The following is a 56,534-nucleotide window of genomic DNA, read 5'->3' as shown; positions in this document are numbered from 1 at the left end:
CGTTCTGTCCCAATGAATCAGTGAGGCTTCCGGTAAACTTATTCCCGCCCGCGTTGGCATAATTGATTGATCCCGTAACCTTGATGATCAAGGCGCAGGTCGCTTTGTATTGCCAGCTTCCGGTCAGGGTCACAGCCGGTGCTGTCGGTGTTCGGGCAGAGGCCACGGCTTTGCAAACCGTTCCGCTTTTTGCGTCAAGCTCCTCTAGCGCGTGTTTCGTGCCCAGATCATCAGCGCCCAGTTCCGAGCCACTGGCGGACAGATAGTTGGCAAAAGCGCGTCGGGTTCTGGGGCCTGCGATTCCGTCCGCTCTACCGGCGCTACATCCAAGCCTGTTCAATGCAGCTTGTGTTTCGCGCATGACCTTAATGTCATCGGAAACAACTGGTAGCTCATTGTCGAAGGGAACAGTGTCATCGGTCTGCGTTAAGGTATCTGAGCTGACCAAAACCTCTCGGAGTTGCAGTGCAACTTGATAGGAATAGTCATCAGATTGATCCGAGTAGTTTTCAAGAAACGTGTCGAAAGCGGCAATCGTGCCGACGGACCGCGCAATGCTCAGATCGGCGCGAATATCCGTTGCGGGTGCCGCTGCGACTTCCGTGGTTTCCAGAGCGGCGGGTGTGAAATAGAAATCACCCAGCAATTCGTCATAATACGCAGGGACTTGGTTATGCTGAACGGTTTGGGAAAGGTCGCGCACTTCGGTGCGCAGATCGGCGACCATACTGCGCAATTCCAGCCCGGGTTCTGACAGGCGCGGCAGCAGGGCGCGGGTGAACACCGAGTTTTGCGCCGCGTCCTCATCGCTCAGCCGGTCCAGGGCCATTTGACCAGCGCCAGCCGAGAAAATCACGAACATCCCTTGCGGCGTGTTGATCCGACCAAGACCACGTGTTCCGCCGATGCTGCGCCCATTCGTCGTTTCAAAAGGGTTGTCGCGGCATGCATCGATGATCGCAATAGAGGTCCGCGCACCAGTGGCACGCACACGATCCAACAGGCTCGACAGGGCTATGGACTCGGCTTTTACAAAGCCGGTCTCGCCGGACGTGGGGGTTACAATGTCGGTCGGCAGCAGATAATTCTCTCCGTCGATTTCGACGCCATGTCCTGCGAAGAAAACAAACGCGGTATCGCCCGCATCCAGTCGAGATGTGAATTCTGAAATGCGCTGATTCATGCCGCGACGATCAAGGTTGAGGCCGGTGATCGTCTGAAAGCCTAAACCTTGCAGTTTTTCCGACACTGCCTCGGCATCGGCTACGGCCTTTTGCAAATCGACCACTGTATCGTAGCTGTCATTTCCGATGACGAGGGCCAGACGCTCTTGCGCGAACAAGGGCATGCCAATGACCGCAAACCAAACGATCCAAAACCATTTCATCCGGGCTACCTTTCATAAGTCGACCTGCGGAAAACATAGCGTGTAGCAGTGAAAAGGTCAGTGACTTCGATTACATTGCCTTGTCAGGCATGGATCGTAGATTTTGAAGCGTGTTTGCTTATGATCTGTTTTAAAGAGTGACCGTTCGAGGAGGAGCAGATGAACAGGTTAAGTTTCGTGATCGCAGTCGCGACCATGTTGGGCAGTCCGGTTTTGGCGGACGGCATAATGGGAAACCTGAAAAAAGGGGCCGAGAAGGTCGGGCAAACTGTCGGCAAAGGTGTCGATGCGGTCGGTGATACCGTAGATTCGACCACTGAACTTTTGTCAAACGAGGCCACACCGGAAGAAACGCGTGCCAAGTTGGACGCTATGGCCAGCCAGATCTTGAACCAGCTCATGGTCGAAAACCCACAGGCTCAGGCGCTATATGACGTAAGCGCAGGGTATGCTGTGTTTGATTCCCGTAAAATCACTGTATTCCCGGTTGCCGCAGGTTACGGGCGTGGGGTGGCCGTTTCGAAAGAAACGGGCGAGCACACCTACATGAACATGGGCACGGGCGGTGTAGGGGCTGCGCTTGGCATTGGCGGATTTGAAACGAAATATGTGATCCTGTTCGAAACTCAGGCAGATTTGGACAAGTTTATCGACCAAGGATACGATGCAACTGCAGAAGCCGAAGCCATGCACGGCTACGAAAAAGAGGGCGATACCCTGCGTTTTACCGATGGGCGGTCATTCTTTGTGCTCAGTAAAAAAGGCTGGCGCGTGTCCGCAGGGGCTTCGGGAACTAAATACTGGAAGTCTCCTGAACTGAACTAGCCTGAACAGCTCGCACCACCCAACACGCAAAACTTGGCGCAATGAGGATGGTTCAGATGCACGTCCGCTTCGGCTTCGGCCAGAGTGGACCCCATTTCGAACTCGGGCTCATACGCCAACAAGGTGCAGGCCAGAACCGCGGGCTTTTCCGCGCCTTTGCGTTTCACGACCATCCGCGCATTTGAACACATGACGGCTTCGGGGGATTTGTCCAGAATGGCCCAACAAGCTGTTGTGATCTCGGGTACTTCGATGGTTTCATCCATTTCGGGGAACAGAACGGTTTGAGCCGGGTTCTGCGCGTCAATGTCAAAACCGTGTTGCTGGAAGAATGACGCATATCCGGCCCGGCTGTCAGCATCACTGTCGCCCCACACGGTACGACCGGCAACTGCCATCTGAAACCCGTTGTCGCGCAACCACTCCATTCCGGTTACCGTCTTGGCAAAGCTGCCTTTGCCGCGCTCTTCATCATGCAGGGCAGGGTTGTAGTGGTCGACGGAAATCCGAAGGGTCAGCTTATCCCCATAATCCTGCTGCAACGCCAGCAGTCCGTCGCGCATCTTCCGGCGCATCATTGGCACCATCGCATTGGTCAGAATCAAAACCTCATAACCGCGTTCAAGAGCGGAGCGGGTCATGTCGATCATCTCGGGGTTCATGAACGGCTCGCCGCCGGTAAAGCCGATCTCGCGTATGGGCCAGTTTCGCTGTTCGATCTGGTCCAGATAGTCGCGCACTTCGTCAGCAGTGATATAGACCAGTGCGTCATTGGTCGGGCTGCTGAGAATATAGCAGTTCTGGCATTCGATGTTGCACAAGGTACCAGTGTTGAACCACAACGTTTCGGGGTTCTTCAACGCCACCGTCGCACGGGCTTGCCCGTCCGCCGTTACCAATTTGTCCTGAAATTTGCCGATATTGGCGCTGCTTGGGGCGTTGTCTTTCATTCCGGTATCCGGTTCTTTGAAGTCATGTCACTGAATTAGCTGTTTGATATGTGTTCGTTAAGTGCGACATCAACGACCTGACAAAGTTTTGAAGATGAGGATAATGGCTCCGATGGTTGCGCTAACATTGGACATAACCCAGAGGGCAAGGTAAGGAAAACACATGGTTTCTCGTGTTATCCCTGTTGATCCGTTCGACCTGGTCATATTTGGCGGAACCGGTGATCTTGCGCAGCGCAAGATCCTGCCGGCGCTGTTTCGCCGGTTTTGCGCCGGGCAATGGGCCGAGGGCGCGCAACTCATCGGGGCTGCGCGGACCAATTATGACAGCGTTTCGTTTCGTAAAGCCGTCCGCGAATCGCTTTTGAAATTCGCTGCAAAGCAGTGCAAAAACGGTCCTGCGTTAGAGGCATTTTTGCAGCGTATCGATTATGTCTCGCTTGACGGTTCGTCAAATGATGGGTGGGTGCAATTGGCGGACAAGCTCAAACCCGAGCGGGTCCGGGCGTTCTACTTTTCAGTAGGGCCAAACCTGTTCGGACCCTTGGCCGAGAGGATCGAGGCTCATGACCTGATTTCACCATTGACGCGGATCGTGGTGGAAAAGCCTTTTGGCCATGATCTGGCCAGTGCTCAGGCGCTGAACGCGACTTTGGCCGCTTATTTCTCGGAAAAACAGATTTACCGGATCGATCACTATCTTGGAAAAGAGACGGTCCAGAACCTGATGGCCGTGCGCTTTGGGAACATGCTGTTCGAACCGCTCTGGAACAGTCAATATGTCGATCACATCCAGATAACGGTGGCCGAGTCCGTCGGGATTGACGGGCGCGAAGAGTATTACGATCGCGCGGGTGCGATGCGTGACATGATGCAGAACCACCTGATGCAGCTGTTGTGCCTGATCGCGATGGAGCCTCCGGCGAAGTTTGACCCCGACGCCGTGCGGGACGAAAAACTCAAGGTGATCCGCGCTCTGGACCCGGTCGAGCCGCACCATATCGTTCGCGGCCAGTTCGAGGATGAAGATACCGGGTATCGCCAAATCGTAGGCAATCCGCGCTCGACCACGGAAAGCTACGTGGCGCTGAAGGCGCATGTCAGCAATTGGCGATGGGCGGGCACTCCATTCTATTTGCGCACCGGCAAGCGGTTGGTCGCGCGGTCTTCGGTGATCAACGTAATGTTCAAGGACGCGCCGCACTCGATCTTTGGCGCTGACGCCGGCCGGCACGCGAATGTCTTGTCAATCCGGTTGCAACCAAACGAAGGCATTACCTTGAAGGTGACGATCAAAGAGCCGGGGCCGGGCGGTATGCGTTTGGTCGACGTGCCGCTGGACATGAGTTTTGCCGAGGCATTGGGGCCGGAAAATCAGGACCCACCCGACGCGTATGAGCGGTTGGTGATGGACGTCATACGCGGCAACCAGACCCTGTTCATGCGCGGCGATGAGGTCGAGGCCGCATGGGCCTGGACCGATCCGGTTATTGCGGGTTGGCAGGCGCGCGGCGATGTGCCGAAACCATATGATAGTGGCAGCACAGGTCCGGGCGACGCCGAGCTGCTGATGAAACGAGACGGTCGCCGCTGGCAAGGAATAAACCCATGAAAATTCAGGAATACCCCGACCGGGACATGCTGGCTATCGACGTTGCCAACGCGTTGGCCGGAGAGCTTGAGGCCGCCTTGCTGCACCATGACATGGTCTCGTTCGCGGTGCCCGGCGGCACCACGCCGGGGCCGATCTTTGACGGATTGTGCGCCGCTGATCTGGAGTGGGACCGCGTTCGCATCCTGCCCACCGATGAACGCTGCGTCCCCGGTGACAGCGAGCGTTCGAATGAACGACTGATCCGTCAACGCTTGCTGACAAATCGCGCTTCGGTCGCGCAATATGTTCCCCTGTATGTCGACGGTAAAGACCCGGACGCAGTTCTGCCCGAGATCGAAAGCCTTATCTCCCCGGTTCTGCCCTTGTCTGTCCTGGTTCTGGGCATGGGCGAGGACATGCACACTGCCTCGCTGTTTCCGGGGATGGAGGGGCTTGCCGCTGCCTTGGACAGTCACGCACCGCCGCTGGCCGTTGCGCGTACACAGACCCAGCCCGAGGCACGCATTTCGCTGACGGCACCCGTACTGGACGGAGCGCTGTCCAAGCATCTGGTTATTTTCGGCGCGGCCAAGCGCGACGCTTTGAACAAGGCGATGGCCTTGCCGCCGGAAGAGGCACCGATTGGTGCTGTTCTCAGCGGTATGACAGTTCATTGGGCGGAGTGAGGCGATGAAACTGGATGATCTCAAGAGTCTGTCGGGCGACACAAAGACCATTCTGCAGCTGTTCGATCAGCACCCCGACCGGGCGCAGGCGTTTTCAGCCTCGACCGGTGATTTGTTGTTCGACTATTCCAAGACCCAGATTGACGCCGACATTCGCACAGCTCTGATCGGTCTTTGCGACCAATCGAATCTGGCTGATCGTCGTGATGCCATGTTCTCGGGCGCTAAGATCAACGAAACCGAAGGCCGCGCGGTTTTGCATACAGCGCTGCGTAACCTCGACGGTGGCCCGGTCGAGGTCGACGGGCTGGATGTCATGCCCGACGTTCTGGACACTCTGCAACGGATGCGGGTCTTTGCTGAAGAAGTGCGTGGGGGAACCTATGCTGGGGCAGGGGGCAGTTTTACCGATGTGGTGAATATCGGCATTGGCGGGTCCGATTTGGGGCCGGTGATGGCGACGCATGCGCTGTCGCCGTATCGCGACGGCCCTCGGGTACACTATGTATCCAATGTGGATGGGGCACATATCGCGGATATTCTGCGCCAGCTGGACCCGACGCGTACTCTGGTGATTGTTGCCTCGAAAACCTTCACAACGATCGAAACCATGACCAATGCCCGTACGGCACGGGCTTGGATGTCCGAGGGGGGCGGCGATCCGGCACGCCAATTCGCCGCCGTCTCAAGCGCCATGGACAAAACCCGGGCCTTTGGCATTCCCGAAGAGCGCGTGTTCGGGTTTGCCGATTGGGTCGGCGGGCGATACTCGGTTTGGGGGCCGGTGGGCTTGCCGGTGATGATCGCCGTGGGATCGAACGCGTTTGACGCATTCCTGAGCGGCGCTCAGTCGATGGACGTTCATTTCCGGGCCGCCGATTGGATCGAGAATATGCCGGTGATGCTGGCCCTTGTGGGTATATGGCATCGGCAAGTGCAGGGGCACGCCAGCCGAGCGGTTTTGCCCTATGATCAACGTCTTCTGCGTCTGCCCGCCTATTTCCAACAGCTTGAGATGGAGTCGAACGGCAAATCCGTCGCGATGGATGGTTCAACCTTGGATGTACCCTCGGGGCCTGTGGTCTGGGGGGAACCCGGAACCAACGGTCAGCATGCCTTTTACCAACTGATCCACCAAGGCACCGACGTGATCCCGTGCGAGTTCATGGTCGCAGCCCAAGGACACGAGCCTGAATTGGCCCATCATCATCGCTTGTTGCTGTCCAACTGTCTGGCGCAATCCGAGGCGTTAATGCGAGGTCGATCCTTGGAGGAGGCGCGAAACCGGATGGCCGCTAAGGGGCTGGACGGGGCCGAGCTAGAACGTCAGGCGCGCCACCGTGTCTTTCCCGGTAATCGTCCGTCGACCACGTTGATCTATCCGCAGCTTACACCGTTTGTGCTTGGTCAGATCATTGCGCTTTATGAACACCGTGTATTTGTCGAAGGTGTTCTGCTGGGTATCAACTCGTTCGATCAATGGGGTGTCGAACTGGGTAAAGAGCTTGCGACTTCGCTGGGTCCGATCGTGGACGGAGAGGAAGACACCGCTGGAAAAGATGGTTCGACTGCCGCTTTGGTCGAATACGCGTTGCGACACCGGGCTGAGTAACCCTCTGCTTGCCGCCGTGCGGGCGCATAAATTTGTTGTAAGGCAATGGATTGCTTGGCAGGGTTTTCCCAATCACTTGGTCTTTCAACTGGCCGAGCTAATATGTGGTGCCGCCGACAAGAAGCGGTATCAATAAAGGGAGGATGTCCATGCTAGGACAAATGATGACGCAGCCGCTGCTGATCTCGTCGCTCATTGTGCACGCGGATCGGTACCACGGCCAAACCGAGATCATCTCGGTCGAGACAGACGGGTCGGTGACCGAAAGCAACTGGTCACAAGTGTCCACGAACGCGCGCAAGCTGGCGTCGGCGCTGACGGCATTGGGGCAAGACCCTCAAGCGCGGATCGGAACACTGGCATGGAACAATCGTCGGCATCTTGAAATCTATTATGGAACCTCTGGTGCCGGGTTTGTCTGTCATACGATCAACCCCCGCCTTTTCCCTGAACAGCTGACTTACATCATCAACCACGCGCAGGACCGTGTGCTGTTCTTCGACGCGACCTTTATTCCTCTGGTCGCGGCGCTGAAGGACCATCTGACCGAGGTCGAACACTTTGTTCTGATGGGACCGCGAAACGAGGATGTGATTGCCCAAGTCCCCGGCGTGCAGTTTTATGACGAGCTGATCGAGACAGGCGATGCGGGCTTCGAATGGCCGAGTTTTGACGAAAACACCGCATCCAGCCTGTGTTACACCTCTGGCACGACCGGAAACCCCAAAGGGGTGCTGTATTCCCATCGCTCGACTGTGCTGCATAGCTTTGGTTCAAACACGCGCGACGTGATCGGGTATTCGGCGATGGATGTGGTCATGCCTGTAGTGCCGATGTTCCATGTGAACGCGTGGGGCTCACCCTATGCTTGCGCCATGTCGGGGTCTCGCATGGTTCTGCCCGGGCCGGATCTGCATGGTGAAGCATTGGTCAAGCTGATCGACGCTTATGGTGTGACGCTTGCTATGGGGGTTCCGACGATCTGGCAGGGCTTGTTGGCCTATGCACAGAAATCGGGCAGCAAGTTAGACAGCCTTGAACGTACTGTGATCGGCGGCGCCGCGTGCCCACCGTCGATGATTGAGACATTCCGCGAAACCTATGGCGTGGACACGGTTCATGCTTGGGGCATGAGCGAAATGAGCCCGCTTGGAACCGCGAATTACCCTTTGGCAAAGCATGGTGACCTGCCAATCGAAGAACAACACAAACTGCGCGAAAGCCAGGGACGCCCGTGTTATGGGGTCGAACTGAAGATCGTGGACGATGACGGGAACGAACTTCCCAATGATGGAGAAACGCAAGGTGACCTGATGGTGCGCGGCCATTGGGTTTTGGATAACTATTTCCAGATGCAGGATGATGATCTGCTGCAGGATGGTTGGTTTGCTACTGGCGATGTCGCCACGCTGGACCCAGACGGTTACATGACCATTCGGGACCGATCCAAAGACATCATCAAGTCAGGTGGCGAGTGGATCAGTTCGGTTGAGCTGGAAAACATCGCCGTGGCTCATCCCAAACTGGCTACGGCTGCCGTCATCGGCGTTCCCCACCCGAAATGGGATGAACGCCCTTTACTTGTTGCGGTCAAGGCTGAAGGCCAAGACCCGAGTGAAGATGAGCTGTTGGCGTTTTTTGACGGTAAGATTGCCAAATGGCAGGTGCCGGACAAGGTGGTCTTTGTAGATGCACTGCCGCTGAACGCGACGGGAAAGGTGCTTAAACGCAATCTGCGCGCAGATTTCGAAAACGCACTGAAAGCTTAGGTTCGTAGAACTAGAGAGAATGGCTCCGGCGGTAGGGATCGAACCTACGACCAATTGATTAACAGTCAACTGCTCTACCGCTGAGCTACGCCGGAACGGTTCGCGCCGTATAGCAATCACAATCTCTGCCGTCCAGAGGGGAGAGGGAAGTTTTTTGACGAAAAAAAATCGACCGCAGGACGACGATCATTTCATGCCAAATCAGTGTGCCATCGAAGGGGATTTGGCTCCGGCGGTAGGGATCGAACCTACGACCAATTGATTAACAGTCAACTGCTCTACCGCTGAGCTACGCCGGAACTGAGGGCCGTATAACAACCCCGAAAATTGCCGTCCAGAGGGGAACGACCCGAAATAACGAAAAATTTCTCTGATCATGCAATTCGATGGAATTCGGCGTCTATAGCTAGGTTTCCTTTCGGTGAAGCCATTGATTTTATAGTTAAATCGACCAAATGAGCGAACACGTTACGTTCGGCGGCAGGAAGCAACGCTTTGGGAGTTTCGATGTAGATACGCTCAGCCAATTGTCGCGCCGTGCCGGGTTGATCGGCAAGCGCACTCAGAATCTGTGCCTCGCGTGTCAGGCGATGCTGTATCAGCCAATCCAGCCGGGCAGCAGGATCAGTGATAGGAGCACCGTGTCCTGCGTGAAAGGTTGACCAAGTGCGGTCGCGCAGACGGTGACAGGCTTGCATAAAGTCCGTCAGATCTCCGTCCGGGGGTGATACCAATGAGCTGGCCCATCCCATAACATGATCGGCGGTGAAGCATGTATTGCCCCAGCCCAAAGCGATGTGGTTGCCCAAGTGCCCCGGGGTATGAATGACTTCAAGCTGCCACTCGTCACCTTCGATGGTTTCGCCATCGGCGAGTTCGATATCCGGACGAAAGGCGGTATCGATTCCTTCGCCGCCGCCGGCCAGTCCCTGTTGCGCCAGGTCCGCCATCACCGTACTGCGTCCGGCTTCGGGGCCTCCAAAAGCCAGAATCGGCGCGCCGGTGCGCCCCGCCAATAGAGCGGCGAGCGGAGAGTGATCCAGATGGGTATGCGTGACGATGATATGGCTTATGCGTTGACCCGCTTGAAGGGCGGATAAAATCGCGTCCAGATGTGTCTCGCTCATCGGTCCGGGGTCGATGACTGCGCAATCCTTTGTGCCCAGCAAATAGGTATTCGTCCCGCGATACGTCATCGGCGACGGGTTCGGCGCCAGAATGCGCCTAAGCCCGGCTTGCAATTCGACCGCTTGGCCGGGCGGTGGGTTGAAATCATCGGGGGCCTGCATTCTGCGCTCTTTCTCTTGTCCGATCAGCCCGTTAGGTTTAGCGCATGTCGAGTGCATGGCTCAAACCCTATATGCCGCGAAGTCTTTATGCGCGAGCGGCCCTGATACTGGTTCTGCCAGTGATCGTACTGTTGCTTGTTGTTGGCATCGCCTTTTTGCAGAAACACCTTGAAGACGTGACAGAGCAGATGACACGCACGGCTTCCCGAGAGGTGATGCTTGTGCTTGCGACGATGCAGGATGCCGAGACCCAGCAGCAAGCCATGGCCGAGATTCGGCCTGATCTGAGCGCGCTTGAGATGAAGGTGCGTTTCCTTGGCATCAATGAACGCCCCGAAGTTGGTTATCGCCGATGGTACGATTTCATTGCGCCGCAGGTCGATTCCGATTTGCATGCCTTTCTACCCAATCTGGTGGCAATTGCGCTGCCCAGTGGGGATGAAGCGCGCCTATATTTGAATACAGATTTGGGATTGTTGCAGCTTACAATGGATCGGCGACGCTTGTCTCCGGCTGCTCCGCACCAGCTGATTGTGACGATGGTGTTTTTTGCGGTCATCATGACGTCGATATCGTTCTTGTATATGCGCAACCAACTGCGTCCGATTACCCGGTTGGCTGATGCAGCGCAGGCGTTTGGCCGTGGCAGGGTAGTACCGTACGCGCCCGGAGGCGCAATTGAGGTCAGAGCCGCGGGAAACGCTTTTCTCGATATGCGCGCCCGAATCGAGCGGCAAATGGAACAGCGCACCATGATGTTGTCAGGTGTCAGCCACGATCTGCGCACTCCCTTGACCCGTCTGAAACTGGGGCTGTCGATGTTGCCCGAAGATGAAGCCACGCCGTTGCAAAAAGACGTGGACGAAATGCAGCTGCTGCTGGACGCGTTTCTCGACTTTTCACGCGGTGCGGCGGAAGGCGCGCCCGAACAGGTGGATCCGTCTGAGTTGTTGAAACAGATCGTCAACGACGCCCAACGGGCCGGGCATACCGCTGAACTTGTCGCAACCGAAGGCTCGGGTACCGCCATGTTGCGTCCAACGTCGATCCGCCGGGCTGTCGAGAATCTGATCGGAAATGCTGTTCGATACGGAAACCGAGCTGAGGTCAGCCTATCGCTTACCCCCAAAACGCTGCGTATCCGGGTCGAAGATGACGGGCCGGGCATTCCGCCAGAACAGCGCACCGAGGCCGTGAAACCGTTCTCGCGCCTGGACCCGGCGCGCAACCAGAATCAAGGCAGCGGTGTTGGCCTGGGGCTTGCAATTGTTGCGGATATTGCCCGCGCACACGGGGGTGTTTTGCGGCTTGGGAAAAGTGAACGCCTGGGCGGGCTCAGCGCGGATATCATCATAGGACGGTAAATTTGGTAGGCCCGGCAGGACTTGAACCCGCAACCAAAGCGTTATGAGCGCTCTGCTCTAACCAATTGAGCTACAGGCCCGTCTGAGCGCTTTGAGTATCACGGTGAACGCCCGCGTCAAGCCTGACCGTTGCAACGACGGCCACAATCGACTAACCCGCGCGGGAACCATTCATAAGGGGTTGGCCATGACAGCGGGCAAGAACGGAATCACCTATGCGGACGCGGGTGTTGATATTGATGCAGGCAACGCGCTGGTCGACCGGATCAAACCTGCGGCCAAGCGGACCAATCGCTCGGGCGTGATGAGCGGGCTGGGCGGATTCGGCGCTCTGTTCGACCTCAAGGATGCGGGCTACACCGATCCTATTCTGGTGGGCGCGACCGATGGTGTGGGCACCAAGCTGCGTATCGCTATTGATACCGGCGTGGTTGATGGCGTTGGCATTGATCTGGTGGCCATGTGCGTCAACGATCTGATCTGTCAGGGCGCCGAGCCTCTGTTTTTCCTCGACTACTTCGCCACCGGCAAGCTGGACACGGATACTGCCGCGCGGATCATCGAAGGCATCGCCGAGGGCTGTGTGCAGTCCGGCTGTGCCCTTATCGGTGGTGAGACGGCGGAAATGCCCGGCATGTACCCCGATGGCGATTTTGATCTGGCCGGGTTCTCGGTCGGCGCGATGGAGCGTGGCGCGCATCTGCCCGCAGGCGTGCAGCAGGGCGACGTGCTGCTGGGGCTGGCGTCGAACGGGGTGCATTCCAACGGCTATTCGCTGGTTCGCAAACTGGTCGAGATTTCGGGGCTAGGATGGGACGCCGAGTCGCCGTTCAGCGACGGTACGCTGGGTGAGGCACTGCTGACGCCGACGCGTCTTTATGTCAAGCAGGCGCTGCAAGCGATCCGGGCAGGTGGCGTTCACGCGCTGGCCCATATCACCGGTGGTGGTTTGACAGAAAACCTGCCGCGTGTCTTGCCCGAAGGGCTGGGTGCCGGGATCGACCTGAACGCCTGGGATTTGCCGCCCGTCTTCCGTTGGATGGCTGAAACCGGTGGGATTGCCGAGACTGAGATGTTGAAAACCTTCAACTGCGGTATCGGCATGATCGTAGTCTGCGCCGAAGACCGCGCCGATGAACTGGCCGATCTGCTGGTCGAAGCTGGGGAAACCGTATCGCGCATCGGCACAGTGACCGACGCGGCCGGTGTGGCCTACACTGGCAAACTGCTGTGAGCCACAAGCGCGTTGCCATCCTGATCTCGGGCGGGGGATCCAACATGGTGTCGCTGGTCGATTCCATGACCGGCGACCACCCCGCGCGACCCTGTCTGGTGCTGTCCAATGATGCGCAGGCTGGGGGGCTGGTCAAGGCGGCTGAGCGGGGCATCCCGACGGCTTCGGTCGATCACCGTCCGTTCAAAGGCGACCGCGCTGCGTTCGAGGCAGAGCTGCTGAAACCGCTTGAGGCCGCGCAGCCTGATATCGTCTGTCTGGCTGGGTTCATGCGTGTTCTGACCGGAGATTTTGTATCGCGCTTTCAGGGGCGGATGCTGAACATCCACCCTTCACTGTTGCCGAAATACAAGGGCTTGAACACGCATGCCCGCGCGATCGAGGCAGGCGATGAGGAACATGGATGTTCGGTTCACGAGGTAACGGCGGCATTGGATGACGGTCCGATCCTTGGCCAAGCCCGTTTGCAGATTGAGCCAAACGACACACCTACGACTCTGGCGGCACGGGTTCTGGTGTGGGAACATAAGCTCTATCCAGCCGTGTTGCGCCGCTTTAGCTCTGGCGACCACACACCTGTGTTGCTGCCCTGATCGCCGCAGAGTGATTTACACGCCAGTGTTATTCGGCCTATGGTCTGGGCTATCGCCCTGAACGGCACAAAAGCGACGGGCTACGACGAAAAACAAGAGCAAAAACCCACCGCGCATGAAGACCCTGACAACGACGCAAGAGCTGGCCGAATACTGCAAGGCCGCTGCAAGCCATGACTATGTGACAATCGATACCGAGTTCCTGCGCGAGCGGACGTATTATTCGAAACTCTGTCTGGTGCAATTGGCGGTGCCATCTTCGGACGAGAACAGCGCAGTGCTTGTCGATCCACTGTCTGAGGGATTGTCGCTTGAGCCTCTGTACGAACTGTTCAGAAACGAGGGTGTGGTAAAGGTTTTTCACGCGGCCCGCCAGGATCTTGAGATCTTCTGGGTTGAAGCAAATGTGTTCCCGACGCCCCTGTTCGATACCCAAGTTGCCGCGATGGTTTGCGGCTTCGGAGAGCAGGTCGGTTATGAAACGTTGGTGCGCAAGATTTGCAAGCAGGGTTTGGACAAGACCTCGCGCTTCACCGACTGGTCTCGCCGTCCGTTGTCGGACGCGCAAAAGACCTATGCCTTGGCTGATGTGACCCACCTGCGACAGATCTACGAACATCTGGCGAAAGAGTTGAATAAAACAGAACGCAGCCATTGGGTTGCTGAAGAACTGCGCATACTGACCCACCCCGAAACCTATGATGTCCGCCCGGCAGATGCGTGGAAACGGGTTAAGACGCGAACGAACTCGGCCAAGTTTTTGGCTGTGGTACGTGAGTTGGCCCAGTTTCGCGAGGCCTATGCGCAAGAAAACAACGTACCCCGCAGCCGTGTGTTCAAGGACGACGCGCTGATCGAGTTGGCCTCGACCAAGCCGAAATCCCCGTCTGATCTTGGTGGCTCGCGTTTGTTGCTTCGCGAGGCGCGCAAAGGCGCGATTGCCGAAGGTATTCTAGCGGCCGTTAAAAAGGGTGTGAATTGCCCGCCTGACCAGATGCCGCGTGTTGATAACAGCCGCGACAAGCTAAAGGTCAATCCGGCGTTGGCCGATCTGCTGCGGGTATTGCTAAAGTCCAAGACCGAAAGTTCGGGCGTGGCAGCAAAACTGATCGCCACCAGCTCGGAGTTGGATCAGATCGCGGCGGGCGAGCGTGACCTGCCTGCGATGTCAGGTTGGCGGTTCGAAGTGTTTGGCGAAGACGCCCTTAAACTGTGCGAAGGTAAGATCGCCTTGGCAGCCAAGGGCCAGTCGGTCAAAGTCGTGTCGTTGTAGCCGACTTAGCGTCGCCGCGATTCCAGAGCATTTTCCTGACCGACCACGCGAACCAGACGGATGCCTTGCAGATCGTCTTGTGACACGTTGATTGCATCCAACACCTGACGTGACCGTTCAGTCCCTTGATTGGTTGCTGTGGCCGGATACGATACGCGGAAGGTATATTCCAGTACGCCGTTCTTCTGGTTTTCCTCACTTTCAACGCGAACGAGTCGGGCATCATAGGCGCCCTGACGTGCAGCGACACCAGTGACCAGAATGATCGCACCCCCGGGTGTTGGGTCGATCCTCAGCTCATCAACGCGTGCAATAGCAACGCTGTTGTCCACGGGGTCTGGCCGACTGAATAGGCCGGCGCCTTCACGTTGTTTGGGCACCAGTGCGTTTGGGTCATTGGCCAAAGCCTGTGTCGGTGCAGGTGCGGGCGTGCTGGACCCAAACCAGTTGGTCGGATTTACACGCGACTCGCGCCATCCGCTACAAGCCGACAGTGTTAGCGTGGCGACCAAAAGAACAGACAGTGTTTTTTGCATGGATTTATAGCTCTGACCGGTATTTCCCGCACTGGCCTAACGCAAATTCCCTGCTTTGAAAACCCACGCTGGGGCTGGACAGGCAGGGGGCAGAGGCATAGGTCACGATTGTGACCGCAATGAAAGGACCGCAGGGATATGGCAACGCCTGCCTTTGAAGACATCGTCGAGGATTTCGAGTTTCTGGAAGACTGGGAAGACCGCTATCGCCATGTCATTGAGCAGGGCAAGGCTATGGAACCCCTTGCGGACGCGCTGAAAGTTCCCGCAACCAAGGTTCATGGCTGCGCCAGTCAGGTCTGGCTGCATCCGGTTATCGAAGCTGGAGTATTTAGGTTTGACGGAGACAGCGACGCGCTGATCGTGCGCGGCCTGATCGCGGTTTTGCGGGCTTTGTACAATGGCGTGCCAGTTGCCGAGGTTGCCAAGGTTGACGCCGGCGCAGAATTGGCGCGATTGGGCCTGAACGACCACCTCTCAGCGCAGCGGTCCAATGGTCTGCGGGCGATGATCGAGCGTATTCGCGAAGTTGCGCAAGAGAACGCGTGACGTAACTCAGCCGCGATTGGCCCAATCTGTTAACGTCGACTCGAGATCGCCATATCCGGTGAAACGCCTTTCGAATGCCAGGCCAAGGCGGTCGGCGCATTCCTGAGCGCGTTTCGTCAGCAACGGGTCGTCAGTCTGAGCCTGATAGACCAGTTTCGTGTAGTTGCCGAAATACATGTCGCGCAATTCAGGATGCCGGTCCAGGCCCAGCGGCTTCCAAACAAAGGCGTCAAACTGGCGTGCCAGAAAATCGGTCAGGTAGAAGGCAGTTGTTTCATCCTCGCCGCGTGCGTCGAAAACATCATTGCCTTCAAAAAACGAATAGCAATGCGGGCCTTTGACCATCTCGACGCCCAATTCTGCACAAGCGTTTTGCAGCAGGCCGCCAGTACCGCAATCGGCATAGACCACATAGATCGTGTCGTACTGCGTGCGATGTTTGGTGATTGCATCCTGCACGGCCTGAGTAATCCGCTCGGGATGGACATGTAAGATGGCGGGCAAGCAAGTCAGATCCATATGGTCCCAACCATTGCGGTTCTTCAGGTCCAGAATCTCGCGTGCCAGCGCGCCGCAAGCCAGCAACAGAATTTGCCCTTGCGCAGCGGACTCGTATCCGTCTGTCGTCAAGCTTGCATCGTCTGGCAGATTGTCCTGCGGCATGGCTTGGCTCCTGCGCCTAAGATGTAAACGAAAAGGGCCGCCCGTTGCCGGACGGCCCTGAATTCAGATGTCCGTCTGATCAGCCCGCCAGTTGGTTGTGCTTGCGCGACACGAAGTCTTTCGCGGTCTCAACGGCGACGGCAGCGTCGCGGCAATATGCGTCGGCACCAATGGCTTTTCCGAACTCTTCGTTCAGCGGAGCGCCACCGACCAGTACGATGTATTCTTCGCGCAAACCTTGCTCGACCAGAGTATCGATCACGACTTTCATGTACGGCATGGTGGTTGTCAGCAGGGCCGACATGCCCAGAATGTCGGGCTTTTCGGTTTCCAGTGCTTCCAGGTAGTTCTCGACCGGGTTGTTGATGCCGATATCGACGACCTCAAAACCAGCACCTTCCATCATCATCGACACAAGGTTTTTGCCGATGTCGTGGATGTCGCCCTTGACGGTGCCGATCACCATCTTGCCAACGCGCGGTGCGCCGGTTTCGGCCAGCAGCGGCTTCAGGATGGACATGCCGCCCTTCATCGCGTTTGCGGCTAGCAGAACTTCGGGAACAAACAGGATGCCGTCGCGGAAGTCGTGGCCTACGATGGTCATACCGCCAACCAGCGCCTTGGTCAGAATGTCATAGGGGGTCCATCCGCGTTCCAGCAGGATGTTCACACCTTCTTCGATTTCTTCCTTCAAACCGTCGTAAAGATCGTCGAACATCTGTTCGACCAATTCCTCGTCATTCAGTTCGGACAGGACGATGTCTTCTTCATCGGACATTGGGTGTTTCCCTAGAGCTGTTCGGGCTTGGCGCCCATTGGTGGCATTTTTTTCGTTTTGGCCAAAACGTCGCATTTAGACTGTGACGATTGCGACCTTGGCGGTTCCGAGACCGACCTATACGTCAAAATATTGATCAACTCGACGTCATAATCTGCAAGATGATCCTGCATTCGGTTCAATTCAGGCATGTTTGGCCAAGCGATTTGAAATCAACACGTAAGACGAGGGGTGCTTGCCTGAACCGCGCATGGCGCGTATACCTGCAGGGAGAACATAAAGAGAACAAATATGACTGACGCGCAAATCCGGGGCCGAGGTGTCGCTACAAATGCTGCTGGTCGGTTCGAAGCGTTTACCACTGAACGCTGCGCGGATGGATGGCCCGAGGACGATGATCTACCGCCATTGCGCACCGAGTTGCGCGACGAGGTCGCGCGCAGCATCATAACCTACAACCGGTCGCCCGATTTGCCGTTTGACCGCTCGATCAACCCGTATCGAGGATGCGAACACGGGTGTGTTTATTGCTTTGCACGGCCGTCCCATGCCTATCTCGGTCTGTCGCCGGGGCTGGATTTTGAGACACGCTTGATCGCGCGGCCCAACGCGGCCGAGGTGCTGCGGCGGGAACTGTCCTCGAAATCCTACAAGGTGGCCACAGTGGCGTTAGGCACCAATACTGACCCTTACCAACCGGTCGAAAAAACACGCTCTGTTACAAGGGATTGCCTGCAAGTCTTAAGCGATTTTCAGCACCCGGTCGGAATCGTCACCAAAGGTGCTTTGATCGAGCGTGATCTGGACATTTTGTCCCCCATGGCAGCCAAGGGGCTGGTACGGGTGGGGATTTCCCTAACAACTTTGGACGCCGGCCTGTCGCGCCGGATGGAGCCTCGTGCCCCGTCGCCCCGGCGGCGTCTGGCGATCATACGGCGGCTGACCGAGGAGGGAGTACCGGTGCGGGTCATGACCTCGCCTTTGATCCCCGGCTTGACGGATCATGAGCTTGAACAGCTGCTTGAGGCCGGGCGCGACGCAGGTGCCGATGCGGCCAGCTGGATCATGCTGCGCCTGCCACGAGAAGTGTCCGAGCTGTGGCAGCGTTGGTTGGCAGATCATGAACCGGCCCGCGCGGAGAAAGTCATGTCGAAACTACGCGAGATGCATGGGGGCCGCGACTATGACCCGCGCTGGGGGCATCGGATGCGGGGTGAGGGCGAATATGCCGCGCTGATTGCGAAACGATTTACCGTGGCGGTCAAACGGTTGGGGCTGGCCACGCGCACCCCGGCGTTGCGTCTGGACCTGTTCACAAGGCCACCGCAAGCGGGCGACCAATTGGCTTTGTTCTAACGAAAAACGCCCCGGAACCGGTCCGGGGCGTTCTGCAATCTGTAACCGCAATCAGCGGTTTTCGATATCCACATAGTCGCGAGTCGTCTCGCCCAGATACAGCTGGCGCGGACGGCCGATCTTGTTCTGGGGGTCGGCGATCATCTCTTTCCACTGGCTGACCCAGCCCACGGTGCGCGACAGGGCAAAGATCGGAGTGAACATCGAAGTCGGGAAGCCCATCGCCTCGAGGATGATACCCGAATAGAAGTCGACGTTCGGGAACAGCTTTTTCTCGGCGAAATACGGATCTTCCAAAGCCTGCTTTTCCAGCGCCTTGGCAACCTGCAGTTTCGGGTTGTCTTCGATGCCCAACAGATCCAGCACTTCGTCGGCGGACTGTTTCATCACTTTGGCGCGCGGGTCAAAGTTCTTGTAGACGCGGTGGCCAAAGCCCATCAGGCGGAACGGATCGTCCTTGTCCTTGGCGCGGGCGATGTATTCGGGGATGCGATCAACGCTGCCGATTTCTTCCAGCATCTCCAGACATGCTTGGTTTGCGCCACCGTGCGCCGGACCCCACAGGCAGGCGATGCCAGCCGCGATACAGGCAAACGGGTTGGCACCCGAGCTTGACGCCAGACGCACGGTCGAGGTCGAGGCGTTTTGCTCGTGATCTGCGTGCAGGGTAAAGATGCGGTCCATCGCACGGCTGAGGATCGGATTGACTTCATATTCTTCGGCCGGAACGCTGAAGCACATGCGCAGGAAGTTCGATGCATAGTCCAGATCGTTGCGCGGATAAACGAAGGGCTGGCCAGTGTGGTACTTATAGGCCCATGCCGCGATGGTTGGCATTTTTGCGATCAGGCGGTGCGATGCGACCTCACGCTGGCGCGGGTCTGCGATATCAGTTGAGTCGTGATAGAAGGCCGACATCGCGCCCACAACACCGACCATGATTGCCATCGGATGCGCGTCGCGGCGGAAGCCACGATAGAAATACTGCATCTGCTCGTGCAGCATGGTGTGGCGCGTGATGGTGGTTTCGAACTTTTCCAAAACGGGCGCGCTCGGCAACTCTCCGTACAGCAGCAGGTAGCAAACCTCGAGGAAGTGAGATTTTCCGGCAAGCTGGTCGATCGGATAACCCCGGTGCAGCAGCTCGCCCTTTTCGCCGTCGATGTATGTGATGGTGCTGTCACAGCTGGCGGTCGACGTAAAGCCGGGGTCATACGTGAATACACCTGCCGTTCCGTAAAGCTTACGGATGTCGATCACGTCAGGCCCAGCGGTCGGTGAATGAATCGGCAGCTCATAAGTTTCGCCATTAAGTGACAGAGTGGCTGATTTGTTGCTGTCGGTCATAGTGTCCCTTCCTCAATCATGCGCAGTATGGATCGCTGTCCGATCCTGCGGGCAACGGATGCGCGCAATCGCGCAAACCGGGTGTTAGCGGAGCAGCGTTACCCAAATGTGAACCTTTTACTCAGGTCGCTGCGTCAGAAAGCCGTGCCAGGGTTTCATCCCGCCCAAGCACCAGCATCATATCAAAAACCGAAGGTGTCACCGCGCGGCCTGCCAGAACGGCGCGCAACGGCCCCGCCAGCTTGCCGAACTTGATGCCTTGTGCTTCCGCAAAGGAATTCAGGGCGTCCTCCAGTTCGCTTCGCGTCCAGCTAACACTTTGCAACTGCGGCGTCAATTCATTCAGTATACCGTCGGATACTGAGGCAAGCGCCTTGGCCGCTTTCTCATCCGGTTGAATAGGGCGGGAAGTCAGGGCAAAATGAGCCTTTTCAAGCAGTTCGGGGAATGTGCGCGCCCGATCCTTGAGGCAATACATCGCACGTTCCAGTTCACTGGATTGTGTTTCTGTCAGCGCAGGTAGGTCAGCCGCGGCCAGATACGCCTCGATTTCCTGCCGCAATGCGGCATCATCGGCGACGGCAATATGTTGACCGCACAAGTTTTCCAGTTTCTTCAGATCGAAACGGGCCGGGCTTTTGCCGATTCCGTCCAGATCGAACCATTCTTTCGCCTGCGCGTCGGTAAAGAATTCGTCGTCGCCGTGACTCCAGCCCAGACGCGCCAGATAGTTGCGCATACCGGCCGCCGGATACCCCATGGCTTGATATTCCTGCGCGCCCAACGCGCCGTGGCGTTTCGACAGTTTCTTGCCATCGGGCCCGTGAATGAGCGGGATATGAGCCCAGACGGGAACATCCCAGCCCATCGCCTGATAAATCATCATCTGGCGCGCTGCATTGTTCAGGTGGTCGTCGCCCCGGATCACATGGGTGACGCCCATATCGTGATCGTCTACCACAACGGCCAGCATATAGACCGGCGTCCCGTCCGAACGCAGCAGGACCATGTCGTCCAACTGCTCGTTGCGGATGGTCACGTCCCCCTGAACCTGATCGCGGATCACCGTCTCGCCGTCTTGCGGGGCCTTGATGCGGATCACGAAAGGCGCGTCGGGGTGGGTCGCTGCGTCAGCGTCGCGCCAAGGGCTACGGAACTGGGTTGATTTGCCCTCGGCCTTCGCTTGTTCACGGAAGGCGGCGATTTCTTCTTGCGTCGCAAAGCACTTGTACGCTTTGCCCTCGGCCAGCAGTTGATGGGCGACCTCAGCGTGACGGGCGGCGCCTTCGAACTGGCTGACGACATCGCCATCATGGTCAAGACCCAGCCACGCCATACCCTGCAGAATGGCTGCCGTCGCCTCGGGGGTCGAGCGCTCACGGTCCGTATCCTCGATCCGCAGCAGGAATTTGCCACCGCGACCACGGGCATAGAGCCAGTTGAACAGCGCGGTGCGGGCGCCGCCGATATGCAGAAAACCGGTGGGCGAGGGGGCGAAACGGGTGACGACCTGATCGGACATTGTTTGGATTAACCTTTTGGTAACCGTGTCGGGCATAGTTTGACGCCTGTCTAACGAGGCTGAGAGACGGGGGCAACCATGCGTGTTCTGGCCCGGGTCGAGGCCGCTTTGCTGAACCAGACAGGTTACCTATTTCAATGGTCTCCGGTCTGTCTGGCGATCGGAATCGGCCTGTACTTCGGTTTGCGGTCTGAGCCGGAATGGCAGGTCTATGCCAGCTTGTTCGTGGCGGGTATGGCAGCTTTGGCTGCTGCGCGCTGGATGCGGCCAGGCTGGGCGTCGTTGGCGCTCGGCGGGGCGCTTGTTTGTGCGGGGTTTATCCTGGCAGGAGCCCGCGCCCATACGGTGGCAGAGCCGGTCTTGTCATGGCGTTACTACGGCCCGGTCGAGGGGCGGGTCGTTGCCATTGACCGCTCTGCGTCGGATGCGCTGCGGGTGACGCTGGATCGGGTGCGAGTAGGGGACGTACCACTAGATCGCAGACCGCAGCGCGTCCGGCTATCTTTGCATGGCGGTGATGCTTCGCTTGTGCCAGGACAGCGGATCATGACCACCGGTCACCTGTCTCCGCCACAAGGCCCGGTCGAACCCGGCGGGTTTGATTTCCGGCGTCATGCTTGGTTCCAGGGTTTGGGTGCGGTCGGTTACACCCGCGTTCCTGTTCTGACGGTTTCGGGTCCGGATCCGGCCGGCGTCCGCGTCACTGCGTTAAGGCTGGCATTGTCCGAACATGTGCGTGCCGTGTTACCCGGAGAGATTGGAGGGTTCGCCGCCGCAGTAACGACAGGGGATCGAAGCGGAATGGGGCAACAAACGCTCGCGTCTTTGCGGGCGTCGAATTTGGCGCATTTATTGGCGATCTCCGGTCTGCATATGGGGCTACTGACCGGTTTTGTTTATCTACTGTGCCGAATTGCTTTATCGGCGATACCTGCCATCGCGCTTAGGGTCTCGGTCCGAAAGATCGCGGCGGTTGGTGCACTTATTGCCGCGACGCTGTATCTGCTGCTGTCTGGCGGAAACGTGGCAACCGAACGCGCCTTTGTCATGGCCACCGTGGTGCTGGGTGCGATTCTAGTCGACCGGCGGGCCATCTCATTGCGCGCGGTTGCCGTGGCCGCGTTGATCGTTTTGATCCTGCGGCCGGAATCCCTCTTGAGCCCCGGTTTTCAAATGTCCTTCGCGGCAACCACGGCGCTTGTGTCGGTGTTTGGGGCGTTGCGAAGTGTTGGCCCGGTTCCGGGGCCGAAATGGCTAAAGCCAGTGATTGGATTGTTTATGTCGTCTGCCATCGCAGGGCTTGCGACGGCACCGATCGGAGCTGCACATTTCAATACGATGTCCCATTATGGCTTGCTGGCCAACATGTTGTCAGTCCCTGTGATGGGGACCGTCGTTGTTCCAGCAGCCGTCGTTGCAGCCCTGTTGGCACCGTTTGGTCTGGACTGGGTCGCGCTCGCCGTTATGGGCCTTGGGTTAGAGTGGATATTGCTGGTTGCTGAGACCGTATCAAACCTGGAAGGAGCGCAAGGCTATATTGTTAGCCCGCCTTACTATGTATTGCCACTGTTCGCTTTGGGGGCGTTGTGGACGGTTTTGTGGCGTGGGTCCGCGAAATGGGTTGGTTTGGGACCATGTATCGCGGCCATGTTCATGTGGGGTCAGGGTGAACGTCCCGATGTCTTGGTCGCGGATTCAGGTGGGTTGGTCGGGGTATTGACGGACAAGGGGCGCGCCTTGAGCAAAGAGAAAGGCAGCGGGTTCATCGCCACAGTATGGTTGGAAAATGATGGCGATGGTGTGAACCAGAAGACAGCCGCCGACCGATGGCCCCCAGCTGACGACCTTGTCCAAAGATATGTGTGGAAGGGGCAGGAGGTGATCCACCTGACCGGAAAGCGATCTGCAGGTAGCTTTACCGAGTGCCACGAAGGCCAGATTGTTATCTCAGCTGTGCCAGTTGTACTAAGCGGGAATTGCGTATTGTTCGACCCGGATAAATTGATGGAGACCGGGAGTCTGGCTTTTAAGAACGGTAAAATAACGACCAGCGCAGAGGTCATCGGTCGCAGATTGTGGTCCCCGAAGGAAGCCGAAGACCACCAGACACAAAAAGGTCAGTAGCTGCGGATCAGGCCGACCAATCGGCCTTGTACCTTGACCTTGTCTTCAGGCAAGACGCGGGTTTCATAAGCCGGGTTCGCGGCCTCAAGCGCAATGGCATGACCGCGGCGGAAATATCGCTTAAGTGTTGCTTCTTGATCTTCAACAAGTGCCACTACGATATCGCCGTTGTCTGCGACCGATGTCTCGCGGATCACCACAACGTCGCCGTCGTTTATGCCTGCGTCGATCATCGAGTCGCCCCGGACCTCAAGCGCGTAGTGTTCGCCCTTGCCGGAAACCATTGATCCCGGCACAGCGACGCGGTGCGAGACATGGCTGATCGCTTCAATCGGAACACCCGCCGCGATACGGCCCATGACTGGCAATTCCATGGCATCCACGGTAACGGGTTCGAAATTCGCCGGTCGCGGCCCTTCGGGCTTGTCGCCTTCGATCACACGCGGCTTAAAGGCAGCTGTCGGCTCGCCGCCAAGACTTTCGGGCAGTTTGACGATTTCGATCGCCCGCGCCCGGTGGGCAAGTCGGCGGATAAATCCGCGTTCTTCCAGCGCAGTGATCAGACGGTGAATTCCGGACTTGGATCTGAGGTCCAGCGCGGCCTTCATTTCGTCGAAACTAGGGGGAACACCATCCGCTTGAACACGTTTGTGGATGAATTCCAACAAATCCAACTGCTTCTTGGTCAGCATTGCTCACACCTCGTCGGTCATGCGTTTTCTTTTGTTCTACGCATGTTCACGTTTTGTGTCAACGGATTTGAGCGTTTGCTAAATCGGTAGGTACAGGACCTCATCGCCAGCAGGCCGCGCCGGATCATTCGGCTGCCGTACCAACAAGGCATTGGCCTGCGCCAGGACGCTTAAAAGCGAGCTATCCTGATCGTCGCAAGCCCGTATGCCATCATTGTCAAGAATGGCGCGCATATAGTGTTCGCGCGGACCATTCTGGCCGAGCGGGGCAACCAGTTTAGCCGTTTGGAACGGCGTCAAAGCCTCGGCCAGCCCCACCATGCGGCGCACCATTGGTACCAAAAAGAGATAGCCGCAAACCATTGCACTAACAGGGTTTCCCGGCAACCCAACCATTGCAGCCTCGCCAAGCCGCCCGGCCATCAGCGGCTTTCCGGGACGCATGCGTATCTTGTAAAATGACCGCTCCATCCCGAGATTGGCGGATACGTCCGCCACCAGATCATAATCCCCGACCGAGGCTCCTCCGATCGTGACGACCAGATCAGCGCCTGTTGCCAGATCAAAGGCTGTTTCAAGCGAAGCGACTGTGTCGCGCGCGATGGGCAGAATGCGAACTTCCGCTCCAACATCTTCTAGCAACGCTTTGAGGCCAAAGGTGTTTGACGCGATGATCTGATCAGGGCCGGGCGTATCGCCCGGCATAACCAATTCGTCTCCGGTCGAGATCAGTGCAACGATCGGCTTGCGGGCGACGGGAACCTCGGGGATGTTCATTGCGGCCATAAGGGCCACATCTTCGGGGCGGATGCGACGAGGGGCAGAGATCGTTGTGCCGGATTTGAAATCAACACCTTTGGGTCGAATGTTGGTCTTGTCGCCGGGCATGTCCGTGATTGTAATCAGATCGTCTCTGCGTTCTGTATCTTCTTGGATCACGACAAAATCCGCGCCGTCTGGCACGGGGGCTCCGGTGAAAATGCGAACTGCCTGACCAGCGCCAACTTGACCAGAATACCTGCGCCCAGCGGCGGCCTCGCCGATGACTTTGAACATTGCGTGCAGTTCGACTTCGGATGACTTGACTGCGTATCCATCCATCGAAGATGCCGCAAATGGAGGTTGATCGCGCTTGGCCGCAACGTCCTGCGCCAAAATCCGACCGGCCGCTTGCGAGAGTGAAACGGTTTCTGCAGGCAGGCGGTCAACCAGGCCAAACAGAAGGGCCCGAGCGTCTTCGACAGTGATCATTTCGCTTCGTAACGGCCTGATTTACCGCCATCTTTCAGCAAGACTTTTATGCCGCCGATCTCCATTGCTTTGTCGACAGCCTTGGTCATGTCGTAAACTGTCAGGGCTGCGGTCGAGGCCGCGGTCAGCGCCTCCATCTCTACACCTGTTTGACCCGAGGTCTTGACGGTCGCTTCAATCTGAACGCCCGGTAGATCGGGGTCCAACGTCAGTTCGACGGCCACCTTGGTCACGGGCAAAGGATGACACAGCGGGATCAGGTCAGGGGTTTTTTTCGCGCCCATGATACCAGCAAGACGTGCAACGCCCAGCACATCACCCTTTTTTGCACGCCCTTCTGATATTAAATCAAAGGTTTCCTGCGCCATCTTGATGTGCCCAGCCGCCACGGCAACCCGGTCCGTTACCGCCTTATCGGACACATCCACCATGTGGGCTTGGCCCTGTGCGTCAAAGTGAGTGAGCGACATTACATTACTCCGGGGATCAAAGGGTTAGCCAGCAAGTTTCGCGTCGCCGCAGTGACATTGTCCTGCCGCATCAGGCTTTCGCCGATCAGGAAGGACCGTGCGCCATAGCGGGCGATGTCGGCCAGGTCGGCAGGCGTGCTCAAACCGCTTTCGCAAACAATAGTCCGATCGCCGGGCACCAGTTTTGACAACCTGCGCGTTGTATCAAGAGTTGTCTCAAACGTCTTGAGATTACGATTATTTATCCCAATCAGACTGCTTTTGAGCTTGGTCGCGCGTTCCAGTTCGGCCTCGTCATGCACTTCGATCAGGACATCCATGCCCCAGTCAAAAGCCGTTTGCTCCAACTCGGCGGCTTGTTCATCTTCGACCGAGGCCATGATGATCAGAATACAGTCGGCGCCCAAAGCGCGAGCTTCGACGACCTGATACGGGTCGTACATGAAATCCTTACGCAGCGCAGGCAATGACGTCGCTGCGCGGGCCGCCGTCAGGTATTCTTTGGCCCCTTGAAAGCTGGGCGTGTCCGTCAAAACCGACAGACAGGTTGCGCCGCCTTCTTCGTAGGCTTTTGCCAGTACCGGAGGGTCAAAATCCGGGCGGATCAAACCTTTTGAGGGGCTCGCTTTCTTCATCTCGGCGATCAGACCGTAGCCGGATCGCGCGGCGGCGGTCAGTGCTGTCGCAAAACCGCGCACCTCAGACGCAGACTTGGCTTCATCCTCCAAATCTTCCAAAGACTTATTGGTCTTGTCTAATGCGACTTCCTCAAGCTTGTATGCTTTGATCTTGTCCAGAACCGTCTCGGTCATGCGGCCTCCTGAGTGATGCGGGCCAGTACCGCGATTTTTTCTTTGGCAGCGCCGCTGTCGATGCTGTGCGCGGCCTTCTCGACCCCGTCCTTGAGGTCGCTTGCAGCGTCGGCCACCACCAGTGCAGCGGCAGAGTTCAAAAGGACTGCATCCCGGTACGCGGACGGAGAGCCATCCAGCAAGGCGCGGAAGGCAACAGCGTTTTCTTCAGGTGTTCCGCCCAGAATGTCCTCGAACGGGTGCACTGGCAGGCCAGCATCTTCTGGATGCAATTCAACCTCACGCACACCGCCGTTTTCCCATGAAGCTACCCAGCTGACACCAGTGATGGTTAATTCGTCGGTGCCATCGGACCCGTGAACCAGCCATGCGTGTTCGGTACCAAGCAGGCCAAGCGTCTCGGCCATCGGGCGGATCAATTCGCGGCTGAACGCGCCCGTCAATTGCCGTTTCACCCCGGCCGGGTTTGTAAGTGGCCCCAGAATGTTAAAGATCGTACGTGTCCCAAGTTCCTGACGTGTTGGCATCACGTGGGCAATGGCCGGATGATGCATGGGGGCCATCATAAAGCCTATACCAGCCTCTTTCAGCGCTTTTTCAACGACTTCTGGTCCGACCATCACGTTGATACCCATCTGACCCAACGCATCGGCCGCACCGGATTTCGAACTGAGGTTCCGGTTCCCGTGTTTTGCAACTGTGACGCCAGCGCCTGCGACGACAAAGGCTGTTGCGGTAGAGATATTCAGCGTTCCCTTGCCATCGCCACCTGTGCCGACGATATCCATCGCGCCGTCCGGCGCATTGACCGCGTTGCATTTGGCCCGCATCACTGCCGCCGCCGCCGCATATTCGTCGACCGTCTCGCCTCGGGTTCGCATCGCCATCAGCAAACCGCCGATCTGGCTGGGTGTGGCGGCGCCATCGAAGAGGATGCCAAAAGCCTGTTCGGCTTCGGCGCGCGTCAAAGGCCGATCAGCAGCAGTGCCGATCAGCGGTTTCAATACGTCGCTCATGCGGGGACTTTCATCTCGGACAGGAAGTTCTTGAGCAGGGCATGGCCGTGCTCGGATGCAATCGATTCTGGGTGGAACTGAACGCCGTGAATAGGGAGCTGCTTATGTCGCAGGCCCATGATCGTCCCATCTTCCAGCTCAGCTGTGATTTCCAGGCAATCGGGCAGGGTGGTTCGGTCGACCACCAGCGAATGGTACCGGGTTGCCTCGAAGGGGGAAGGCAGCCCAGCGAACAGACCTTTCCCAGTGTGATGCATGGTGCCCATCTTGCCGTGCACAATCTCATGGCACCGAATAACGTCACCGCCGAATGCTTGCCCGATGGTCTGATGCCCAAGGCAAACGCCCATCAAGGGGGTCTGGGTTTCAGCAGCTGCCTGTGTCAGCGCCAGGCAAATCCCGGCCTGATCCGGGTCGCATGGTCCGGGGCTAAGAAGGATTCCGGCCGGGTTCATGGCCATGGCCTCTTGCACATCCAGCGCGTCATTTCGCCGAATGACCATTTCGGCACCAAGTTCGCCTAAATAGTGTACCAGATTGTAGGTAAACGAGTCGTAGTTGTCTATCAGCAGCAGCATTTGGGCACTTGTCTCGGATTGGGCATTTGGGACTGGCGATACAGCCCCGAGCCGCGATATAATGTCGGGACATACATGCTCAGGCTTGCGAGGCAGCGTCAAGAGGACATCCGGTTCCATACGCGCTTGCGGGTGAGTGTCGCAGAAGACGACGCAGGCAATCGAAGCAGGAATTAGTCGAAAGGCAATTAGAATGGGCGGATTTCTAGGAGGGATGATCGCAGGTGCGGTCGTGATAATGCTGTTGGGAGCGGCGTTGTCTCTAACCACGCCTCTGTCGCGCAAACCCGTTGTTGCGGATGTTGCACCCGAACCTGCACCAAGCGAAGTACCCGAGGTCGAGGCAGACAAGCCCGAAGCCATTGCAGATGCCGATTTGGTCACTTTGCCCGCGGCAGAGCCTGAACCAACCGATCAACAAGCAGATACGCTGGCAGGGCTTTCCGAAATTGAAGAGGCTCCGGATGATCAGCCGCAGGTCAACGAATCCGCGCCTGTTGTCGAAGAGGCAGCCGTCGTCGAGCCTGATGAGGTGGCAGTGACGAGTGAGGCACCTGTTCAGCCGCAAGCGCCTGCAGTTTTGCCAGATACGCCTATTGCCGAAGGGCAGCCCGAGTTGATCGAGGAGCCCCCAGCCCCTCCAGCCCCGGAAGTCGCTGCACTAGAAGTACCTGTCGAACAGCCCCAGCCTGAGTCTGTCGAGCGGGAACCAGACCAATCCCAGGCTGCCGAGTTGGAACCGGCCCCTGACTTTGAACCGGAAAGTACCGAAGCAGAGCCTTTGCCGGAAATTGCCGCGCTCGAGCCGAAGGAAGATTTGCCTGAAGAAAATCCCATCGCGGTCGAGGGTGATGAAACGGATCTCAACCGCTCTCTGCCGCGCATCGCAGCCGTTCCACAGATCGGTGGCGACCAAAACGGCGCAGGGGGTTTAACGGTTGGTCGGCGCGTTGTCCCGCTGACCGAACGGGACAACGCTCTGGCTGATCAGGACGGATCAGGTCAGACTGCGGTGCTGGGAAAACCGATCGAAGCCTATGCGGCCAAATTCGATAACCCCGACGCGAAACCGCTGATGTCAATTATCCTGATTGACGACGAAGGCGCTTATGGTGCCGAAGCGTTGCAGGATTTCCCGTACCCGATCAGCTTTGCCGTCAGCCCGTCCGACCCCGACGCTGCCGAAAAGATGGCCAGACATCGCTCTGCAGGTTTCGAGGTTCTTGCGATGGCGGATCTTCCCAAAACCGCCAGTGCGCAGGATGCCGAAGTGTCAATGGCCGTATGGTTGCAGACCTTGCCAGAAACGGTCGGTATTCTCGAAGGGGTCGAGACAGGCATTCAGGGCAATCGCAAGCTGGCTGATCAGGTTGCCGCTATTGCTGCCGGGACAGGCCGTGGCTTGATCACCCAGGACAACGGCCTCAACACGGTTCAGAAGCTGGCTGCCCGCAATGGGACACCGTCCAGCGTGATTTTCCGAGACATAGACGGCGCACGTCAGGACCCAAAGATCATGCGCCGCTTTCTGGATCAGGCCGCATTCCGGGCCGGGCAGGAGGGGACGGTTGTCATGCTGGGACGGTTGCGCCCTGACACCATCTCGGCCTTGCTTGTCTGGGCCCTTGAAGACCGGGGAGGGCGTGTGGCCATGGCACCGATTTCCGCCGTCATGAAACAAGCCGTTCAATAAGCCCGTATGGCTGGCCGGTTTGGCCAGCCGTTTGATTAGCTGTTACCCGGTCCCGTAAAGCGCGCAGCATCAGCAGCCGCGCGTCGGATGGCATTGGATTTGTGCACGGTCTCCATGAATTCCGCCTCGGGGTCGCTGTCATAGACAACACCGCCGCCGGCCTGAATATACAGCTTGTGATCTTTCACAATCGCTGTGCGCAGGGCGATACACATATCCATGTCTCCACCCGCGCTGAAATATCCGACCCCGCCGCCATAGACACCGCGCTTTTCCGGCTCCAATTCGTCAATGATCTCCATCGCGCGGACCTTGGGCGCGCCTGAAACCGTGCCTGCAGGCATCCCGGCAAAGAACGCATCCAGAGCGTCTTTATCTTCGGCCAGTTCGCCGACTACGTTTGACACAATGTGCATCACGTGGCTGTAGCGTTCGATGATGAATTCTTCGGTGGGTCGCACGGTGCCGATCTTGGCCACGCGGCCCGTGTCATTGCGGCCCAGATCCAGCAACATGAGATGCTCGGCCAGTTCTTTCTTGTCGGCCAGCAAATCTGCCTCGTTTGCCTTGTCTTCCTCGGGGGTCGCGCCACGGGGACGGGTACCTGCGATGGGGCGGATCGTGACCTCATCGCCAAAGACACGTACCAGAATCTCGGGGCTGGCGCCCACGACCTGAAAGCCGCCAAAGTTGAAGTAGAACATGAAGGGCGACGGGTTCGTGCGGCGCAATGACCGATACAGTGCAAAAGGCGGCAGCGGAAAATCCTGCGTCCAACGCTGGGCCGGAACCACCTGAAAGATATCGCCTGCGCGGATATAGTCTTTGGCTTTCTCGACCGCTTCCATATAGCCCGACTTGGTGAAGTTCGAGACAGGCGCGGCCACTTCGGACGCGTCGCCCAGATCGCGGGTTTCGGCGGGCATGGCGCGTTCCAGATCGCGAACGGCATCCATCACGCGCTCGGCTGCTTGGGCATAAGCCGCTTTGGCGGACTGACCTTCACTGACCCATGCGGGGGAAACAACGGTCACCTCACCTTTGACGCCGTCCAGAACGGCCACGACCGAGGGACGCAACATCACCGCATCTGGTAGCCCCAGTGGGTCAGGGTTTACGTCTGGAAGATACTCGACCAGGCGCACCATGTCATAACCCAGATAACCAAACAGCCCAGCGGCAGCCTGAGGCAGATCATCGGGCAGAGCGATCCGACTTTCAGCAAGCAGTGCCCGCAAATTATCCATCGGGTTTCCATCCTGAGGCTGGAACGCCTCGGGGTCGAAACGCGCCGACCGGTTCAGCTGGGACACGTCGCCCTGGCAGCGCCAGATCAGATCCGGTTTCATACCAATGATCGAATAGCGCCCGCGTACCTCTCCGCCGGTAACCGATTCCAGCATGAACGCGTCTTTTTGCGCGCCCGTTAGCTTGAGCATCAGGGAAACGGGCGTATCCAGATCAGCCGCAAGGCGCGTATAGACTACCTGATTTTCGCCAGCCTCGTAGGCGCGAGCGAAACTGTCAAACTCAGGGGTAAGGGCCATATCGGTCTCTTTTAATAGCTCGCCTGAACGGCATTCAGGGCACGCTGGTCCACGGTTGGTCGGGCACGAACCTGCGCATCGCGGACAAAAGCGTCGAAAATATTCTGTGCCAACGCCTGGTCCAACTGCGCAGCAAGGGCCTCTCGGGCTTGCCGCAGTTCGTCTGTTTCATCTGGGGGCAGCAGCTCTTCCAGACGGACGATCAGGGCAGTGCCCTCACCGGAAACAACGCGCAGTTCGCCGGGCTCCATTTCAAACACCTGAACCATGAAATCGGCAGGAACATCTTCAAGGAATGCTGTACGCGTCAGGGCGTTCTCGACCCGGAATGGCAAGCCCGTTGCGGTGAAATCGCCATCGCCCTCAAGCTGCTCAAGGACAGTTGCGGCCTGTTCCTCCAGCGCCTTGTTCGTCTCGGCCTGAGTCCATGCGGCGATCACGCGGTCGCGCGCGCTGTCCAGCGGTTCGGGGCGGCGAGGTAACACTTCGTTCAGGCGCATCGCAAAGATCGAGCCGTCTTCCAGGAACGCGACCTCGGGGAAATCGCCCTCGTTCACGGCTTGTGCAGCAGTGCGGAACCCATCATAGGCCGCAACCCCGTCCTCGCTTTGCGTGGTCCAGTCGATCTGACCCAATTCCATCTCGGTTTCACCGACCAGCTCTTCAAGCGTGGCACCACCTGCCAGCAGGTCGTTGATGTCTTCGGCTTGCGCCTCAATCTGGCGACGCGCGCGATCTGCGGCCAGCTCTTCGCGCAGGGCTGGGGCAGCGTCTTCGAATGAGGTGTTGTTTTCAGCCAGCGATCCATTGATTCGGAACAGAGCCGGCCCCAGAGAGGACGGAAGCGGGCCGACCACTGCGTCCAGATCGGCAGCAAAGACGCCGTCAGCTGCGTCCCCCAGATCGTTGCGGGTGACGTCGCCTAAATCAACATCGCTCAGTTCAAGCTCGCGCTCACGCACCAATTGCTCGAAGGTTGTTCCGCCAACCTCAAGCTGCGCTTTGGCCGCTTCGGCGGCGGCTTCATCCGCAAAGGGCAGGCGTTCGACAAGACGGCGTTCGGGCTGCAGATATTCGTCAGCACGCTGGTCATACAGACGGCGGACCGAGTCTTCGTCGACGTCTACACTGTCCAGCAACATCTCCGGAGAAAGGATCGCATATGTCAGCTTCTTGGTGCGGGGCAGGGTGAACAGATCCCCGTTTTCATCGTAATATGATTGAATTTGAGCGTCTGTCGGTGCTGCAATCGGCGCTGCCAGTGCGTCCGGACCCAGCGTTGCCACTGTAAAGCTGCGCCGCGCGCCGACAAAGTTCATCATCGCATCCGTCAGGGTTTCGGGCATTTCGATACCCCCCATGACCGCGCCCTGAACGATGGTTCGAGCCGACTCTTTGCGCAGGTCGGATTCGAATTCGGCATCGGACATTCCGACCTGATCCAGTTGGAATTCATAGGCGTCGCGGTCAAAATTCCCGTCGATCCCCTGAAAGGCCGGGATTGCGACAATTTCCTGTTGCAGGTTTGCGTCCCCGATCGAGATGCCTAGCAGCCCAACTTCATTGTCCAGCGACGCCAGCGCCGTCAGACGCGACAGTGCCAACTGATCCAACCCGAATTCATGTGCCTGCGCGATCTGCAGCGGCTGACCGGTCTGTTGTTCCACGGCGCGGATTTCGCGTTGCAGCTCGCGGACATATTCATCGACCGAGACGCTTTCATTCCCAACCTGTGCGACTGTGCGCACTGTGCCGGACAAGCTGGTTGCGCCAAACCCTGCGAGCCCCAACATCAAAAGGCCCATGAGGATCCAGACAAAGGTCTTCGATAGCTTTTTTACGCCTGCGGCCATGGTGCCCTCTTGTTTTGTGGCAAAGGTCTGCCCTGTCGGTTGCGGCCCTGAATACGATGCGCGCCGCCGAGGGGCAAGCTCAGAAGGTCAACGCTTCGAGCCGGTCGAACAATTGCGCCAGTCCGGCGCGGTCCAGGTTGGCAAAAGCCACTCGGACTTGCTGCTTTCCAGCCGGGTCTGTGTCGGGCATGAACATCGTTCCCGGCAGCAACAGAATGCCTGCCTCGGAAACCAGTTTTTGCGCCAATACGTCCGAAGGCATGTCGAACGGGTGTTCGAGATAGGCAAAATACGCGCCCAGCCCCAGCAGGCGCCAGCCTTTTGAGGTCAGGCGCGGCAGCATCTCTTGGATGGCGACACGGCGGTCAAGGATCTCATCCCGCTCGCCCGCAACCCACTGGGACAGGTTTTGCATCCCCCAGAGCGCCGCAAACTGTCCCATCTGGCCAGGGCAGATGGCGACTGTATCCAGAAACTTTTCGATTTCAGCCAAAAGGTCGGGGCTTGTGGCGATGGCACCGACGCGGTGGCCGGTCAGCCGATAGGCTTTGGAAAAGGAATACAGGTGAACCAGCGTTTGATCCCAGTCGGCCTGGCTGAACAGGCGATGCGGCGGACCGCTGCGGCTGTCGAAGTCGCGGTATGTTTCGTCGACCAGCAGCCGGATGCCGGTTTCGCGGGCGAGATCGTAAAAGGCTTGGACCAGATCGGATGGGTATTCCACACCGCCGGGGTTGTTCGGAGTAACCAATGATATTGCGCGGGTTCGATCCGTGATTAGCGTCCGGGCGGCGTCGGGGTCAGGCAGAAGGTCGTCATTGGTTTGCAGGTCGATCGCCGTCACCCCGGCCATATCAAGCCACATTTTATGATTGAAATACCATGGGGTTGGCAGGACAACCTCATCCCCTTCATCAGTCAACGCCGAGATCGCTGCGGCGAAAGCCTGATTGCACCCCGAGGTGATCGCGACCTGGTGTGGCTGTACTTCGGCGTCATAGTGCTGGCTGATTTGTGTAGCCAGCGCCTCGCGCAGGTCAGGATTACCCAGAACGGGGCCATATAAATGCGCTGCATCTGTATTGACCGCGAAATCCGCCATTGCCTGACGCAAGGCCAGTGGCGGCGGGTCAACAGGGGCCGCTTGGCTGACATTGATCAGGGAGCGGTTTTCGGGGAAGTCCACGCCTTCAAGCCAGCGACGCGCCTCCATCACCGGAGGAGGAAAAGTGGCGCTGGTGCGGGTTCGTGTCATGGCGTGGCTGCTGTTTGCGAGGCATTGCCTCGCATTCCCAAGTGTTTTCGGCGGAAAAGGCTACGGATCAGTCCGTGCCTCGATATGGCTCGACATATTGTAGGGCCATATCCCAAGGGAAGAAGATCCAGGTATCCTGGCTAACCTCGGTGATGAATGTATCCACCATCGGGCGGCCCTTGGGCTTAGCGTAAACGGTGGCAAAATGTGCGTTGGGGTACATTGCACGCACCAATTCCAGCGTTTTTCCACTGTCGACCAGATCGTCAACGATCAGCACACCGGTACCATCGCCCATCAACTGAGCATCGGGGGCTTTCAAAACCTCCGCCTCGCCTTGTTCCTGGTGGTGGTAGGAGCGAACACTGATTGTATCGACGGTGCGTATATCAAGCTCGCGGCTGACGATCATAGCAGGCGCCATGCCGCCGCGGGTGATTGCGACCACAGCGCGCCACGCGCCGTCATCGGGGCCTTGCCCGTCCAGACGCCAGGCTAAAGCACGGGAATCACGGTGAATCTGATCCCAACTGATATGAAAGCCTTTTTCGTGGGGTAGGCGGTCTTTGGCGCTCATCAGTGTTAACCCTTCTCAACGTCTGGTGCATCGACGGCCTTCATACCGACAATATGATAGCCCGAATCCACGTGCAGGTTTTCACCGGTCACGCCACTGCTGAGGTCGGACAACAGGTACAAGGCCGAATTGCCAACATCGTCGATGGAGACATTGCGACGCAGGGGCGAGTTATACTCGTTCCACTTCATGATGTAGCGGAAATCGCCGATGCCGCTGGCGGCCAGCGTCTTGATCGGGCCGGCCGAGATTGCGTTGACGCGGATACCGTCTTTGCCCAGATCTTCGGCAAGGTACTTGACCGACGCTTCCAGTGCCGCCTTGGCCACACCCATAACATTATAATGCGGCATGACCTGCTCGGCCCCGTAATACGTCAGTGTGATCGCGCTGCCGCCGTCGGTCATCATCTTCTCGGCGCGTTGCATCACCGCTGTGAAAGAATAGACCGAAACGTCCATGGTGAGTTTGAAGTTGGCACGGGACGTATCCACATACCGACCGCGCAGCTCATTCTTGTCCGAGAATCCGATGGCGTGAACTACAAAGTCCAATTTGCCCCATTTCTCTTCAAGCGCCGCAAACAACGCGTCAATCGACTCTTCGTCACTGACGTCGCAAGGCAGCACAATCTCACTACCCAGTTGAGCGGCCAGAGGGTCAACTCGTTTCTTCAGCGCGTCGCCCTGATATGAGAATGCAAGATCGGCCCCCGCGTCGGACAAAGCGCGGGCAATCCCCCATGCGATTGATTTGTCATTGGCCAGTCCCATGATGAGGCCGCGCTTGCCGGCCATCAACTGATTTGACATGTTCGGTTCTCCGCCTGTCCTTCGCATTATGTCTGGATGGTTTATGCCATTGGATGGCCTGCATCAAGGCCGTGTGCTCTTGCTCGTGGCGGGTTCTGGCCGTAGTGTGGTTAACAAGAGTTTCCAGGGGATGGAAATGAGTGAAAGAGACGGCATTTTTGCTGGCACCGATCCGTTTGAAATCGCGACTCGGTGGCTGGAGGACGCCAAGGGCAGTGAACCAAATGATCCTAATGCGATTGCCTTGGCGACCGTAGACTCTGAAGGGTTGCCCAATGTGCGGATGGTCCTTCTCAAAGAGATCGAGCGGGATGCGTTTGTGTTTTATACAAACTATGAAAGTGCAAAGGCAGCAGAGCTGGACAGCGCTGGCAAGGCAGCTTTCGTGATGCATTGGAAATCTTTGCGGCGTCAAATCCGAGTTCGTGGTACAATTACGCGTGAAACCGGGCCGCAGGCTGACGAGTACTATGCGTCCCGCTCACTCAAAAGTCGTCTTGGGGCCTGGGCTTCGAAACAGTCACGCCCCCTGAGCAGCCGATCGGCCTTGATGGCCGAAGTTGCAAAAGTTACGGCAAAACTGGGTCCGAACCCTCCGCGTCCGCCGTTTTGGGGCGGATATAGGCTGGAACCAAACGAAATAGAATTCTGGGCCGACGGTGCGTTTCGGCTGCATGACAGGTTCCAATGGCGGCGCGATCAAGCGGGCTCTGGGTGGCAAGTGCAAAGGTTGAATCCATGACTTTCGCGTATCGTGAAATGCAACACTCAGAGATCAAAGGGTTTTTTCGGCTTGAATTTGTGTGCCAATCCCATACACATCGGACCCTTAACAAATTGAAAAAACTCGCGATGGAAACACCGTGCCAGAAGATCTGAACAACATGTACCGCGTTCGCGGGCACGTAAAATGGTTCGACCCCGCCAAAGGTTACGGGTTCGTTGTGTCTGACGAAGGCGGTCCTGATATTCTGTTGCATGTGAACGTGTTGCGCAATTTCGGTCAAAGTTCGGTGGCTGATGGCGCCGGGATCGAGATCATGACGCATCGCACGGATCGGGGTGTCCAGGCAGTTGAAGTGATTAGCGTTGATCCGCCTGCGCGAGCCGACTCGATGTTGTTGGCGGACTTCGCTGAACTTGACCCGGTTGAGATCGCCCAAGCCCCACTTGAGGCGGCACGGGTAAAATGGTTCGACAAAGGCAAGGGATTCGGGTTTGCCAACGTCTTTGGTCGCGGTGAGGATGTGTTTCTGCATATCGAGGTATTGCGTCGGTCAGGTTTGGCCGACCTTCAACCCGGAGAAGCGCTTGCGATGCGTGTCATTGATGGAAAACGCGGACGTATGGCGGCTCAGGTCATGGCCTGGGAAGTGGCGCTGGACGACTGAATCACCATGAAAGGGCGGCTGGCGGTTCTGACGACTATTGCAGTTCTTTGGACGAGTTCAGCGTTTGCCGCATGCAGCCCCGACCGGGTTACACTAAAAAATGACAAATCCCAGGTCAGTTTCGATATCGAGCTGGCTGTAAGCCCTCAGGAAAGAGCGCAGGGTCTTATGTTCCGCGAGTCTTTGCCCCAACGGGCAGGGATGATGTTTATTTTCGATCCGCCTCAGCCCGTCGCGTTCTGGATGAAAAACACGCTGATTCCATTGGATATGATTTTTTTGGATCGCAGTGGGTCGGTCGTACATGTCCACAGCAACGCCATTCCTGGCGACCTGACTCCGATTGAGGGGGGAGATTCGGTTTATGCGGTCCTGGAAATCAATGCAGGGCTGGCCGAACGTTACCTGATCTCGCCCGGAACTCAGATGCGGCACGAAGTTTTTTCACAAGGTCCTGCAATTTGGCCCTGTTAGGGCTTTTCAAATCAGAACAGCGCGTTTAGGAAGGCGCACGGTCCGGGGCGTGGCGCAGTCTGGTAGCGCACCTGTTTTGGGTACAGGGGGTCGTAGGTTCGAATCCTGCCGCCCCGACCACTTCAAACTCCAGAGTTTTCGCTATTTCTTTTTGTTTACAGGCTCTTTGGGAATTTCCTCCAAGGTAAATTTGCTAGGTCCATATACGGTGACATACGCAGAGGACCGAGGGAACAACTCAAAAAAGTGAGCTAAAAGTGAGCTAGTTTGGCGAAAGTCAGATGATTCTATGTAGCCTTACTTTTTCTAGTTTCTTGATTGCTATTTCAGTTCGGGATGCGGATACAGGGAAACAGTGCTGAATTTAGGATTTGTGTAGGCAAGAATAGGCGTCGAGGCGGCTTGTCAAATTGATTTGCATTCCTAGCCAAACGAGTGCGATGAGAGCATTCTTTTGGGAGCTAGATACTAGAAACTATCGATAGCGTCACCGAAGGCTCTGCGGGTGTGTTGGTTTTGAACAGTACTGGCGGTCAAGTTTTGGAGACAAAACAAGAAGAATACCCGCAAAACCCAGGGAGAAACATGCACCAAAGCCGTCAGTTGGCAGGAGGAATTTCGATCTCAGTTGCCGACGGGGTGGACAGGTTTGTCCTGTTTCGAAACGCGAATGCTCTTATACGCCTTTGTAAAGGCGAGACGGTTCATGCTGCCGTCGACGAGAGGATTTCTTTGGACACATCAACATCTGAGCCAGCACCTGGCTCGGAAACACCTTCAGAACAGGGTGAGCTACCACAGGGCTCTGGATTGGCAGCCGCACTGGCTACTTGTTCGAGCATCGAGAGCACCGAGGCGCGACTCCTGTGTTTTGAAGCTGTTTCTGGCTTGGCATCATCAGAGCAGGCAAATGGCTCAAAAACATCTGCCGCGAACCAACATCAGGAAGCGAAAGGATCGTTCACAGCAGGGGACAAAAAGAGATTTCTTCAACTTGCTGGCGCGGTGCTTGGCAATAACCCATTTTACTATTTCGAAAACATCGAAAATTGCGTGTACAAAAGGGAGAAAAGGTGGACTCATCTCGGCAAGAACTTCGAGACATCTTTTGTTATTCCACTGGCGCAAGTTGATGCTCAAAAATCCCACCCTGGAGAGATGGCGGTAGGCAGCACTCCCGTTCAAGTATATAGAATCCATGCGAAACGTGGGCGCTTCTTTGATGTAAAAGACCGTGTTTTAAATCGCATCAGCCCTGAAAGATACGTGTCTAGATTTGTCGCTAGAAATGAAGTGCTTGAATTTGAAGGCCTCCTGAAACAAGCGGTCGCAAGTTGCCAGCAATCATGAACGCTCTGGCGACAGTCTTCGACTAGTCTGACATCTGGCTTGACCTCCGCTCGCTGCCTCGGCTTACGTGACTGCCCGACCAACTGTTGCTGACGCGGTGGTTGGCGCCAAAGTGGTAATAAAGTACTTACGCATGATCGCCTCCGTCAGTATGGACCCTAGTCCATTATTTGAGTGGCAATGCGCGTGTCCACGAGTTCTTCCTCTATAAGCGCATAGATTTCCTTGGGTGGCGTGTTCAGTGAGTACAGCATAAGTGACGGGTCAACCCCCAAGTCGATGAGGTGCTGCATCGTCTCTCCTTGCCCCTTTTGGATGCTTTCTACAGCGAAGACGACGGGAATTAGGCGAGGCTGTTCGTAGTAGTGCTGATGCATTCCCACAATGCCTCGGAGAGAGACGATACGTTCCTCACCGCCTGCAAGGACGTAAGGACATGACGATACGCACATCGAGCCAGCTAGAACGGCTGTGGAAAGCTCAGCACCTCTAACCTGCTTACCAATGGACAGTGCCTCGGAAACCACTCCTCCCGGGCTGTGGAGAGCCACAAGGTCGGGCTTCTCCTGCATGTCGGACAGGTACGAAGCGAAGCGGGCCGAGTCGTCCACCTCTATCTGGCCGCTAAGAAGAAGTATCCTCCCCAGTCCTTCGACTTCCTGAACTGAGAAGTCCAATCGGTTTGGAAAAGCCTCTGGCACGGGTACGTCCAGAGGTCCATCCTGCGGCAAAAGCGACGGATCGCGACGATCAGTGCGATACTCTCGACGTTGATCGCCCGGGGATATCGGACCAGTCGGGAGTTCAACACGCTCGTTGAATGGGCTAGGCACCACACCAAGAACGTCCGACGCTATCAGAATGCCTGCAATAGCAAGTTGTAGGATAAGAACGAAACGCAGCCCAGAACGAGGATCGAGACGACTCAAAAGGCTCATCACGTTTCATCTTTTTGTGGAGTGGCGCGGTTGAGGATAGCTGCGTCTGCCACACCCATTGTCGCCTCTACGTCCTTCATGGCGTTCATCGCGGCTCTCAGATCAGCCAGTGTCAGCGTGTCTTCGATGCTCATACCATCCTTTCCGCTGCGTATAGCCGCCTGTGTGATTGCCAGCACGAACACCAAAACAGCGGGCAGCAAGTCGATGGCTATGGCTCCGGCCCAAGAAGGGACGAAGTTGTGGGCGTATTTGATTACCGCATCAGCACTAGAAATCGGGTTGTATGCCGTCTCGACGGGCGGCTCCATGTCTAGGACCTCATCAGCAGCGTTCTTGAGTGTCTTGCTGCGTTGATCCAGCGCGTTCAAAACGGAATTGATAGTGGACGATTGCGCGTCTCGTACGTCGGAACTGCGCCCATCAAGCTCTGGCAGTACGACCGAGGATGGCAGGTCTTCAGCAGCACGAGCAACAAGTGGTGCTACGCTGTACTGGTTGAGGCGCGAGATCACACCCGCCAGCTTCACGCTTTCCTCGGAGAATTGAACAGAGCGGCGGTCTACTGGACCTGGAGCAACAGTGAGCTCTCGCATCTTTGCGAGGATTTCGTTGCCTTGCTGGAAGGCTTCCTCGATAGGTTCCTGCTGTGCCGCAATCTGCTCTTCAAGGTTTCTTAACTCTTCAGCCTTTTGGGTCAGAACACGAAACACGGCACCTCGTCCGGCAGTGCCTGAGAGGTCTCCGGACTGCTCGAGTTCAGCAAGTTCTTCAAAACTCTGGCGGGCGCGTTCCACCTCGCGACCCAAAGCTTGACCGCTAAGGGCTATGTCGTGGGCTTGCTCGAGAGCGGCTTGGTAGTCACGGACAGTGTTTTCCAAGTGTTGTTCGACTGCCGCTGAGCCTGCGAGAGCGGCGGCGTTAAGCCAGCTGGACATGGCTATAATGGCGACAGAGCCAACAATTGTTGAGATCGTCAGACCAATGAAACCACTGGCCGTGCGCATCGAAGGCAACAGACGGAGCATATAGCTCCAAAAGACGAAGATACCGACAGAGACGGCGATTGAGTACGCGACCGCGGCGAAGAACGAGACCGCGCCGTTATCTTCAAGCAGTGACGACACGCCGAGATATGTGTAAATACCAGATGCGATGGCTAGGACACCCAAGGCTGCGGGAGTAAAAGTATCTAACCAAGCAAGATGACCTTCTAGTTCCTTTGCTGTCCGAAGTCCCTTTGCTTCCTCAACCGTCAAGCGATCCTTGTTCTCCGTCATAATGCATCTTGCTCCACACTCATCACGCGATAGATCGCTACTTAATCATTCATTAAGATTTTTCACCCTGGGTTGCACATCACGACGTCACGAAACGATTGCTTGCGCGAAACTGCCATTCTTCTGTGAGTTTCCGTCAACTTGCACTTCCAGTCCTAGTAGACGTGAATATTAGGAACCAACTGATATTCAGGTTGCTACTCTGGGAATATCAATAGGTTGAGATCGGTTGCCTCGCTATCCGATGTGTGAAAACGCCCAGCGGGGTAAATCCGTCACATCTCTTTGATCGAATATGAGGTGTCCCTAGGAAGTCAACCCGAACGTGTGCTTGGGTCTGTCCTGATTCAGTACGACATTTTTGATTGACCTAACTTTTGGAGGCCTGTCTCGTGGAAATCTTGATAGTTTTGGGTTTGGTTTTGGCTGGCGCGGTTTATTTGGCAGTTCGCAGTAACAGGCCAGGCGATACGACTACTCCGTCGAGTCAGTCAGGTTTGCATGAGAAACCTAGATTGACCCCGAACCAACGGCAGCGCACATCGCAGCCACCGCGTTTCGACCCGGATCATACGCAACCAAAACCTGACGTCACGATACTAGCGGGTTCAGCGTACGTTGTAGATGGCGATACATTGGTCATTAAGAAAACACAGGTTCGTCTGTTTGGTGTCGATGCTCCCGAGATAAACCATCCCTATGGAAAGAAGGCGAAATGGGCGCTCGTTTCGCTTTGCAAGGGTCAAAAAATTAGGGCCGAAGTGACCGAGCAAGACACCCACGGACGGACTGTTGCAAAGTGCTATCTTGAGGATGGCCGTGATCTATCCGCTGAAATGGTCAAACTTGGTTTAGCGATAGACTGGCCAAAATTCTCCGGTGGACAGTACCGGTCTATGGAAATGCCCGACGCTCGAAAAAAGCTGTGGCTGGCAAACGCGCGGCAAAACGGACATATGGGGCTGTGGAAGCAATACGACGCGAAGCAGGCCGCTCGGAAAGTGAACAACTGATGATTTCAGAAATCACCGCCAATCCGGACTATCGTACATAATTTGAGCCGATAAAGCTGTGCCTCGGCCCGGTGCAGAACATCATAAGGTTTTGCATTCGGGCAGATACGCTACCAGAACGAACGAGAGGAAGTCAGTGGCGTCAATGGAAAATCAGCTGGCGCTCTGTGATCCCGTGAAACATCAATCAACTGACCTAGTTTAGAAATAACTGGCCAGAGGTTGAGAAATGTTCAACGAAGATGTCCTTGCAAAGTGCCCAGAATGCGGCTCTACCGATAGTACAATTTCGAATGAAGATATCACTTGCAGTGCGTGCGGGTTTAGCGAGTTGCTTGTGCTTGATGATCAGGCACGTGAAGGAATGCAAAACGACATAGCAAACGCAATGAATATGGCAAAAGCGCGAGACGTTTTGCAGCGATGGAGTTTCGCGGGGTAGTCGAATTCAGCCACTAGCCGGTGCGGTATTTTATGAACTCAACCGCATCCAAGCGCCTCACCTATAGGAAGCCTAAGCGTTCTAGGTTTGCAAAAACCAAATGTTGCTCTGCGGGACCAAACTCCATTTCGCTGCCGCGCGAAGCTCAAATGTCGGCATTGCGCAGAATGCTGACTTTGCAAATTTACGAGAACGGCTCAAATGAAATTGCCTTTAACCAAGCAGCAACAAGTTGGGGGTGTCGTCTGGCAAACTTACCGTTCGCAGTATCCCAACAAAATCTCTGAGCGGAACCCGAAATTGCTTTAAGGTTGCGTAAACAACGTTGGTTCCTCACTTTGAGAAAACGTAATCCATAGCAAGATTGAAAGAGAATTAAATGAAAAGCCTGTTTCCATCTCTGCCGGAGAACGCGACACTTGGAAGTGTCTATCAAGCCTTTCCAGATAAACTTTCTCCGCTTTGTGCGTACGAAAGCCTTGTGATGAGGGGCGAGAGCGACCTCTCGGTTGCTGAACGTGAACTCATTGCGGCCTATGTCTCGGGATTGAATGCTTGTGCGTATTGCCATGGGGCGCACATCGTTTTCGCCAAAGCCTACGGTATTGAAGTCGAGACAATCGAGGCACTGATGGAAGACCGCGATACGGCGCCCGTCGAGGATCACCTCAAACCGTTGCTGGCATACATTGAAAAGCTCACTGTCTCGCCATCCCGAATGACAGAAGCCGACGCTAGAGCAGTCTACGCGGCAGGCTGGTCGGAGAGTGCGCTGTTCGATGCTATCCAAGTTTGCGGTGTCTTTAATCTCGTGAACCGCTTCATAGAAGGAACAGGTGTCCAAAGCCTTGGCACCGACCCAAGAGAAGCGGACGAAGCCACTTTAAACCGATGCCGCAGTGACAGCTTCTATACCGATTTCGGACGAGAGAACGGCCTCGACATCCCTTGAATTGATGTTGTTCTAACGTTCGAAACGCCACGAAAAGCTGGTCCGATAGAGCGGCAGATGCGTCCTTCGCTCTCGGGGTTAAATCATTCGTCGGATCAAGTCGGCGCATTCATTTATTGTTGGTGGATCCATGTTCAAGCCTCAACGATCCATCCTGCTTTTCGTAGATAACTCAATTTCTGATAAGGTTTTGGGGGCATGTGGGCTTTGTAAGGGTGGAGAGTTGCTTAAATTTGACGCTGAAACAACGAAATTACTTGAAATCGCCTATCAAGGCGCAGAACTGACGCGGCGAAGACAGGCTTCATTTGATGCGCTGTGCCCGGCTCCTGGTGAAACTATTTTGGACATCGGTTGTGGCAACGGGATGTTAACAGTTGAGTTGGCCCGGGCAGTTGGCTCGGATGGCTATGTCATCGGGATCGACCCAAGCGCTGACATGACGGCAGCTGCTAGAGAACGGTGCAGCGACTACGCAAACGTGGAGTTTCGTGCTGGTGCCGCAAATAGCTTGCCCATTGAGGATGAGAGTGCTGACAAGGCCGTCTCGGTACAGGTCTTTGAGTACATCGAAGACGTAGACGGTGCGTTGGCTGACACGCTGCGGTGCGTCAAACCCGGCGGGCGCCTCGTCATCAGCGATCTACACTTTGGCAGCTTGATCTGGTTCAGCGATGAGCCCGACAGAATGCAAAAGATGCTGACATCCTGGAACCAGCACTTTGTGAGTGGTTCCGTCCCGGAAAGACTGCCCGCGCTGATAAAGGCTCGCGGCGACCGTGTGGAAGATGTCTTGTCGTTCACAATGACAGATCACCAGCTAAAGCCAGATGGCCTCGCAATCATGATGATGCACCTCATGAAGCAATACACTGTCGCAAATGACCATGTTGATCCCGCAGTTGCGCAATCGTGGTTTGATGAGCAGCTCAGCCTTGCAAGGACTGGACGCTTCTTCTTTTCGATGACCCAATTTGTTGTCGTGGTGCGCAAAAAGGGGTGATTGAGCTAAGTAAATCGGCCTAGGTTCTTTCGCGGGCTTTATGAAAGTCGCGGTTCAAGAGACCCCCATTGGTGTCACAGGCGCCCCAACAGGTGCTGCAAATCTTTTGTCCATACTTAATTGTCGTCGGTGAAGTCCCAAGGAAGTGCCAGACGTGCAGGCATTGATCAGACGTTCGAACGACCGCAGCGATAGGCGTGACTACAGAAAGTCTCGTATTGGTACTTACTCAATGGCGACAACACAGGTGCGTGGCTGTCAATTCCAGCTTGCAGCTGTATTTGGCGTGATCTAATCGCCCTGTTCGGCCGATTGTCACCAAGTGTTTTCAGAACCTTTCTGGATACAGACTCATCATGTTCTAAACGTCCAGCTCACTCGAAAACGCGTCCGGATTATTCCAGATCACCTCTTTTATATAGTCGCGTTCCGAGTGAAGATCATTGTCCGAAAGCCGCGGTTTCCGGGTTTCGGGGAAGGCTCTTTTGGTCCAACCGAACAGTCCACCAAATACGGTCCAGATGCTGGGGGACATTGTATGGGAAGCCATCTCATGGTCCTTTCCGAGTTACTTGTGCTGTCGCAACAACAGTAACTGTTCACCTGTTTTTCTGGTATCCGGCACAAAATTGTGCTGTTCTACAAAAATGAAGAACGGGTTCCGAAATTGGTCGGATATTCGTGTGTTCCTCTCTGTCTTCAGAGAAGGATCGACGCTTGCGGCCTCTGGAAAGTTAAAGGTCTCCCAACCAACGGTCGCCCGACGCATTGATGTTCTCGAAAGAGAAACAGGCTTGACGCTGTTTGAGCGCGGTACGCACGGGTTCAAACCGACCCCAGAAGCCCTTCGCCTCGTTCCCCTCGCCGAAGCAATCGAGACTTCAGTCCTTGAATTTGCCGATTGCGCGAAAGAAATGACGTCGACACAACCCATCCGTATCACCGCTTACTCAGCAAACTTCTCTGCACGCATGATTGAAATCGTAAACGAGTTTTCGGCCGACAATCAGGATGTCGCATTCGAGTTTTTGTCCAGCGTTCGGGCGCTGGACCTGATGGCGGGCGAGGCCGACGTTGCTTTGCGCCTTGCAAGAACCGATCCCGATCCTGACCTGATCTGTCGTAAGATCAGCACGGCCCGCTGGTCTTTGTTCGGCAGCAGAAATTACGCAGACAAATTTGGCTTACCGGGGTCAACGAATGATCTGGCCGGGCATCAGTTTGTTACCTTTCAGCGGGACGATGTACCAAATGTATTCCACGAATGGTTGACCAATCACGTGGAGCCGGACCAGATCGTCATGTCTTTCACTGAACTGGAGCTAATGCATGCGGCGATCAGGTCAGGGCAAGGTCTTGGGATCAGCAATGTCAAGCTGGTTGAAACAGACATGTCTTTTATCCGATGTTTCGACGAAATCCCTGAACTTGCGGTGCCGCACCTAATGCTCATTTCGCCGGAAGCCTATCGTCGGCCAGAGGTTAGAGCCTTCGTCAAGTTCTTCGCACCTCGCTATGCGGCAATCTACAAGTAGTTATTTAGGCAAAAAGGATTGAGAACACGCGAACAAACTAGTTTGCATGTACGCCACGACCGCAGCAATAGAAGCCTTACGTGGCGAGCCCAAGGATACTCTTGAAGATGACAATGGGAGATCAAATTGATCGCCGCGCCCCAGTCGCTGCAAACCGCCTTAACTCCGACATGCCATCACGTGGTGCATGACCAGGTTAAGAACTTCAACATCGTTCTGGTTAAATGTCTGGTATCGGAATTTGACCGTTCCCCGGTCTGGCTTCGAACGTGACGGTGTAATTGCCTCAACCGTGACGCGCACGCTGATCGTGTCACCGGAATACACCGGAGCCAGCCACCGTACCTCGTCCATACCATGTCCACCCAGATTGGTGCCGGTAAGTACACCAGTGTCGCGGAACAACCTGAAAGTAAGCGCTATTGTTTGAAATCCACTGGCGATGAGACCGCCGAACATCGACTCTGCGGCAGCCACTTTGTTAACGTGGAAGGGCTGCGGGTCATGAACCAGTGCGAAGTCAATAATCGCTCCCTCAGTCAGCGTAACGCCTCCGGTTTCGAAGGTTTCGCCAACCGACAAATCGTCGATGTATTTTCCGCTAGCCATGGCAAAAGTATAGTTTGATGCAGACTCAACCGTCAACGCGGAGCCAGGCTCGGCCGCCACTAATGCCGCATTATCTTTCGGCCATGGCAAAGATCGTAATGGAGAACTAAGTCAGTGGTCGTTGACCTATGCCGCGGCGACAAATAGGTGCGCTTCTTGCGGTACGTGCAATACGCCTTCTTTGTCATATCTAGACAAAGCGTCTGCAACCTCTTCCACGACCTTGTTGGTGACGTCAGCACCTGCATCCCTAAGATCGGTTTCGATTGGCAGCGCCATGATTTGCGCGCGAAGATCAATAAATCTTCGCTCAAGTACCAATGGCTCGTGACGAGCTATCTTGAAGCCTGCATCGACCAACAAGTTCGAAATGAGGTCCCCATCTCGAAACGAAAAAGGCGCTCTGGCTTTGACTGCGGCATCTGTTCCAACATGCCGTTTGAGAGCTTCTGCAAGCGCTCCATTGAAGGGCGACACTGCGCGCCAACATGTCAAAAATAGCTGACCGTCATTGCGCAAGATCCTATGAACTTCCTGCAAAGCGGCGGATTTGTCGGGGAAGAACTGAAGCCCCTGTTGTATGAAGGCATAGTCAAACGTAGCATTTCCGAAAGGTAACTCGGTTACATCTGCTGCATACCACTCGAGCACATGACGACAATCCGGCTGATTGGACTGCGCGACCTCAATCATGGTTTCGTTCAGATCTACGCCAACAACCCGGCCTTCGCCCGTCAGTTTCCTTGCAATCTCTCGCGTCAAAGCCCCGGTGCCGCATGCGATGTCGATAACACAAGTGCCGCTTCGAAGCTGAACCTTCTGCATTGTTGCTTCAGCCAATGGGCCGAACATCGCAGGCACACTATGGTTGTTGTACTTCTGCGCAGCCTCTTTGGTCAGCCGGAAATTGTCCGTCATCAAAAATATCCTCCTAGCAACGCGTCAATAATTGGACCGCCCAAAGTGACCCAAAATCGTAGTCTCACGAGGTTTCAACCGGAAGGCTCTCATCGGCGCTCCACTCAGCCCATGAACCATCGTACAGGCGGGACTTTTCGAACCCCATTTGGCGCAACGCAAGGAGCCCACAAGAAGCAGCTATGCCACGGCCGCAATAGGCGATGACCTCATCGTCAGTTTGAATTCCCTTGTCCTGATAGTGCTTGAGGAGCTTGGAATGATCGGCCAACTTGAATGAACCACGTTCCTTTAGTTTAGCTGCACGTTCGGCAATGGGTATGTGTGCCAAATCCGGATCGATGTTCGATATCGCCGGTATGTTGACGGCACTGGGAATATGTCCCGAGCGACCTCCCCATGTGTGAACTCCGTCGCCTCGGAAGAGGTTGTTTGGTAGAAAGTCCACAATTCTGACTCCGGGCTTACCCATCGCATCCAAGACATCAGCTTTGCGGGCAATCCAATTGCTCTGCACTGTTGGTTCAAAGTCACCATGCTCAACGGTTAGATCACCGGTTTCAGTGGGTCGACCTTCGAGTTTCCATTGCTGCAAGCCGCCGTCCAAGACCTGCACGTTTTTATGGCCATAGTGCGAAAGCGCCCACCAAAGACGCGCAGACGCCAATGGAAGCCCGGAGTCATCGTAAACCACGACATGACTGTCGTTGGAAACACCCAACTCGCGCATCCTTTCCCCGAAGTCCTCTGGGCCGAGCATCATGTCGGGAGTGTTCTGAGTGCTGTCTGCAAGCTCCGTCGACATGCCAACATACACGGCGCCAGGAATGTGCTCGGCCTGGAACTCGCTCCTATCGTCATAGGCTACGCCCTTGCCGTTTTCCTCCCTAAACTTCCAGCGAACATCAATGATGCGTAGTTTCGGGTTAGTCAGGTTATCTGCCAACCAAGCCGTATCAATGAGCGGGCGAGTTTGGGTTGTCATACCTACTTTCTCCTCTAACCGGACGCGGGTCGAGCCGTATGGAATAATCCCCAAAATTGCTTTCGGAGTCCAATTTTGGAAAATCGGGATTTGATAAAGCAAATATGATTTAAACGGCATGTTGATGATTTCATGAGACTTCTGAAAGAAACGGATGCTGAAATCATGGCGCCTCGTAACGTCGATTTCCTTTGACTCGTTTATGGGTAGGCATGCTCATATAGCTCACTGACGGACAGGTTTGGTACAGAAAGTGGAAGGTTTGGATGCTTGAAGATCGGTACGGAAGCCCGCTAACGACCACATCACAAACTGCGCGAGACGCCTACGTTGAAGGCATCGACCGATTTCTGGGTGCTTTTGATGATGTTGAAGAAGCTTACCGTTCTGCAATGCAAGCAGATGATAGCTTTGCCATGCCCCATGTCGGGCTTGCGCGCTACCTTGTTACCGTCGGGCGTGGACAAGATGCAAAGCGTCAAATAGCCGTCGCAAAGGAACTGTCGCATGGTGTCAGCCCGCGCGAAGCCGCCCAAATCGACATTATCAGCGATCTCATTGAGGGGCGTGCACCGCAGGCCTACAGGCGCATCCGGGATCACGTCACAGACCATCCGCGAGATATTTTGCTTGCTCAGACATGTACCAGCGTATTTGGCTTAATAGGGTTTTCAGGTCAGGCTGGACGCGAGGCGGAGCAGCTTGCGTACACAACCATGTTGAAGCCGCACTATGGCGACGACTGGTGGTTTCTCTGCCAGCATGCATTTGCCCAGATGGAGGCCGGACAGATCGGCCCGGCCGCGGAAAACATCGAGCGCGCGCTTGAGTTGAAGCCAGACAGCGCACACAGTGCACATGTCAGGGCCCATCTCTACTATGAGAACGGGGAGACGGACGCTGGCTACGCTTATCTGCGCGAATTCTGGCAAGACTATCCCTTCACAGCGTATCTGCACTGCCATCTCAGCTGGCACGTCGCTCTGTGGGCGCTTGAGAGCGGCGATGTGGCAAGTATGTGGAAGCTGTTCGATGATTATGTTTCCCCCGACCGACCTCCTGCGCCACCACTGAACGTTTTGACTGATAGTGTGGCAATTGTTCACCGCGCCTTTTTGGCTGGCGAGCAAATTCCTCAGGAGCGTTGGCAACAACTCAGCGACTATGCTGTTCAGTTCTTTCCTTCACCAGGCTTGGCTTTTGCGGATGTTCACGCTGCTCTTGCGCATGCGATGGCTGGAAACAGAGAGCGTCTGGAAGCAACCATTGACGGCGCAAAGGGACCCGCAGGCCCCACCGTTGCTTCGATCGCAGGCGCATTCCGTGCGTTGGCGGATGGAAATGCGGATGAAGCGATTGAGAAATTCGTAAGTGTCATGTCTGAGCACGAACGCCTTGGTGGTAGCCGGGCGCAACGCGACATTATTGAGTTTTCATTGGCGCATGCGTTGGCAATATCGGGACAATCGAATGAAGCTCGACGTATCCTCAACATGCATCGACCGCATACCTCTCACGACCATGCAGTTGCCACGCTAGAAGGGTAGGGTGCCCGTATTTTTGACGCCCGCAATGAGCCCAAATTACATGTTTTCAACGCCAGTTAGAACAGAAGCTGTCGCACGACGTTACCAGGCCCCAAAAGTGTTGGTTGGCGGAAAAGACCAACCTGACTGCCGACATCAGCTTTCTCAAAAGGCCTTCTTAGGTGTGTGCGAGCGGTGTTTGTGGTCTTGTCGGTGGGCTACTGTGGAGGGATTGGTCGGCGCGTCGCTCACGCGGCCGACAAGTTGATCAGTCGCCACGAAGAGTGCTTCGATCAAATGGGGCTCATATAAGTCGGGTCTATGCCTTGGGTCGGCTTTGATGTCGCCAGTATCGAGAAACAGCCCATTGTGGTAACCTCCTACCTTTAATTAGGGGGTTATTGTGATGGAATACTATGATCTCGGTAGCTACAGCCGAAAGATCACAGCCTCGTCGGAGGAAGCCCAGCTTTGGTTTGATCGTGGTTTGGCTTGGACTTACGCGTACAACCACGAAGAAGCGATTGTATGCTTTCAGAATGCCGTGGCTGCGGATCCAAATTGCGCAATGGCGCACTGGGGCATCGCGTATTGCATTGGGCCGAACTACAACAAGCCCTGGGAAACATTCGAAGAAGACGAGAAGCCTGACTGTATCGCCTTGGCAAAAGCGTCAATCGAGGCTGCTGCGTCGTTAAAGGACAAACTGACGCCTGTTGAACGCGCGCTCATCGAAGCCATTCCGGCTCGTTATCCATCCTCATCGGATATTGAGGATTTCAGCCCATGGAATGATGCATTCGCTGATGCGATGCGAAAGGTGCAGGCTGAATTCGATCAGGATCTGGACGTTTGCGCCCTCCTGGCCGAGTCGCTCATGAACCGGACACCTTGGCAGCTTTGGGATTTGCCGACTGGGAAACCAGCGGATGGAGCCGATACACTTGAAGCCATAGCAGTCCTCGAAACTGCATTTGATACACTTCCCGGAGCATGGGAACACGCAGGGCTCCTGCACATGTACATTCACCTGATGGAAATGTCGCCCCACCCCGAACGGGCACTGCGTCACGGCGATGTGCTCAGCACGCTGGTGCCCGAGGCCGGGCATTTGTTGCACATGCCGACCCATATCGACGTGTTGTGCGGAGACTACATGAACGTGGTACTGCGCAATCACAAAGCCATATTGGCAGATCGAAAGTTCATGGAACGCGAAGGCCCTGACAACTTCTATTCCGTTTACAGGTGTCACAACTACCACTTCAAAATCTACGGAGCGATGTTTTTAGGGCAGCCAACGGCGGCACTGGAAGCTGCTGATGAGCTTGTCGAAACTTTACCTTCAGAGACACTTCGGCCAATGGCTGATTGGTTCGAGGCGTTCATTCCTATGAAACAACATGTGTTGATCAGATTTGGACGCTGGCAGGCTATCCTTGATCAGGATTTACCTGAAGATGCGGAGCTCTACAGCGTCACTATCGCCATGATGCGGTATGTAAGGACGGTTGCCTTGGCCAACCTACACAGGGTCGCTGAAGCCGAGAGTGAAAAAGCCAAGTTCTATGATGCTCTGGCCAGAGTTCCTGAGACCCGAATGCTGTTCAACAACACATGCCGGGACATTCTGAAGGTCGCTGAGCAAATGATGCTGGGTGAGTTGGCCTATCACGCAGGAGAGCACGAAACGGCCTTTGACCACCTGCGAAAGTCAGTCGAGATCGACGACAACTTGCCGTACGACGAGCCCTGGGGCTGGATGCAACCCACCCGTCATGCGCTGGGTGCTCTTCTTCTTGAGCAGGGCCAGATGGAGGAAGCTGAAGCTGTTTACCGTGCAGACCTTGGCCTGGATGCAACGCTTAGCCGGGCCTGTCAGCATCCGGGCAACGTCTGGAGCCTGCATGGCTTGCACGAATGTCTCGCCCGGCGCGGTGAAACGGTCGAAGCCGCCCACATTAAGCTACAACTGGACAAGGCCACTGCTCGCGCCGAGGTGCCGATCAAGGCATCGTGTTATTGCAGGCAGAAGGCTTTGGCCGCCGAGTAATCACTGATCAACAGCAATGGCTGGGGCATTTGCGAGGCCCGCTTCTGCCGTTGATCGGGACTTGTTTAACTTCGTTGATGGCAACCGTCTGGGCGACCACAAGACTGCCAAACATCGCTTGGATGCCGTTTTGCGGTAAATCAGCCGCATGGTAGCATCGCGTAGGATTTGCATTTGGGGGGGAACATGGTCTTAACATTCGCACAAATGGAAGCTCAGGGAATATCCAAAGCGAATCCGATTTCAGCAACTGACGCGCTGGCAGTACTGATCGAAGACCCCAACGCACTTGTGGTGGACGTGAGGGATAGCGCTGAAATGGCGGCCACAGGTATCAGCCCCAGAGCAATTCCGGCTCCTGGTCGCGCCGTCGCTTGGATGGCAGACCTTGAAAGTGAATACAGATCTCAAGAGTTACAGGATCGTGAAAGACGAATTTTCACCACCTGTGGTGGAGCTCCGAGCTATCGAAGCGCGGCAGCGGCAAATGTATTGACTGCGATGGGTTTTCAAAACGTGCAGTTCATCGATGGAGGGATGGCGGCTCTGATCGCAGCGGGCTCCTCTACAAAGCAGCCTTAAAAAAGGCGAAACCAACGGTGTTGAGCAAACACGCAGGGGTCAATAGATACGTCTCAGCTTGCAGAGTTGTGTCTAGATACGACTTGCGCCTGAGATTTAAGCCAGTTGACGAACACCTTAGCCTCGGGACGCTGAAATTCTGCTTGAGTCTGGATGTAGTAGACGCCGAAGAGAGGCTCAGAGAACAATTCAATCATCCGACCAGATGACAGATCCTCCTCGAAAAAAGCTCTGGCAGAATACGTGATACCGTCACCCCGGCGAACCGCAGTCATGATCAGGTTCCCAGGCATGTGATTTATGGTCAATGGCTCGAGAGGTACGATCCCATGATAAGTGAACCAGTCGGCCGCCTCGTTGGTGCCCAGTTCCTGCAACCAAGGCAGCTTTGTCAGAGAGGCCGGGTCACGCAGATCTTGGCCTTCCACAAGTGAAGGTGCTCCGATCACGACCATGTCGGTGACAAGGACGGTATCCTCTTCTTTTCTTGGCATGCGTCTGTCGTGATACCGAATGGCGACATCGATGCCGCCTGGTCTTATCTGAACCAGTTCCGAAGTTGGGTTCAGCATCAAAGTGATCTCTGGATGCTCACGTTGAAACTCTGCCATTCTCGGCAACAGCCACTCCACCGCGAATGCGGGTGACATGGTCACTTGAACGGGACGCTGCGCTGTGTGTTCTGCCAGTCGTTCGACACCCCTTCCAATGATTTCAAAGCCGATACCCAGTTCACGCGCAAGAATGATGCCTGGCTCTGTCAATTCAATGCTGCGCCCACGTTTAGCAACAAGAGCTACACCCAAGTGCCTTTCCAACGATTTTACCTGCTGGCTGACAGCCGCTTGGGTCACGTTCAAGCGTTCAGCCGCTACAGTGTAACTCCCAGCCTTCGCAACCGCTGAGAAGGCGCGCAAAGCGTTCATCGGGGGAAGGTGCAACCAATCCATACTGTAGTTCTTCTAAAGCTTTGTTAGACTATTTGAGTCGCATGATATCGGCATTTTTGACATTATTCACAGTGAAATCTGTTCTTAAATAATAATGTATTATAGCAGATGCCTCATTATCGATGTAAACCTAGCCACACGTCATGAGAGCTTGATACGATGAAAAAACTTCAAGGTGGATGTTACTGTGGTGCTGTTCGATACCAGTTAGCTACCCCACCAGCTTGGTCGGGTCATTGCCATTGCCGTTCATGCCAAATGGCCCTTGGCGGTGCCTTTGTAACTTGGGCTAAAGTAGCAGCGGAAGACTTCGTAGTTATCAAAGGCGAAATCCAACACATTGAGAAAACTCCGGGTATTCGCCGCGGGTTTTGTCGGGACTGTGGAACGACGTTGACCTATGCCGCCCTAAATGAAGTTGAGGGCCAAGACTGGAGCGCTGATGCGTGGTTTTCTGCTGTGACATTGGACGACCCATCGATTGCGCAACCCAAGGCCCACGTCTTCGTTTCACATCAGCAGCCATGGATAAAACTCGACGACGGGCTGCCGACGTTTCCTGAGTTCTAACCAACTTTCCGAGCGAACGGAGGAGAAAGCGATGAACGCTGCATATTCATATGCCTGCAAGGATTGCGAGGGCATGGAGGCCTGCCCAGGGAAAGTGATCGCAGCGACCAAAGATGAAGTATGGAAACTCATGGAGCTCCACGCGGTGGTCGCTCATGGAGAGGACCCCAGCTCGTGGGATGCCGACACTCGGGCATATCTGGAAACACTAACAAAGCCCGCGTGATCAAATAAATTAAGCTTCAAGTTCCTACGGATAATCGGCCAAAATTATCAACTTGGTTGTTTAACCGCGAAGGGCAGCTTTCGACTGCTACTGGGAAATTGCTGGGCCCATTTGTGAGTATCCGGGTTTGGACTGCGGCCTACCGCCAAGGCGCCTAGAAGCGCACGGCCATCACGAACCCAAATCGGAAACGTGTGAGATTGGTTTGCATCACAAACCATCCTGCTACAGCGAAACCCTGCTCCTATTCAGGCAAACCGGCTAGTCGCAATGACGCACAGTCTTTCTCCAGCCTTTTTCTGTCAGAGAAAAGTTGAGTATTCGCCCAGTCCGATATGGAAAACTGAGGGCGGTATTTCATCACATTCCGTGCTTCATCGCGAGCGGCCTCAAGGTTCTCCGTCTCTACATGGACGATTACGAGGTCGAGGTGACCAAAGCCTTCAACCCTTTGACCATATTCGGTGAATGCTTTCTTGGCTTCCTCGTATTGACCGTCGAGTCGAAGGGCTAAACCCAGAACGCCTGCATACCAACCTGGATAGTGAGGGTTCAGGGTAATGGCTTGTTGTGCGACTTGGATCGCTTCATTTGCCTGGCCATTGAAAGCTAGGGTGATTGACAGTCTGGCAGCCACGTCAGCGTGGTTTGGATTCAGCGCTAGTGCCTCGTTGAACTTCTCGATAGCCGAAACCAGCTTGCCATCGATTGCATCCGCAAAACCCGCAATAGCGTGAGCCTCTGGGTTGTAGCTGTCTATTTCCAGAGCCCGCTGAGCGCAGTCACGAGCCTCCGCTAGCGCGGCACGCCGGTCAGCAACAAATCCATGTCGTGCTTCGACAGTGCAAATGAATCCCAAAGTACAATACGGAGCCGAGTAACCCGGGTCGAGTGCAATTGCCTGTTGTGCAAATCGGCGTGCGTCGGCCTGAGCTTCCCTGGTAATTCTGCGCGAAGCCTCAACGGCCTTTAGTTGAGCAGTCCACGCGCCTAGGTTATTTGTGCCGGATCCTCTGAAACGAGCCATTTCTCCCGCCAACAGTTCGACTTGAAGCTCGGTTGCAATCCTAAGTGCGATTTCATCCTGAACTTCGAATACATCTTCAATGAGGCGATCATAGCGGTCTGCCCAAATATGCATGCCGGACTTTGCATCGATTAGCTGTGCTGTGATCCTCACCCGGTTACCGCTTTGACGGACACTTCCCTCAAGTACAAGATCGACACCCTGCTCCAGACCGACCTGTTTCACGTCAACGGAGCGACCTTTGTAGACGAATGTAGAGTTACGCGCGACGACCAGTAAATTCGGGAGTTTTGATAAAGTGGTGATGATCTCTTCGGTAATTCCATCTGCAAAAAACTCCTGATCGGGGTCAGAAGAAAGATTATCGAAAGGTAAGACGCCGATTAGCAGAGACTTTGTATGGCTAGCCGGAGTTACTCGCGGTGGGGCAGAACCTGGCGGCGACCATTGGAAAACTTCTATTGGTGACGGCGCGTTCTTAAACTGTCGCTCTCCAGCGCGATAAAATTGCTCAGCGAGGCGCTCGTCAAGGCTGCGATGGACGACATCTGAAATTAACACAGCCCCTTCGTTGGAAGCCTCTTGTAGACGTGCAGATAGATTGATGCCATCTGTCTGACGTCAGCGCCAATGGGACAGTTTAGGTCGATTTGATAAGAGAGGGTTTCTGGCTCATCGTAACCGCCAAGGAGTGGAGATGAGA

General features: G+C 55.9%; 51 protein-coding genes and 4 tRNA genes (1 of these 55 running past the window's edge). 26 read left to right on the top strand and 29 right to left on the bottom strand.

The window, feature by feature from the left end:
- On the bottom strand, positions 1–1,387 hold the 5' portion of the coding sequence (locus ACR0DX_RS00275) for a caspase family protein (RefSeq protein WP_170354313.1). 158 nt of this gene lie to the left of the window's left edge; only the first 1,387 of its 1,545 coding nucleotides appear in the window; the start codon lies at positions 1,385–1,387; its stop codon lies beyond the left edge, outside the window.
- 159 nt (positions 1,388–1,546) lie between these two features.
- Here ACR0DX_RS00275 and ACR0DX_RS00270 point away from each other — a divergent pair, with 159 nt between their 5' ends.
- Positions 1,547–2,212 (top strand): lipid-binding SYLF domain-containing protein, encoded by a 666-nt coding sequence (locus ACR0DX_RS00270; RefSeq protein WP_170354312.1) that lies wholly within the window; start codon positions 1,547–1,549, stop codon positions 2,210–2,212.
- On the opposite strand, the gene ACR0DX_RS00265 is transcribed toward ACR0DX_RS00270, so the two are convergent.
- Complete coding sequence (locus ACR0DX_RS00265) at positions 2,209–3,162, bottom strand: radical SAM family protein (protein WP_170354311.1); 954 nt, start codon at positions 3,160–3,162, stop codon at positions 2,209–2,211. The genes ACR0DX_RS00270 and ACR0DX_RS00265 overlap by 4 nt on opposite strands.
- 163 nt (positions 3,163–3,325) lie before the next feature.
- Here ACR0DX_RS00265 and zwf point away from each other — a divergent pair, with 163 nt between their 5' ends.
- The 4 genes from zwf (at position 3,326) to ACR0DX_RS00245 (ending at position 8,823) form a co-directional block, all read left to right on the top strand.
- Positions 3,326–4,774, top strand: coding sequence for a glucose-6-phosphate dehydrogenase (zwf, locus tag ACR0DX_RS00260; protein ID WP_170354310.1), 1,449 nt, complete (start codon positions 3,326–3,328; stop codon positions 4,772–4,774).
- Positions 4,771–5,442 carry a 6-phosphogluconolactonase gene (gene pgl, locus ACR0DX_RS00255; protein ID WP_170354309.1) on the top strand — a complete coding sequence of 224 codons (672 nt, stop codon included), beginning with the start codon at positions 4,771–4,773 and terminating at the stop codon, positions 5,440–5,442. Before zwf ends, pgl begins: the two co-directional genes overlap by 4 nt.
- Before the next feature lie 4 nt (positions 5,443–5,446).
- Positions 5,447–7,054, top strand: coding sequence for a glucose-6-phosphate isomerase (gene pgi, locus ACR0DX_RS00250; RefSeq protein WP_480844821.1), 1,608 nt, complete (start codon positions 5,447–5,449; stop codon positions 7,052–7,054).
- A gap of 149 nt (positions 7,055–7,203) precedes the next feature.
- Positions 7,204–8,823, top strand: a complete 1,620-nt coding sequence (locus ACR0DX_RS00245) for a long-chain-fatty-acid--CoA ligase (RefSeq protein ID WP_170354307.1) — start codon at positions 7,204–7,206, stop codon at positions 8,821–8,823.
- 20 nt (positions 8,824–8,843) lie between these two features.
- Here the strand turns inward: ACR0DX_RS00245 and ACR0DX_RS00240 are convergent.
- The 3 genes from ACR0DX_RS00240 to ACR0DX_RS00230 all read right to left on the bottom strand — a co-directional run bounded on the left by ACR0DX_RS00240 (position 8,844) and on the right by ACR0DX_RS00230 (position 10,112).
- Positions 8,844–8,918: transfer RNA gene (locus ACR0DX_RS00240), tRNA-Asn, on the bottom strand.
- Between the two features lie 129 nt (positions 8,919–9,047).
- A tRNA-Asn gene (locus ACR0DX_RS00235) sits at positions 9,048–9,122 on the bottom strand.
- 75 nt (positions 9,123–9,197) lie between these two features.
- Positions 9,198–10,112, bottom strand: coding sequence for an MBL fold metallo-hydrolase (locus ACR0DX_RS00230; protein WP_170354433.1), 915 nt, complete (start codon positions 10,110–10,112; stop codon positions 9,198–9,200).
- A gap of 44 nt (positions 10,113–10,156) precedes the next feature.
- On the opposite strand from ACR0DX_RS00230, the gene ACR0DX_RS00225 reads away from it, so the two are divergent.
- Positions 10,157–11,476: an ATP-binding protein gene (locus ACR0DX_RS00225; RefSeq protein WP_170354306.1), complete on the top strand. Its 1,320-nt coding sequence runs from the start codon at positions 10,157–10,159 to the stop codon at positions 11,474–11,476.
- Between the two features lie 3 nt (positions 11,477–11,479).
- Here ACR0DX_RS00225 and ACR0DX_RS00220 read toward each other — a convergent pair.
- Positions 11,480–11,556: transfer RNA gene (locus ACR0DX_RS00220), tRNA-Ile, on the bottom strand.
- Positions 11,557–11,663: 107 nt separating this feature from the next.
- Here ACR0DX_RS00220 and purM point away from each other — a divergent pair.
- From purM to rnd, 3 genes are all read left to right on the top strand, one after another.
- A complete protein-coding gene (gene purM / locus ACR0DX_RS00215) occupies positions 11,664–12,710 on the top strand; it encodes a phosphoribosylformylglycinamidine cyclo-ligase (RefSeq protein WP_170354305.1) in 1,047 nt (348 codons plus the stop codon).
- Positions 12,707–13,303, top strand: coding sequence for a phosphoribosylglycinamide formyltransferase (gene purN / locus ACR0DX_RS00210; RefSeq protein ID WP_170354304.1), 597 nt, complete (start codon positions 12,707–12,709; stop codon positions 13,301–13,303). The genes purM and purN overlap by 4 nt, the downstream gene beginning before the upstream one ends.
- A gap of 115 nt (positions 13,304–13,418) precedes the next feature.
- Positions 13,419–14,576: a ribonuclease D gene (gene rnd / locus ACR0DX_RS00205; protein ID WP_170354303.1), complete on the top strand. Its 1,158-nt coding sequence runs from the start codon at positions 13,419–13,421 to the stop codon at positions 14,574–14,576.
- A gap of 5 nt (positions 14,577–14,581) precedes the next feature.
- Here the strand turns inward: rnd and ACR0DX_RS00200 are convergent, their stop codons facing one another.
- Complete coding sequence (locus ACR0DX_RS00200; protein ID WP_170354302.1) at positions 14,582–15,112, bottom strand: hypothetical protein; 531 nt, start codon at positions 15,110–15,112, stop codon at positions 14,582–14,584.
- Between the two features lie 138 nt (positions 15,113–15,250).
- Here ACR0DX_RS00200 and ACR0DX_RS00195 point away from each other — a divergent pair, with 138 nt between their 5' ends.
- Positions 15,251–15,661 (top strand): SufE family protein, encoded by a 411-nt coding sequence (locus ACR0DX_RS00195; protein WP_170354301.1) that lies wholly within the window; start codon positions 15,251–15,253, stop codon positions 15,659–15,661.
- A 6-nt stretch (positions 15,662–15,667) separates the two neighbouring features.
- On the opposite strand, the gene ACR0DX_RS00190 is transcribed toward ACR0DX_RS00195, so the two are convergent.
- Together ACR0DX_RS00190 and ACR0DX_RS00185 are read right to left on the bottom strand one after the other, a co-directional pair.
- Positions 15,668–16,324, bottom strand: a complete 657-nt coding sequence (locus tag ACR0DX_RS00190) for a DUF1638 domain-containing protein (protein WP_170354300.1) — start codon at positions 16,322–16,324, stop codon at positions 15,668–15,670.
- 79 nt (positions 16,325–16,403) lie between these two features.
- Entirely contained in the window at positions 16,404–17,102 is a 699-nt protein-coding gene (locus ACR0DX_RS00185; RefSeq protein ID WP_170354299.1) for a corrinoid protein, read from the bottom strand.
- Positions 17,103–17,393: 291 nt separating this feature from the next.
- Here ACR0DX_RS00185 and ACR0DX_RS00180 point away from each other — a divergent pair, with 291 nt between their 5' ends.
- A complete protein-coding gene (locus tag ACR0DX_RS00180; RefSeq protein WP_480844816.1) occupies positions 17,394–18,458 on the top strand; it encodes a PA0069 family radical SAM protein in 1,065 nt (354 codons plus the stop codon).
- Between the two features lie 51 nt (positions 18,459–18,509).
- On the opposite strand, the gene gltA is transcribed toward ACR0DX_RS00180, so the two are convergent.
- Together gltA and gltX are read right to left on the bottom strand one after the other, a co-directional pair.
- Positions 18,510–19,805 carry a citrate synthase gene (gltA, locus tag ACR0DX_RS00175; RefSeq protein ID WP_170354297.1) on the bottom strand — a complete coding sequence of 432 codons (1,296 nt, stop codon included), beginning with the start codon at positions 19,803–19,805 and terminating at the stop codon, positions 18,510–18,512.
- A 121-nt stretch (positions 19,806–19,926) separates the two neighbouring features.
- On the bottom strand, positions 19,927–21,327 hold the full coding sequence (gene gltX, locus ACR0DX_RS00170; protein WP_480845047.1) for a glutamate--tRNA ligase: 1,401 nt from the start codon (positions 21,325–21,327) through the stop codon (positions 19,927–19,929).
- 78 nt (positions 21,328–21,405) lie between these two features.
- Here gltX and ACR0DX_RS00165 point away from each other — a divergent pair, with 78 nt between their 5' ends.
- Positions 21,406–23,451 (top strand): ComEC/Rec2 family competence protein, encoded by a 2,046-nt coding sequence (locus ACR0DX_RS00165; protein ID WP_170354296.1) that lies wholly within the window; start codon positions 21,406–21,408, stop codon positions 23,449–23,451.
- Here ACR0DX_RS00165 and lexA read toward each other — a convergent pair.
- From lexA to ACR0DX_RS00135, 6 genes are all read right to left on the bottom strand, one after another.
- The gene (gene lexA / locus ACR0DX_RS00160) at positions 23,445–24,143 is read right to left on the bottom strand and encodes a transcriptional repressor LexA (protein WP_170354295.1); all 699 of its coding nucleotides are present in this window, start codon (positions 24,141–24,143) and stop codon (positions 23,445–23,447) included. The two genes, ACR0DX_RS00165 and lexA, sit on opposite strands and share 7 nt — an antisense overlap.
- 78 nt (positions 24,144–24,221) lie before the next feature.
- Complete coding sequence (locus ACR0DX_RS00155) at positions 24,222–25,394, bottom strand: molybdopterin molybdotransferase MoeA (RefSeq protein WP_170527069.1); 1,173 nt, start codon at positions 25,392–25,394, stop codon at positions 24,222–24,224.
- Entirely contained in the window at positions 25,391–25,864 is a 474-nt protein-coding gene (gene moaC / locus ACR0DX_RS00150; protein ID WP_170354293.1) for a cyclic pyranopterin monophosphate synthase MoaC, read from the bottom strand. The genes ACR0DX_RS00155 and moaC overlap by 4 nt, the downstream gene beginning before the upstream one ends.
- Positions 25,864–26,676, bottom strand: a complete 813-nt coding sequence (trpC, locus tag ACR0DX_RS00145) for an indole-3-glycerol phosphate synthase TrpC (protein ID WP_480844812.1) — start codon at positions 26,674–26,676, stop codon at positions 25,864–25,866. Before trpC ends, moaC begins: the two co-directional genes overlap by 1 nt.
- The gene (gene trpD / locus ACR0DX_RS00140; protein ID WP_170354291.1) at positions 26,673–27,692 is read right to left on the bottom strand and encodes an anthranilate phosphoribosyltransferase; all 1,020 of its coding nucleotides are present in this window, start codon (positions 27,690–27,692) and stop codon (positions 26,673–26,675) included. The genes trpC and trpD overlap by 4 nt, the downstream gene beginning before the upstream one ends.
- Positions 27,689–28,270 carry an aminodeoxychorismate/anthranilate synthase component II gene (locus ACR0DX_RS00135; protein WP_170354290.1) on the bottom strand — a complete coding sequence of 194 codons (582 nt, stop codon included), beginning with the start codon at positions 28,268–28,270 and terminating at the stop codon, positions 27,689–27,691. Before ACR0DX_RS00135 ends, trpD begins: the two co-directional genes overlap by 4 nt.
- 193 nt (positions 28,271–28,463) lie before the next feature.
- On the opposite strand from ACR0DX_RS00135, the gene ACR0DX_RS00130 reads away from it, so the two are divergent.
- Complete coding sequence (locus ACR0DX_RS00130; RefSeq protein ID WP_480844810.1) at positions 28,464–29,963, top strand: divergent polysaccharide deacetylase family protein; 1,500 nt, start codon at positions 28,464–28,466, stop codon at positions 29,961–29,963.
- Between the two features lie 35 nt (positions 29,964–29,998).
- On the opposite strand, the gene trpE is transcribed toward ACR0DX_RS00130, so the two are convergent.
- The 5 genes from trpE to fabI form a co-directional block, all read right to left on the bottom strand.
- Positions 29,999–31,510 (bottom strand): anthranilate synthase component I, encoded by a 1,512-nt coding sequence (trpE, locus tag ACR0DX_RS00125; protein WP_170354288.1) that lies wholly within the window; start codon positions 31,508–31,510, stop codon positions 29,999–30,001.
- An 11-nt stretch (positions 31,511–31,521) separates the two neighbouring features.
- Positions 31,522–33,363, bottom strand: a complete 1,842-nt coding sequence (locus ACR0DX_RS00120) for a peptidyl-prolyl cis-trans isomerase (RefSeq protein ID WP_170354287.1) — start codon at positions 33,361–33,363, stop codon at positions 31,522–31,524.
- Positions 33,364–33,442: 79 nt separating this feature from the next.
- Entirely contained in the window at positions 33,443–34,618 is a 1,176-nt protein-coding gene (locus ACR0DX_RS00115; RefSeq protein WP_170354286.1) for an aminotransferase, read from the bottom strand.
- 67 nt (positions 34,619–34,685) lie between these two features.
- Positions 34,686–35,195 (bottom strand): xanthine phosphoribosyltransferase, encoded by a 510-nt coding sequence (gene gpt, locus ACR0DX_RS00110; RefSeq protein ID WP_170354285.1) that lies wholly within the window; start codon positions 35,193–35,195, stop codon positions 34,686–34,688.
- A gap of 5 nt (positions 35,196–35,200) precedes the next feature.
- Positions 35,201–36,007: an enoyl-ACP reductase FabI gene (gene fabI / locus ACR0DX_RS00105; RefSeq protein WP_170354284.1), complete on the bottom strand. Its 807-nt coding sequence runs from the start codon at positions 36,005–36,007 to the stop codon at positions 35,201–35,203.
- Positions 36,008–36,143: 136 nt separating this feature from the next.
- On the opposite strand from fabI, the gene pdxH reads away from it, so the two are divergent.
- From pdxH to ACR0DX_RS00080, 5 genes are all read left to right on the top strand, one after another.
- Complete coding sequence (gene pdxH / locus ACR0DX_RS00100) at positions 36,144–36,749, top strand: pyridoxamine 5'-phosphate oxidase (RefSeq protein WP_170354283.1); 606 nt, start codon at positions 36,144–36,146, stop codon at positions 36,747–36,749.
- A gap of 121 nt (positions 36,750–36,870) precedes the next feature.
- Positions 36,871–37,398 carry a cold-shock protein gene (locus ACR0DX_RS00095; protein WP_480844807.1) on the top strand — a complete coding sequence of 176 codons (528 nt, stop codon included), beginning with the start codon at positions 36,871–36,873 and terminating at the stop codon, positions 37,396–37,398.
- A gap of 6 nt (positions 37,399–37,404) precedes the next feature.
- Entirely contained in the window at positions 37,405–37,872 is a 468-nt protein-coding gene (locus tag ACR0DX_RS00090; protein ID WP_170354281.1) for a DUF192 domain-containing protein, read from the top strand.
- Positions 37,873–37,915: 43 nt separating this feature from the next.
- Positions 37,916–37,992: transfer RNA gene (locus ACR0DX_RS00085), tRNA-Pro, on the top strand.
- Between the two features lie 396 nt (positions 37,993–38,388).
- Positions 38,389–39,222 (top strand): hypothetical protein, encoded by an 834-nt coding sequence (locus ACR0DX_RS00080; RefSeq protein WP_480844805.1) that lies wholly within the window; start codon positions 38,389–38,391, stop codon positions 39,220–39,222.
- A 158-nt stretch (positions 39,223–39,380) separates the two neighbouring features.
- On the opposite strand, the gene ACR0DX_RS00075 is transcribed toward ACR0DX_RS00080, so the two are convergent.
- The gene (locus ACR0DX_RS00075) at positions 39,381–39,899 is read right to left on the bottom strand and encodes a COG3904 family protein (RefSeq protein WP_480844803.1); all 519 of its coding nucleotides are present in this window, start codon (positions 39,897–39,899) and stop codon (positions 39,381–39,383) included.
- 260 nt (positions 39,900–40,159) lie between these two features.
- Positions 40,160–41,440 carry a hypothetical protein gene (locus ACR0DX_RS00070; protein WP_480844801.1) on the bottom strand — a complete coding sequence of 427 codons (1,281 nt, stop codon included), beginning with the start codon at positions 41,438–41,440 and terminating at the stop codon, positions 40,160–40,162.
- 635 nt (positions 41,441–42,075) lie between these two features.
- On the opposite strand from ACR0DX_RS00070, the gene ACR0DX_RS00065 reads away from it, so the two are divergent.
- The 4 genes from ACR0DX_RS00065 to ACR0DX_RS00050 all read left to right on the top strand — a co-directional run bounded on the left by ACR0DX_RS00065 (position 42,076) and on the right by ACR0DX_RS00050 (position 46,385).
- Positions 42,076–42,453: a thermonuclease family protein gene (locus ACR0DX_RS00065; RefSeq protein ID WP_480844799.1), complete on the top strand. Its 378-nt coding sequence runs from the start codon at positions 42,076–42,078 to the stop codon at positions 42,451–42,453.
- A gap of 821 nt (positions 42,454–43,274) precedes the next feature.
- Positions 43,275–43,847 carry a carboxymuconolactone decarboxylase family protein gene (locus tag ACR0DX_RS00060; protein WP_480844797.1) on the top strand — a complete coding sequence of 191 codons (573 nt, stop codon included), beginning with the start codon at positions 43,275–43,277 and terminating at the stop codon, positions 43,845–43,847.
- Between the two features lie 130 nt (positions 43,848–43,977).
- On the top strand, positions 43,978–44,850 hold the full coding sequence (locus tag ACR0DX_RS00055) for a methyltransferase domain-containing protein (protein WP_237215964.1): 873 nt from the start codon (positions 43,978–43,980) through the stop codon (positions 44,848–44,850).
- A gap of 521 nt (positions 44,851–45,371) precedes the next feature.
- Entirely contained in the window at positions 45,372–46,385 is a 1,014-nt protein-coding gene (locus ACR0DX_RS00050) for a LysR family transcriptional regulator (RefSeq protein ID WP_480844794.1), read from the top strand.
- 159 nt (positions 46,386–46,544) lie between these two features.
- Here the strand turns inward: ACR0DX_RS00050 and ACR0DX_RS00045 are convergent, their stop codons facing one another.
- The 3 genes from ACR0DX_RS00045 to ACR0DX_RS00035 all read right to left on the bottom strand — a co-directional run bounded on the left by ACR0DX_RS00045 (position 46,545) and on the right by ACR0DX_RS00035 (position 49,017).
- Positions 46,545–46,994, bottom strand: coding sequence for a MaoC family dehydratase (locus tag ACR0DX_RS00045; RefSeq protein WP_170644971.1), 450 nt, complete (start codon positions 46,992–46,994; stop codon positions 46,545–46,547).
- 126 nt (positions 46,995–47,120) lie between these two features.
- Entirely contained in the window at positions 47,121–47,912 is a 792-nt protein-coding gene (locus tag ACR0DX_RS00040; RefSeq protein ID WP_480844792.1) for a class I SAM-dependent methyltransferase, read from the bottom strand.
- A gap of 64 nt (positions 47,913–47,976) precedes the next feature.
- On the bottom strand, positions 47,977–49,017 hold the full coding sequence (locus tag ACR0DX_RS00035; RefSeq protein WP_480844790.1) for a sulfurtransferase: 1,041 nt from the start codon (positions 49,015–49,017) through the stop codon (positions 47,977–47,979).
- A gap of 146 nt (positions 49,018–49,163) precedes the next feature.
- Between ACR0DX_RS00035 and ACR0DX_RS00030 the strand changes: the two genes are divergently transcribed.
- The 3 genes from ACR0DX_RS00030 to ACR0DX_RS00020 all read left to right on the top strand — a co-directional run bounded on the left by ACR0DX_RS00030 (position 49,164) and on the right by ACR0DX_RS00020 (position 53,058).
- A complete protein-coding gene (locus ACR0DX_RS00030) occupies positions 49,164–50,444 on the top strand; it encodes a tetratricopeptide repeat protein (RefSeq protein WP_480844788.1) in 1,281 nt (426 codons plus the stop codon).
- A 385-nt stretch (positions 50,445–50,829) separates the two neighbouring features.
- On the top strand, positions 50,830–52,476 hold the full coding sequence (locus ACR0DX_RS00025) for a hypothetical protein (protein ID WP_480844785.1): 1,647 nt from the start codon (positions 50,830–50,832) through the stop codon (positions 52,474–52,476).
- A gap of 186 nt (positions 52,477–52,662) precedes the next feature.
- On the top strand, positions 52,663–53,058 hold the full coding sequence (locus tag ACR0DX_RS00020; protein ID WP_480844783.1) for a rhodanese-like domain-containing protein: 396 nt from the start codon (positions 52,663–52,665) through the stop codon (positions 53,056–53,058).
- Between the two features lie 53 nt (positions 53,059–53,111).
- Here the strand turns inward: ACR0DX_RS00020 and ACR0DX_RS00015 are convergent, their stop codons facing one another.
- Entirely contained in the window at positions 53,112–53,984 is an 873-nt protein-coding gene (locus ACR0DX_RS00015; RefSeq protein ID WP_480844781.1) for a LysR family transcriptional regulator, read from the bottom strand.
- 183 nt (positions 53,985–54,167) lie between these two features.
- Here ACR0DX_RS00015 and ACR0DX_RS00010 point away from each other — a divergent pair, with 183 nt between their 5' ends.
- Positions 54,168–54,578, top strand: a complete 411-nt coding sequence (locus ACR0DX_RS00010) for a GFA family protein (protein WP_480844779.1) — start codon at positions 54,168–54,170, stop codon at positions 54,576–54,578.
- Between the two features lie 470 nt (positions 54,579–55,048).
- Here ACR0DX_RS00010 and ACR0DX_RS00005 read toward each other — a convergent pair whose 3' ends face one another.
- Positions 55,049–56,392, bottom strand: coding sequence for a tetratricopeptide repeat protein (locus ACR0DX_RS00005; RefSeq protein WP_480844777.1), 1,344 nt, complete (start codon positions 56,390–56,392; stop codon positions 55,049–55,051).
- Positions 56,393–56,534: the final 142 nt, after the last annotated feature.

It is taken from the genome of Ruegeria sp. D3 (genome assembly GCF_056534465.1).
The sequence above is the reverse complement of the archived record's forward strand: the minus strand, read 5'-3'. Positions and strand labels throughout refer to the sequence as shown.

What these genes read in the sequence shown, in the direction of transcription:
- gltX (WP_480845047.1), bottom strand. Translation starts at nt 21,327, where the DNA reads ATGTCCGATCAGGTCGTCACCCGTTTCGCCCCCTCGCCCACCGGTTTT.
- fabI (WP_170354284.1), bottom strand. Translation starts at nt 36,007, where the DNA reads ATGTCAAATCAGTTGATGGCCGGCAAGCGCGGCCTCATCATGGGACTG.
- ACR0DX_RS00030 (WP_480844788.1), top strand. Translation starts at nt 49,164, where the DNA reads ATGCTTGAAGATCGGTACGGAAGCCCGCTAACGACCACATCACAAACT.
- ACR0DX_RS00010 (WP_480844779.1), top strand. Translation starts at nt 54,168, where the DNA reads ATGAAAAAACTTCAAGGTGGATGTTACTGTGGTGCTGTTCGATACCAG.
- ACR0DX_RS00200 (WP_170354302.1), bottom strand. Translation starts at nt 15,112, where the DNA reads ATGCAAAAAACACTGTCTGTTCTTTTGGTCGCCACGCTAACACTGTCG.
- ACR0DX_RS00070 (WP_480844801.1), bottom strand. Translation starts at nt 41,440, where the DNA reads ATGACGGAGAACAAGGATCGCTTGACGGTTGAGGAAGCAAAGGGACTT.
- ACR0DX_RS00225 (WP_170354306.1), top strand. Translation starts at nt 10,157, where the DNA reads ATGTCGAGTGCATGGCTCAAACCCTATATGCCGCGAAGTCTTTATGCG.
- ACR0DX_RS00115 (WP_170354286.1), bottom strand. Translation starts at nt 34,618, where the DNA reads ATGACACGAACCCGCACCAGCGCCACTTTTCCTCCTCCGGTGATGGAG.
- trpC (WP_480844812.1), bottom strand. Translation starts at nt 26,676, where the DNA reads ATGACCGAGACGGTTCTGGACAAGATCAAAGCATACAAGCTTGAGGAA.
- ACR0DX_RS00165 (WP_170354296.1), top strand. Translation starts at nt 21,406, where the DNA reads ATGCGTGTTCTGGCCCGGGTCGAGGCCGCTTTGCTGAACCAGACAGGT.
- ACR0DX_RS00120 (WP_170354287.1), bottom strand. Translation starts at nt 33,363, where the DNA reads ATGGCCGCAGGCGTAAAAAAGCTATCGAAGACCTTTGTCTGGATCCTC.
- ACR0DX_RS00195 (WP_170354301.1), top strand. Translation starts at nt 15,251, where the DNA reads ATGGCAACGCCTGCCTTTGAAGACATCGTCGAGGATTTCGAGTTTCTG.
- ACR0DX_RS00040 (WP_480844792.1), bottom strand. Translation starts at nt 47,912, where the DNA reads ATGACGGACAATTTCCGGCTGACCAAAGAGGCTGCGCAGAAGTACAAC.
- gpt (WP_170354285.1), bottom strand. Translation starts at nt 35,195, where the DNA reads ATGAGCGCCAAAGACCGCCTACCCCACGAAAAAGGCTTTCATATCAGT.
- pdxH (WP_170354283.1), top strand. Translation starts at nt 36,144, where the DNA reads ATGAGTGAAAGAGACGGCATTTTTGCTGGCACCGATCCGTTTGAAATC.
- moaC (WP_170354293.1), bottom strand. Translation starts at nt 25,864, where the DNA reads ATGTCGCTCACTCACTTTGACGCACAGGGCCAAGCCCACATGGTGGAT.
- ACR0DX_RS00155 (WP_170527069.1), bottom strand. Translation starts at nt 25,394, where the DNA reads ATGATCACTGTCGAAGACGCTCGGGCCCTTCTGTTTGGCCTGGTTGAC.
- ACR0DX_RS00270 (WP_170354312.1), top strand. Translation starts at nt 1,547, where the DNA reads ATGAACAGGTTAAGTTTCGTGATCGCAGTCGCGACCATGTTGGGCAGT.
- ACR0DX_RS00185 (WP_170354299.1), bottom strand. Translation starts at nt 17,102, where the DNA reads ATGTCCGATGAAGAAGACATCGTCCTGTCCGAACTGAATGACGAGGAA.
- lexA (WP_170354295.1), bottom strand. Translation starts at nt 24,143, where the DNA reads ATGCTGACCAAGAAGCAGTTGGATTTGTTGGAATTCATCCACAAACGT.
- gltA (WP_170354297.1), bottom strand. Translation starts at nt 19,805, where the DNA reads ATGACCGACAGCAACAAATCAGCCACTCTGTCACTTAATGGCGAAACT.
- zwf (WP_170354310.1), top strand. Translation starts at nt 3,326, where the DNA reads ATGGTTTCTCGTGTTATCCCTGTTGATCCGTTCGACCTGGTCATATTT.
- ACR0DX_RS00130 (WP_480844810.1), top strand. Translation starts at nt 28,464, where the DNA reads ATGGGCGGATTTCTAGGAGGGATGATCGCAGGTGCGGTCGTGATAATG.
- trpE (WP_170354288.1), bottom strand. Translation starts at nt 31,510, where the DNA reads ATGGCCCTTACCCCTGAGTTTGACAGTTTCGCTCGCGCCTACGAGGCT.
- ACR0DX_RS00015 (WP_480844781.1), bottom strand. Translation starts at nt 53,984, where the DNA reads ATGAACGCTTTGCGCGCCTTCTCAGCGGTTGCGAAGGCTGGGAGTTAC.
- ACR0DX_RS00090 (WP_170354281.1), top strand. Translation starts at nt 37,405, where the DNA reads ATGAAAGGGCGGCTGGCGGTTCTGACGACTATTGCAGTTCTTTGGACG.
- ACR0DX_RS00020 (WP_480844783.1), top strand. Translation starts at nt 52,663, where the DNA reads ATGGTCTTAACATTCGCACAAATGGAAGCTCAGGGAATATCCAAAGCG.
- ACR0DX_RS00045 (WP_170644971.1), bottom strand. Translation starts at nt 46,994, where the DNA reads ATGGCTAGCGGAAAATACATCGACGATTTGTCGGTTGGCGAAACCTTC.
- rnd (WP_170354303.1), top strand. Translation starts at nt 13,419, where the DNA reads ATGAAGACCCTGACAACGACGCAAGAGCTGGCCGAATACTGCAAGGCC.
- ACR0DX_RS00190 (WP_170354300.1), bottom strand. Translation starts at nt 16,324, where the DNA reads ATGCCGCAGGACAATCTGCCAGACGATGCAAGCTTGACGACAGACGGA.
- purM (WP_170354305.1), top strand. Translation starts at nt 11,664, where the DNA reads ATGACAGCGGGCAAGAACGGAATCACCTATGCGGACGCGGGTGTTGAT.
- ACR0DX_RS00180 (WP_480844816.1), top strand. Translation starts at nt 17,394, where the DNA reads ATGACTGACGCGCAAATCCGGGGCCGAGGTGTCGCTACAAATGCTGCT.
- ACR0DX_RS00025 (WP_480844785.1), top strand. Translation starts at nt 50,830, where the DNA reads ATGGAATACTATGATCTCGGTAGCTACAGCCGAAAGATCACAGCCTCG.
- trpD (WP_170354291.1), bottom strand. Translation starts at nt 27,692, where the DNA reads ATGAGCGACGTATTGAAACCGCTGATCGGCACTGCTGCTGATCGGCCT.
- ACR0DX_RS00265 (WP_170354311.1), bottom strand. Translation starts at nt 3,162, where the DNA reads ATGAAAGACAACGCCCCAAGCAGCGCCAATATCGGCAAATTTCAGGAC.
- ACR0DX_RS00230 (WP_170354433.1), bottom strand. Translation starts at nt 10,112, where the DNA reads ATGCAGGCCCCCGATGATTTCAACCCACCGCCCGGCCAAGCGGTCGAA.
- ACR0DX_RS00060 (WP_480844797.1), top strand. Translation starts at nt 43,275, where the DNA reads ATGAAAAGCCTGTTTCCATCTCTGCCGGAGAACGCGACACTTGGAAGT.
- ACR0DX_RS00055 (WP_237215964.1), top strand. Translation starts at nt 43,978, where the DNA reads ATGTTCAAGCCTCAACGATCCATCCTGCTTTTCGTAGATAACTCAATT.
- ACR0DX_RS00050 (WP_480844794.1), top strand. Translation starts at nt 45,372, where the DNA reads ATGCTGGGGGACATTGTATGGGAAGCCATCTCATGGTCCTTTCCGAGT.
- pgl (WP_170354309.1), top strand. Translation starts at nt 4,771, where the DNA reads ATGAAAATTCAGGAATACCCCGACCGGGACATGCTGGCTATCGACGTT.
- ACR0DX_RS00245 (WP_170354307.1), top strand. Translation starts at nt 7,204, where the DNA reads ATGCTAGGACAAATGATGACGCAGCCGCTGCTGATCTCGTCGCTCATT.
- ACR0DX_RS00035 (WP_480844790.1), bottom strand. Translation starts at nt 49,017, where the DNA reads ATGCCGTTTAAATCATATTTGCTTTATCAAATCCCGATTTTCCAAAAT.
- ACR0DX_RS00135 (WP_170354290.1), bottom strand. Translation starts at nt 28,270, where the DNA reads ATGCTGCTGCTGATAGACAACTACGACTCGTTTACCTACAATCTGGTA.
- pgi (WP_480844821.1), top strand. Translation starts at nt 5,447, where the DNA reads ATGAAACTGGATGATCTCAAGAGTCTGTCGGGCGACACAAAGACCATT.